We start from the raw sequence: 42,329 nt of genomic DNA, 5'->3' as shown, positions 1-42,329 counted from the left end.
TATCGACGTTAAGGTGCGGGATGGGGATCGCTCGGCTCGTCTGTCGGCTGCTATCCGCAGATATCATGTTGACGGTCCCTCCACCCTGGCTCCTACATACCGCGTAGGAGCCGGGAGGAACATACAAGCCATGCTCGGCTGTTGTTCGCGCGATGACAGGGAGCATCCACGCATGGCGTGGATCTACAATCCAGGCGGGCAGCGCGCCTGCTGCTGCGCGCACGCCCGTTTCGTCCATTCCTTCAACACCGGCTGCAGGCCTTGGTAACGCCGGCCTTGCCAGCCATTGGCCAGCACCGTGCCGTCGGCATCGATCAGTACCAGATTCGGCGGTGCCAGCCCGGCCAATGCCTGCAGGGCCGGCATGCGCGCAGCGCGGCGCGGGTCAAGCACCGGCCACGGCATCTCCTGCGCGTGCATGTAGCGGCGCAGCGCGCTCTCGCTCTCATCCTGGCTGACGTACACCACTTCGGTATCGGCGCCGGCTTGGCGCAGGGCATCACGCACGCTGCGCAGCGTGGGTACGAAGGCATGGCACGGTGCACACCAGTCGGCACCGAAGTACAGCGCCACCAGTTTCGGCGGCTGTGTCCATTGCATCGGTCGCAGCGAGCGCTGTTCCGGCCGCATCAGCGAGGCCGAGACCTGCGCGTGCAGGTCCGCAGCCATCGCCGGTGCGGCCAGCAGCACGGCACAGGCCAGCAACAACGCTCGCTGCAGTTCAGAACGCATAGCGCAGGTTGACGTACCACGAACGCGCGAAGCGCGGCCCGTAGACATAGTCGCTGTCACGCAGCGCGCCCACTTCCAGATCTTTCTGGCGCTGATCGAACACGTTCTTGACACCCGCGGCCACCGACACTTCCTGCTGCGCCTGCGCGCCCAGATGGCGGTGCCAGCGAGCACCAAGATCGGTGACCAGGAAGGAACGCGTACGGTGCAGCTCGCCCAACCGGTTGTTCAGCACCGACATCGGCCCGGTATGGCGCAGCGCGACGAAGGTTTCCCACGGCTCGGCGGGCATCCAGCTGAGCTGCGCCAGGCCGGTCCAGCGCGGGGTCTTCAGGTAGTCGCGGCTTTCGATGATGGTGTCGCCACCGTCGCCGGTGTCGTCGAAGATGCGCTGCGGTTCGCGGAAGCGCGAGCGGTACCACGAGGCACCGGCGGTCAGGCGCCACTGCGGCGACGGCTGCCAGCCGAGGTTGGTTTCCGCCCCCAGCACGTTGGAGCCGGAGGCGTTGTAGCGCAGCTGGCTCAGTTGTCCGTCATCGCCGCGCTGGATCTCGCCCAGCGCGAAGGTGTCGCGGATGCGTGCATAGGAGGCGGTAGCATCCCAGCTCCACACTGGATTGGCCGGGTCCGAGCGCCAGTCGAAGCCGAACAGGGTGGTCAACGCGCGCTCTTCCTTCAGGCCATCGGTGTTGCGCACGCGCACCTGCTCGCCACCCAGCGTATCGACGTGCACGTCCTCGACGAAGATCTCCGGCGCACGGAAGCCGGTGGCGATGCCGGCGCGCCATTTCAGGTTGGGCGTGGCCTGCCAGGCCAGGGCGATGCGCGGCGAGAACACCGCGCTGTCCAGTTCCGAGCTCTTGTCCACGCGTGCGCCCAGTACCAGGTCGACGTTGTCACGCAGGCTCCATTCGTCCTGGATGAAGGCGCCCAGGTTGTGGAAGGTTGCATCTTCCAGCACCGCCAGGCGCTGCCCGTCACCGGTGCGGTTGCCGTCGCGCAGCGCCTCGTGCTTGTACTGCACGCCGAAGGCCAGCGCGTGCGCGCCCAGCCGCCAGTTCAACTGGCTGTCGATATAGTGCAGCGGGTTGTGGGTGCGGCCGTATTGGCGCCACGAACGCGAGGCCGCGCTGCCGGCCACGTTGGGATCCAGCTGCGACGGGTCATAGCCGGGTGCAGACGGATCGGTAACCACGTCGCCAAGACCGCCGTAGAAACTGTCGCGGTCGATGTCGGCGAAGGCGTAGGCCAGGCGGAAATCGACGTCGGCATTGATTTCCTGATCCCACGAAACGCTGCCGCGCCGGTATTTCGTATCCAGCGATTCGGCGATGTTGGCCAGGTATTCGGGCTGATCCAGTCGATTGCCGCCACGCCGGGTTTCATCGGTCACCTGCAGGTCCAGGCGCAGCCGCGTGCCCGGCGTGGGCGCGTACCAGGCCTGCAGCCCGCCGACCTTGAGGTTCTTGCGGGTGATCTCGGTGTAGCCGTCACCGTTGTAGTCGATGCCGCTGTTCCAGTTGCGCTGGGCAATCACTGAAAGCCCGGCGTCGGCATCTTTCGCCACCAGGTCCAGGCGCACGTCGGCATTCTTCTGCGGTGTGCCCTTCAGGACATCCACGCCGGCCTGCACATGGCCGCCGCTGCGCGCCGGCAGCGGCGGAATCAGGTTGATCACACCGGCCACCGCACCCGGGCCGTACAGCGCCGAGCCGCCGCCCTTGACCACTTCGATGCGGTCGACGAACCCGGCCGGGATCTGTTCCAGGCCGTACACGCTGCCCAGCGTGGACAACAGCGGGATGCCATCGAACAACAGCTGGTTGTAGGCACCGGGCAGGCCCAGCAGCTGCACTTCGCTGGTGTTGCAGTTCTGGCAGTTGCTTTCCACGCGCAGGCCGTTGATCAGCTCGGCGGCGCGCGAGAAGTCGGTGGCCGCGCGCAGCGCGATGTCTTCCTTGCGCAGCACTTCGGTGCGGATCGGGACATCGGATAGCAGGCGTTCGCTGCGGGTGGCGGTGCTGACCTTGACCTGCACGCGGTCCAGCTCGGTGGGCTTCGAGGTGGCGGCCAGTGCAGGCAGCGGCACGGTCAGGGCAATGGCGGCGGCCAGGGGCAGCCGATGGAAGAGGGGCGTGGCAACGGGCATGAGGGCGTCGTCCTTGGGAGAAGAAAGGCGGCGAGGGCGACCTGGCTGACGCATATGAAAGCAGCGGCTTATTAATATAGCAAGTGCTATATAACGAGGCTGAGGCAATTACGCTTTGGGTACCAGTCGAGTCAGATCAAGCATGTGTTATAACATTACATAAAACGACCGCAACCCTGCCGGTGGTCATGTCCATAGGATGGAGTTGCCGTGTAGGCGCGGTCGGATCGTCAGCCGCGGCGGAATGCGGCGGGGGTCCGGGCGCCGACGATGATCATGCGGATCATCGTGGAGATCTGTTCGACCAGTTCCGGATCCTTCTCCGGCGGCAGGTCCATGGCGGTGGCGCCCATCGCGAACACCAGCCGGGTGATGGCCTTGGCTACCAGTTCCGGAGCGTGCAGCACCGCGCCATCCAGTGCGGCCAGGCGCACCAGGTCGTGCTGCAGCTCTTCTTCGAAATAGTGCAGTTCGCGCTCGACCGCATGCTTGAAGTCGTCCGAGCCGACCGCGCCTTCGCGCAACAGCACGTGCAGCAGCTTGTCGTCGGCGCGCAGCTGTTCCATGAAAGTCTCCACCGAGACCCGCACCACGCTGGTGGCGGTGGAGGTGGCGCGCTGGCGGGCCTCGCCGATGATGGTGCGCAGCGAGCGGCCGGCTGCGTCGATCAGCGCTACGGCCAGTTCGTCCATGTCGCGGAACTGCCGGTAGAAGCTGTTCGGCGCGATGCCGGCCTCGCGTGCCACTTCGCGCAGGCTGAGCGTGGACAGGCTGCGGTGCGGCCCGATCAGCTTCAGGGCGGCGGCCAGCAGATCTTCGCGGCTCACCGTACGGCGGGCCGGGCTGTTGGCATCTTCAGGCGTCGACAAGGCGGTGGCGGCGGCCATGGGGGTTCCGGTGGGGCGAGGCTGAATCATACCCAATCCGGTTCAATATACACATGTATACACAGGTGTATGTGCGCCCGTATAGTGCGCCCATGAGCGCTGTCGTCCGTCCGTCCCTGTTCTCTCCGTACCGCTGGGTCTCGCCGTCGCTGTTCGATTTCTGGGCGGGCCAGCTCAATCCCCTGTGGACCCTGCGCGAGCCGGTGGCCCGACTGGTCCGGCGCGAGCCGGCCGGCGAGGGCGCGGCGACCCTGGTCCTGCGCACCAACCGGCACTGGGCCGGCATGCGCGCCGGCCAGCACGTCACCCTGGGCGTCGAGATTGAGGGGCGCCTGTGGCAGCGCAGCTACAGCCCTACCGCACTGGGTCGGCGCGAGCTGGCGATCACCGTCAAGGCGATCGATGGCGGCCGGGTCAGCCAGCATCTGGTCAACCATGCACAGCCGGGCGAACTGTTCCGCCTCGATGCCGCCTTCGGCGAGTTCCATATGCCGGCCGCGGCGCCGGTGCTGCTGCTGGCTGCCGGCAGTGGCATCACGCCGATGCGCAGCCTGTTGCGGGACGCCTGCCAGCGCCCGCTGGCAGCACCGGTAGACCTGTTCTATTGGGAGCGCACCGCCGCCCATCTGCAGTTCCGTGATGAACTGCAGGCGCTGGCCGCGGCACATCCGAACCTGCGCGTGCATCTGCTGACCACCCGCGAGGGTGAGGCGCCGGCCGCGCGCATCGATACCCATGATCTGCAGGTGGCCGGCGATGACACGCCGCTGGCGCAGCGACATGTGTTGGCCTGCGGTCCGGATGGCTTCGTTGCCGCTGCGCGTGAACGCCTGGCGCACCAGGTGGCTGGCTTCCAGGCCGAAGCCTTCACCCCGCCGGCGCCGCTGCGCGATGCCAGCAGCGAAGGCGAGGTGTCGCTGACGCTTGCGCGCAGTGGCCGCCAGCTCAGCGTGCCGCGAGGCCGCTCGCTGCTGGAAAGCCTGGAAGCGCATGGCATCAAGCCCAAGCACGGTTGCCGCATGGGCATCTGCAACACCTGCACCTGTGATCGCGTCAGTGGCGCCACCCGCCACCTTCGCACCGGCGACCTGCAGTCCGAATCGGCACAGCCGGTGCGGATCTGCGTGAGCGCACCGACCACCGACCTGACTCTGGATCTCTGAGGACGCCTGCCATGACCCGCGCTACCGACCGTGCCCTGAGCACCGCCGAGATGCATGCCTTCGGTGAGGAACTCGATGCGATCCGCGACCGTGTGATCGGCAGCCTCGGCGCCTCCGATACCCGCTACATCCGCCGTGTGGCTGCCGCCGTGCGATGGTTCGGCGTGGGTGGCCGTGGCCTGCTGTTCCTGGCAGCATTCTCGCCGCTGTTCTGGATGCCGCTGCTGTGGCCGGCCGCGATCACTGGCACGCTGCTGCTGGCGTTGTCGAAGATCCTGGAGAACATGGAGCTGGGCCACAACGTCATGCACGGCCAGTTCGACTGGACCGGCGATCCCAAGCTCAATGGCAACACCTACGAGTGGGATATCGTTGCCACCGCCGACAACTGGCGCAAGACCCACAACTTCCGCCACCACACCTATACCAACGTGCGTGGCATGGACGATGACATCGGCTACGGCCTGCTGCGCATCTTCCCGGAACAGCGCTGGAAGCCGTTCTACCTGCTGCAGCCGATCATCGCGCCGATCTTCGCGCTGCTGTTCCAGTGGGGCGTGGCCGCGCAGGACCTGCGCCTGGGCCGTTGGCTGAAGGGCCGCATCAGTGGCCGTGCGATGTGGATGCAGACCCGCCCGGTGGCGCGGAAAATGGCTCGCCAGGTGCTGAAGGACTACGTGTTCTTTCCGCTGCTGGCCGGCCCGTTCTTCCTCACCGTGATGCTGGGCAACCTGGTGGCCAACGGCCTGCGCAACATCTGGACCTACGTGATCATCTTCTGCGGCCACTTCACCGCCGAGTCGGAAACCTTCCCGAAGGAATGCCTGCGCAATGAATCGCGCGGTCACTGGTACCTACGCCAACTGCGCGGTTCGTCCAACATCAGCGGCGGCTTCCTGATCAATGTGCTGTCCGGCAACCTCAGCCACCAGATCGAGCACCACTTCTACCCGGACCTGCCGGCCAACCGCTATGCGGCCATTGCCAAGGAAGTGAAGGACATCTGCCGCCGTTACGGCCAGCACTACAACAACGGCTCGCTGCCGCGCCAGTTCGGCCAGGTGGTCTGGCGCATCCTGCGTCACGCGTTCCCCAGCAAGCCGCGCCGCCTGCCGATGCCGGACATCATGTCCGCACCGGCATCGGCCAACGCGGGCTGATCGACTCAGCCCGCTTTCGCCAGGTCCGCCTGCTCGCGGTCCAGGCGACGCAGGAACACCTGCATTTCCTTGCGTGCCTGCTGGTCGCCCTTGCTGCCGGCCACGCTCAAGCCGCGCTGCCATGCTTCGCGCGCCGCCTGCGGCTGGCCACTGGCCAGCCAGGCTTTGCCCAGCAGCTTCCACGCCGCGGAATACTGCGGATCAAGCACCACGCACCGGCCCAGATGGGTGGCCGCGCGCACCGGGTTGCCCGAATCCAGCCAACCCTTGCCCAGGCCGAAGCGCAGCAGCGCGCCGTCCTTGCCGTTGGCAAGCATGCATTCCAGGGCTTCGATGTTCATCCGCGCACCTCCACCAGCAGTTCGGTGGGGCCGGGCTGGAAGCGGCCACGATGGAACAGCAGCGGCGCGCCGCCGTTCTCGTGCACTTCGATGATGCGGCCAGCCAGCAGCAGATGATCACCCACCGGCCACTGTGCGTGGCGGGTACATGTGAGATGGGCGACCGCACCGGCGATGCGCGGTGGGGCGTCCTCGTCGTCATCCAGCAATGCCAGGCCATCGAAGCGGTTGCGCACCTGCGGATCGGCAAAGCGCCGGGCCAGCGCTTCCTGGTCGGCCGCCAGCACGCTGATCGCAAAGCGGGTGGCGCGCTGGAAGGTGGACAGGCTCTGCGCGTGCAACGCCAGGTTCCACAGCACCAGCGGCGGCTGCAATGACACCGGCACGAACGAATTGATGGTCAGGCCGATGGGTTTGCCCTGCGCATCGCGCGTGCAGACGATGGCCACGCCGGTAGGAAAGTGGCCGAGCAGCCGCCGCAGGGCCCGCGGCGGCATCTTGACCGACGGCACCGGGGGCGGGGCGGGGAAAACCCCCGCCCACGGCCCGGCGTACGGCAGCGTTTCGCCGCTCATGAGGCCCTGGCCTGGCGGTAGCGCCGGCCGACCTCGGCCCAGTTGATGATGTTGAAGAACGCACCGATGTAGTCCGGGCGACGGTTCTGGTAGTGCAGGTAGTAGGCGTGTTCCCAGACATCCAGTGCGAGGATCGGGGTGTTGCCCGACAGGCCCACGGCTGCACCCATCAGCGGGCTGTCCTGGTTGGCGCTGCTTTCCACCTGCAGGCGGCCATCGCGATCGCTGGTCAGCCAGGCCCAGCCGCTGCCGAAGCGGGTCTGCGCCGCCTTGGTGAAGGCCTCCTTGAATGCATCGAAACCGCCGAGGTCACGGTCGATGGCGGCGGCCAGTTCGTCATCGGGTGCACCACCGTTGGTGCTGAGCACGGTCCAGAACAGGCTGTGGTTGGCGTGGCCGCCGCCGTTGTTGCGGATGGCGCCGCGCTGCGCCTCGGGCACGGCATCGAGGTTGGCGATCAGCGCCTCGACCGGCTGCTCGGCGACGCCGGCCTGCTCGATGGCGGCGTTGAGGTTGTTGACGTAGGCCTGGTGGTGCTTGCTGTGGTGGATGTCCATCGTGCGCGCATCGAAATGCGGCTCAAGGGCGTCGTAGGCGTAGGGGAGCGGGGGAAGCGAGTACGACATCGAAGCAATCTCCGTGGGGAAGGCCAGAGGGCTGGCCGTGGGGAGACTGTTATCGCACCTCAACATTGGTTGAGGTCAAGGGGCGGGATTGACGTGCGTGCGCGTTCATCGCTTTGATTCTTCCTGCAGGACAGCACGAGCGAAATGGTAGTGCCGGCCGCTGGCCGGCATGCCGGCAAGGTCGGGTTGCCGGCCAGCGGCCGGCACTACCAGAACCCGCTTTTCGAACCTCACCGGCGCGCTGAAGTGCTGCCCGCGCTCGCAGGAAACGGTCCGGTGGCGGGGGGGAGGGGCTGGCCGGGACCGTTGGCGCCATGGATGGCGCCATCGAGCCCCCAAGGATGGGTTTACAGCGTGTCCCGGCCAGCCCCTCCCCCCGCCACAACCAATATCAACAAAGGCGCCGGCAGGCGAACCAGCCGCCGGCGTTTTCATCAACTCAACTCAACCAATCCTTGCAGGCGCCATCCACCTGCTCCCCGCACGCCTGCTGCATCCGCTGCTGCAACCGCGCCAGCGTCTCCGCGCCCTGGTGCTTGCCGCTCCACGCCTTCAACTGCCCGGCCAGGCGCTCGAAGCGTTGGCGGGTGCGCTGGTGGTAGCCCGACGGCTGTGCCTCCAGCTCGGCGATCAGCGAGGCGGTCGCCTGCTCGATGCGTGGTGCATCGTCCGGTGCCAGCTTCAGCAGGCCTTCCACATACAACACGCCCCACTGCACGCGGGTGGCCGGGCCCTGCGCACCGTCGTAGGCACGCTTCAACCACTCCAGCGCACCGGCGGTGTCGCCGCGCTGCTCGGCCAGTTCGGCCAGCTCGGGCATGTAGTAGTACGGCTGTTCGCTGCGCTTCAGTTCCGCCAGCAACAGCGACTCGGCGCCTGCGTCGTCGCCGACCTGGCGTAGTGCGTAGACCGCGCTGCTGATCGTGGCCTGGCGCGCATGCGCATCGGTGGCGGCAGCGTCGGCAGCAGCCACGCGCTGCTTGACCCGATCAACCAGGGCCGCGGGCAATGCGCCCTTCGGCTGCTGCTGGCGGGCCAGCGACACTTCGGTCAACGCACGCGACAATGCGTCGTCGGCGCGGTCGCCGCGCTCGGCGTCTGCCCGCTCCAATGCCACCAGCAGCTGCTGTCCCAGCGTGTTGCTGGTGGCCGGCCCGGCACTGGCCTGCTTGACCAGCTGCACGCCTGCATAGCCCAGCAACTCACGGTTGCGGCGGACTTCGGCGGGCTGCGCCAGCACGGCCTGCAGCAGCTCGCGTACTTCGGTGGGCGAGGCATCGGGCTTTTCGGCCGTTGCCAAGGCCAGCAGAGAGAAGCGGCGCTGCAGGGCAGCGTCGGGTGCGGCCTTGGACAACTGGCGCAGCACATCCTCGCTGCTGCGCTCGCCGGCCAGGCGGTTGGCGTCCACTTCCCAGCCGTAGTCGCCCAGCACCTGCCAGTCTTCTGCGGCCAGTCGGTCCGGCGTTGCCAACGCGGTGGCCAAGGTGGCGGCAACAGCACTGCGGCGGCCTGCGGCGACGGTCAGTGCCCGGGTCAGTTCGGTTGCATCATTGCCGCCGGCCACGCGGGTGATTTCGTTGCGCTTTGGGTCCAGCACGATCAGGGTCGGATAGCCGCGTACGCCGAAGCGCTCACCCCAGGCTTGCGCACCTTCCTCGTCGCCATCCAGGTAGACGGGAACGAATTTGCTGGTCAGCGCGATGAAGGCCGGGTCCTTGAACAGGCCCGCCTTGAGCTGGTTGCACGGTGGGCACCAGACGGCGCCCCAGTACAGCAGCACCGGCTTGCCGCTGTCGGCGGCCTCGGCGAAGGCATCATCGACATCGCCCTGGCGCCAGGCGATTGCCTTGGCCGGCGCGGGCACCTCGGCGGAGTTGGCGATGGAAACCGGGGCCGGGGTGCAGGCGCTCAACGCCGAAGCCAGCAGCAACATAGAAAGCGCGACGCGCATCGGCAGCATCTCGAAGGGCAGGGTGGCAGGCCATTGTAGGAACGGCCGGGGAGCCTGCTGATTCAGTTTGCTTATGACGGGCGTGCCGCAGGGCATGACGCCCGCCGGGTATTGGCCGGCGGATGCCTTCAGGCCGCTGCCCGCACCATCTGCTGATACACCAGCCCATTGAACTCGCCGACGTCGCCGTCCAGCACGAAGCCATAGCGCAGGTAGGTTGGCACTGCATTGAGTGAGGCGCGCACGGTCAGGACCGGCTCGCGCACCTGCGGGAGCACCGCGTCGAACAAAGCATGGCCGATGCCTTGGCCCTGGTAGCTGGGATCGACGAACAGCATCGCCAGGTGCCGGCCTTCCTTCAGTTCGATCACGCCGACGACGCGGCCGTCCTGCTCGGCCACCAGGATGTGGTTGTCGCCGTGTAGGCGCGCGCCGAACGCTTCGGCCGCGGCGACGCTGCCGAAGGTGGCGATGCCGGCCGCGCTTAGCGAAGGTGCGACCGCCGCAGTGAAGGCAGCCAGGCACACCGCGCTCATCGCGGGCAGGTCATCGACGTGGGCGGGGCGGATCGTCGGCATGCAGTGTTCTTCCGGTGGTGGGCGGCGCGTCATTGTTGCCGCAGGCCTTCACGCTAAGCTGGCGGCATGAGTGATTTCAATCCCGCGTACGCTGCCTTGTTTCCGCAGCAGGGTCTGAGCCTGGGCCTGATGACGCCCGTGGCGTCGCATGGGTTGGCCGATCCACGTGAGGCGCGACGTATCGCGCGACTGGCCGATGACCTGGGCTTTGCCGCGTTGTGGACGCGCGACGTGCCGCTGATGGTGCCGCAGGGTCCGGACGCGACAACGAGCGCGTCGGACGACCCGTTCCTGTGGCTGGGCATGCTGGCTGCGGCGACCGAGCGCATCGTGGTCGGCAGCGCGGCCATCGTGCTGCCATTGCGCCATCCGCTGCAGGTGGCGAAGTCGGCCTTGAGCCTGGACCGGATCAGCGACGGCCGCTTCGTGCTGGGCCTCGGGTCTGGCGATCGGCCGGAAGAGTTCGCCGCATTCGGCGAGGATCTGCAGGGCAGGGCGGCGACGTTCCGCGAACGCTGGACCTTGCTGCGCGCGGCGTTGTCACCGGAGGCTGAAGAAAGGGTCGCGGTAGTGCAAGCCACCGGTGGCTTCGACGTACTGCCGGCCCCGGCCACGCGCATTCCGATGCTGGTGGTGGGCACTGCGCGGCAGAGCCTGCAGTGGATCGCACGCGAAGCCGAAGGCTGGGCCACCTATCACCGCGAAGAGGCCGCGCAGGAAGGACGCATCGGCCTGTGGCAACAGGCGCAGGCGCAAGGCGCTGGGCCAGGCAAGCCGTTCGTGCAGTCGATGCTGCTGGATCTGCAGGCCGATCCGCAGGCACCGCCCGAGCCGCTGCCACTGGGCCTGAAGGTCGGCCGCGACGGCTTGCGTGACTACCTGCTGCGCGTGCATGCGCAGGGCGTGGGGCACGTGATGTTCAACCTGGTCGACAACGGGAGGCCGATGGACGCGGTGTTGCGCGAAATTGGAGAGCAGGTGCTGCCGGATGTGCTTCGGTAGGTGTCCACCTTGTTGGACACGCCGTGTTGCTGATGACGGTGCGCCCGCCGGGCATGGCCCGGCGCTACCTGCCGCGGCGTGCATCTGCGTATCATTCGCATTGATACCCCGCTGCCGGAGCCCCGCGTGACCCAACCTTCCCCCATGCACCCGACCGGACGCCTGTTCGCCGCGGTCGCTTTCATCGAGGCTGTGACCTGGGCCGGCCTGCTCATCGGCATGTGGATGAAGTACGGCCCGATGGCTAACGTGGCGCTGGTGAAGCTGTTCGGACCCCTGCACGGCGTGGCGTTCCTGCTCTATGTGGCAGTCACGCTGTTCGCGGCGGTACGACTGCGCTGGCCGTGGTGGGCCAGTGCCCTGGCCCTGCTGGCGGCCATCCCGCCGTTGGTGACGCTGCCGCTGGAGTGGTGGTTCAAGCGCCGTGGCCTGCTGGGCCTGCGTGCAATGCGCTGAACCCACTGTTGCATGCCCATTCAAGAGAATGGGTATCAAATGCAAATACGAGCCGTTATCATTTGAGGGTAGCATCCGGTCCTGATTGGGGCGGGTGCCGGGCGGGGCGCAGGTGCGCCCGGCCAATCCTTTCCTGTTACGGCTGGTGTTCCATGCACGCACGTCCCGTCGTTCCCGGCTTGCCGGCGCTGGTATTGGCCGCCCTGATCGGCACCATGGCGATGATGTCCTTCGTCGCCGTGATCGGTCCGGTGGTCCGCATGCTCGGGCTGTCCGAGTGGCATGCCGGCCTGTCGGTTACCGCCGCAGGCGTGTTGTGGATGCTGGCTGCGCGCCCGTGGGGCCAGCTCAGCGACCGCATCGGCCGCAAGCGCGTGTTGATGCTGGCGATGACTGCCTACACCGTCGTCTATATCGCGCTGGCGGTGTTCATCGATGTCGCCCTGCAGGCAGTGCCGCCGGTGCTGGTGTCAGTGCTGGTGCTGGTCGGTGCGCGTGGCCTGATCGGCTTGTTCTACGCGGCTGTGCCTCCTACCGCAGCGGCGCTGATCGCCGACAAGGCACCCACCGGACAGCGTGCAAAATTCCTCGCCCGCCTGGGCAGTGCCAACGCGCTGGGCATGGTGCTCGGCCCGGCCGCCGCGGGCTGGCTGGCCTATACGAACCTGTCGCTGGCGCTGTACGTGGCCGCGCTGCTGCCGTTGCTGGCACTGGCATTGCTGGCCTGGCGGCTGCCGGCTACACCGCCCGTGGTGGGCGCGTCCGCACAGCGCCGCACGCCGATGAGCCGCCTCGACGCGCGCCTGTGCCTGCCGCAGCTGGCAGCGTTCATCGCCATGGTCTCGGTGACTATCGCGCAGGTCACGGTCGGCTTCTTCGCAATTGATCGCCTGGGTCTGGATGCGGCGACCGGCGCGCGCATGGCCGGCATTGCACTCACCGCCGTTGGCGTCGGCCTGATCCTGGCGCAGGCGCTGGTGATGAAGCTGGAGGTGCATCCACGTCGCTGGATCGTCCTCGGCGCTCTCATTTCCGGCATCGGCTTCACTTCGGTGGCGGGCGTGCAGCAGGCCTGGCAATTGCCTGCGGCGTATGCGCTGGCTGCGTTCGGCATGGGCTTCGTATTCCCCTCGTTCCAGGCGCTGGCCGCCGATGCGGTAGAGGCGCACGAGCAGGGCGCCGCCGCAGGCACCGTGGCGGCCGCGCAAGGGCTGGGCATGGTGGCCGGGCCGATGCTCGGCACGCTGTTGTATCGCGGCGGGCCAAGCCTGCCTTACCTGCTGGTGGGCGCGCTGCTGCTGTTGCTGTGCGCGCTGGCCGCAGCGCATCGGATGAAGGAGACCCCATGAACGATTCCCTGATGCAGAGCGCGTGGCCGGAGGCTGCGCCAGCACCACAGCAGAGCACCGACGACGCGTCGCTGTTCCTGCTGCGGCATGCCGGCCAGCACGTGCACGCCCGCGGTTGCCGCGCCACGTTGTCAGCCGGTGCACTGGCGACGTTGGCAGAACGCGTTTCGGCGTTCTTTGCCCAGCAGCGTGGCGGCCCGGGCCTGCTGGTTGGCGCGGTGCCGTTCGAGCCGCGTGCTGACGATGCGCTGTACCAGCCCGTGCGCCTGCTGCCGGTGCTGGCACTGCAGCCGCAGGCCGCACCGCCGCTGGACGGCGCCCTGCGTGCCGAACCTGTGCCGCAGGACTATGCCGCTGCAGTCGCTGCGGCAGTGCAGGCCTTGCGTGCGCCCGAGCAGAACCTGCATAAGGTGGTGCTGGCGCGCAGCCTGCTGGCACGCACCCGCCAGGCGCTTTCTCCGGACGTGCTGCTGGCACGCCTGGGCGCGGATCCGTCGGTGGCGACCTACGCGGTGCCGCTTCCGGTGGAGCTGGGCCAGGCACCGGCATGGCTGGTCGGTGCGACGCCGGAGCTGCTGCTGCGCAAGCGCGGCGCCGAACTGTTGTCGCATCCGTTGGCGGGTTCCGCGCGGCGCAGTGCCGATGCCGCCGAGGACGAGCGTGCGGCGCAGGCGCTGCTGGCCTCGACCAAGGACCACGACGAGCACCGCCACGTGGTCGAAGCCATCGTCGAAGGCCTGGCACCGTACTGCAGCCAAATCGATGCACAGCCGCGCCCGGTGCTGCATGCCACCGCCAGCATGTGGCACTTGGGCACCCGCATCCACGCCACGTTGAAGGATCCGCAGACGTCAGCCGCCGAACTGCTGGCGCAGCTGCACCCTACGCCGGCGGTCTGCGGTACGCCGCGGTTGGCGGCGCTGCAGCGCATCCGCGAGCTGGAACCGGTGCCGCGTGGCTTCTATGCCGGCGCCGTGGGTTGGTTGGACGCGCAGGGTGACGGCGACTGGTACGTGGCGATCCGCTGCGCGCGCCTGCAGGGCACGCAGCTGCGCCTGTATGCCGGTGCCGGCATCGTCGCCGAGTCACACCCCGAGGCCGAGGTGGCCGAAACCGCAGCGAAGTTCGCTGCCCTGTTGAACGCGCTGGGTGTCCATGAATCCGCGCCCGCCATCGAGCCTGCCGCATGAGTACCTCCACTGACGCTTCCCGCCTGCCGCTGCAGCAGGTGTGGCCCGACACGCTGGTGGCGCGCTATCGCGAAGCCGGTCACTGGCGTGGCGAGACCTTCCCGGGTTTCCTGCGCGAGCGTGCAGAACGCTATGCCGATGACATCGCGGTGGTCGCCGGCGACGTACGCCTGAGCTATGCGCAGCTGTGGCATGAGGCAGGCCGCATCGGTGCGGGCCTGCTGGCGCTCGGCCTGCAACCTGGCGAACGGGTGCTGGTGCAGCTGGGCAATACCGCCGGGTTCATCGCCACGGTCTGCGGCCTGTTCCGCGCCGGCCTGATGCCGGTGTATGCGTTGCCGGCGCACCGCATCACCGAGCTGGTCCACTTCGCCAACAAGGCGGAAGCCAGTGCCTACATCACCACCACACTGCACGATGGCTTCGATCATCGCGGGTTGGCAAGGGCGCTGCAGGCCGAAGTGCCGGCCGTGCGCCATGTGGTGATCGACGGCGATGCGGCGGAGTTCATCGCGCTGGAGGCACTGCAGGGCGATCGCAGCCAGCTACCGTCCGATCCGGACCCGCAGTCGGTGGCGTTCCTGCAGATTTCCGGAGGCAGCACTGGGCTGTCCAAGCTGATTCCACGCACGCACGACGACTACATCTATTCGTTCCGTGCCAGCAATCAAATCTGCGGCATCGACCGCGACAGCGTCTACCTGGTCGCGCTGCCGGCCGCGCACAATTTCCCGATGAGCTCGCCCGGTTTCTTCGGCGCGTTGTACGCCGGCGCCCGCGTGGTGCTCAGCCCGGGCCCCGGCCCGGATGCGGCCTTCCCGCTGATCGCACGGGAGCGGGTGACCTGCTGTGGGCTGGTGCCGCCGCTGGCGTTGCTGTGGGCGCAGGCCGCCGCCACCAGCAGGCATGACCTGTCCAGCCTGCAGGTACTGCAGGTGGGCGGTGCCAAACTGGTGCCGGAAGCCGCACGGCGGGTGATCGACGGCCTTGGCTGCACGCTGCAGCAGGTGTTCGGCATGGCCGAAGGCCTGGTCAACTACACACGGCTGGATGATCCGGAGGACCTGATCGTGGCCTGCCAGGGCCGGCCGATCAGCCCGGATGACGAGGTGCGCGTGGTCGATGACCATGACCAGCCGGTGGCCGAAGGCGAGGTGGGGCATCTGCTCACCCGTGGCCCGTACACCATCCGTGGCTACCACAACGATGCGGTGGCCAATGCGCGCTCGTTCACCGACGACGGCTTCTATCGCACCGGCGACCGTGTGCAGCAGCTGCCCGGTGGCTACCTGGTGGTACAGGGGCGTGCGGGTGACCACATCAACCGGGCGGGCGAGAAGATCTCTGCCGAAGAGATCGAGGATCACTTGCTGGCACATCCGGGCGTGTTCGATGCGGCCGTGGTCTCCATTCCCGACGAGTACTTGGGCGAGCGCAGCTGCGCCTTCGTGATTCCGCAGGGCGAGCCGTTCAAGGCACCGGCTCTGAAGTCCTGGATGCGCGGGCGCGGCCTGGCCGCATTCAAGGTGCCCGACCAGATCGTGTTCGTCGACAGCTTCGATACCACCGCGGTCGGCAAGATCAGCCGCCGCGAACTGCGCGCGCAGCTGCGTGCGCGTCATCTGCAACAGACAGGAGGAACGCGCTGATGGCGCTGCCCCGTATCACCGATTACCCCTTGCCGACTGCCGCTGAACTGCCGCAGGCGCGTGGCCCCTGGCGCCCCCGGCGCGATCGTGTCGCGCTGCTGGTGCACGACATGCAGCGTTACTTCCTGGCCGCATTCGACGCCGGCAAGGCGCCGCTGCGGCCGGCCGTGGACAACATCGCACGCCTGCTGGCGCATTGCCGCGCGCACGGCATTCCGGTGTTCTACACCGCTCAGCATGGCGACCAGGACCGCCGTGACCGTGGCCTTCAGGCTGACCTGTGGGGGCCGGGCATGCGCCGCAGCGCCGATCACGAACCGATCATCGAAGCACTGGCACCGCAGCCAGGGGAGCACGTGCTGGTGAAGCACCGCTACAGCGCGTTCCAGCGCAGCAACCTTGAAACGCTGATGCGGGTGCGCGGCCGTGACCAGCTGCTGGTGACGGGCGTGTACGCCCATATCGGCTGCACCGCGACCGTCGTCGAGGCCTTCCAGCGTGACATCGAGGCCTTCATCGCCGCCGATGCGGTGGCGGACTTCTCGCGTGCCGATCACGATCAGGCGCTGCACTGGATCGCGCGCACCTGTGGTGTGCCGATGACCACCGATCAGCTGCTGGAGGTGCTGTGATGGCTGCCATGGGTGAGGCGCTGGATCTGGAGCGGATGCGCGCCGACGTAGCGCGCGTGCTGGAGTGCACGCCGGCCGAGATCGGTGACGACGACAACCTGATCGACCTGGACCTGGATTCAATGCGCATGCTCGGCCTGGTCCTGGCCTGGGGCAACACCGGCCTTCCGCTCGAGTTCTCGCAGTTGGCCGAGCACACCACGCTGCGCCAGTGGTGGGGTGTGGTGCAGCAACTGCAGGCCGCGCAGAACGCATGAACGCCGCAGCGCTGGCCACGCCGGTGGCGTTGACCGAGGCCCAGGCCGGGCTGTGGTTCGCACAGCGGCTGGCACCGGACAATCCGTCATTCAATACCGCGCACGCGGTATGGATCGACGGCCCGCTGGACGTGGCCGCGTTCGTCGCAGCCGCAGACCAGGCTGCCTGCGAGGCCGAGGCCTTCGCATTGCGCTTTGCCGAAGGTGCCGATGGCCAGCCGCTGCAGTGGCATGACACGGCACACGTGCCGTTGCTTTCGGTGCGCGATGTTTCTACCGAGACGGATCCCGCCGCTGCGGCACGCAACCTGATGCACGCCGACCGGCTGAGCCCGGTCGATCCCACCCGGGACCGGATCAGCCAGCAGGTGCTGCTTGAACTGGGCGGGCAGCGTTGGGTCTGGTACGTGCGCGTGCATCACCTGGCGGCCGATGGTTACGGCATGGCGCTGTTCACTGATCGCGTGTGCGCGTTGTATGCCGGTCGTACGGGTGAGCCTCTGCCGGGGCTGGCGGGGGTGCTGGCCGACGATGCTGCTTATCGTGCCGACCCGCGCCGCACGCAGGCCGGGCAATGGTGGCGCGAGCACATGCAGGGGGCACCGGCGGGCATGGGCCTGGCCGGTACGCTCGCGGCCAGTGACGACGCGCTGCGCTGGGTGCAGCCGCTCGATGCGGCATTCCGTGAGCAGTTGCTGCAGGCATCGGTACGTTGGTTGCAGCCCTGGCCAGACGTGCTGGCCGCGTTGTCGGCCGAGTACCTGCGGCGGATGAGCGCGGCCGATGAAGTGGTGCTGGGCGTGCCCTACATGGGCCGGCTCGGCAACGCGTCGGCACGGGTACCGGCGATGGTGATGAATGTGTTGCCGCTGCGCGTGGCCGCCGTCGAGGGCAGCGTCGAAACCTTTACCCGCAGCCTGGGCCGGCAGCTCAGCCAAGGGCGCAAGCACGGCCGTTACCGAGGCGAGCAACTGCGCCGGGACCTGGGCCTGGTGGGCGCGCAGCAGCGCCTGCACGGTCCCATGGTGAATGTGCAGCCGTTCTACAAGCCGCTGGCGCTGACGGGCGTGCAGGCGACGCTGGAGGTGCTCTGCACCGGGCCGGTGGATGACCTAACGCTGGGCTTCCGTGGCGATGGCCAGCGTCTGCTGGATCTGGAGATCGAGGCCAATCCCGCGCTGTACAGTCGCGAGGATGTCGAGGCACACGCGGCACGGTTGCTGCATTTCGTGTCGGCGGCACTGCAGGCTGACGATATCGCAGCCGTGCCTCTGGCAACGCCCGAGGAGGCGCAGCAGGTGCTGCAGGAATTCAATGCCACCGCGCACGCGCTTCCTGAGACCACCCTGGTTGAACTGCTGCAGCAGGGCATGGATCGGGACCCGCACGCGCCTGCGCTGGTGTTCGGCGACGCTGCCATGGATTACGCAACGCTGGAAGCGCGCAGTTTCGCGCTGGCGGCACAGCTGCGGGCGATGGATGTCGGCCCGGGCAGCATAGTGGCGGTGGCGTTGCCGCGCTCGCTGGAGCTGGTGACCGCGCTGGTCGCGGTGCTGCGCGCAGGCGCGGCCTACCTGCCGCTGGACCTTGCCCATCCCGACGAGCGGCTGGCGCGCATCTTCGCCTCGGCGCAGCCGGTGTGCGTTCTGGCTGCGGCGGAGGTTTCGGCGCGCATGGCCGGCGTACCGGTGCTCACGCCGGAGCAGTGGACCGCGATGAGCTTCGCCGCGCCGTGGGCCGATCCGGCGCCCAGCGATGCGGCCTATGTGATCTACACCTCCGGTTCGACCGGCGAGCCCAAGGGCGTGGTCATCGAACACCGTGCCATCGTCAACCGCCTGCTGTGGATGCGCGAGCACTACGACATCCGTGCCGATGACCGCGTGCTGCAGAAGACCCCGGCCACGTTCGACGTCTCGGTCTGGGAGTTCTTCCTGCCGCTGCTGTGCGGGGCCACGCTGGTGGTCGCCGGGCCGGACGCGCATCGCGATCCCACTGAACTGGCGCGGCTGATCCGCGAGCATGGCATCACCACGGCGCATTTCGTGCCATCGATGTTGGATGCCTTCCTCGCTGCACCGGCCTCCGAAGGCCTGCAGCTGCGACGAGTATTCACCAGTGGCGAGGCGCTGGACGCCGCGTTGCGCGACCGCTTCCACGCGCGCGTGCACGCCGAGTTGCACAACCTGTATGGCCCGACCGAAGCGGCCGTGGACGTCAGCTATTGGCCGGCGCCGGCGCAGGATCGCTCGCGGCCGGTGCCGATCGGGTTCCCGGTCTGGAACACCCGCCTGTACGTGCTGGACGCCCGGATGCAGCCGGTGCCGGTCGGTGTGGCCGGTGACCTGTACCTGGGCGGTGTGCAGCTGGCGCGCGGCTATCTCGGTCGCGAGGACCTGACCGCCGAGCGCTTCCTCGCCGATCCGTTCCTGCCTGGCGAACGCATCTATCGCACCGGCGACGTGGCGCGCTGGCGCGCCGACGGCGCGGTCGAGTACCTGGGCCGCAGCGACCATCAGGTGAAACTTCGCGGCCTGCGCATCGAGCTGGGCGAGATCGAGGCGGCACTGCGCGAGCTGCCTGGCATGGAGCGCGTGGAAGTACTGCTGCGCCAGGACGCGCCCGGCGATGCCCGGCTGGTGGCCTATGTGCCAACCGTGCTTGCCGACCCCGTCATGCTGCGCAGCCACCTGGCCACGCGCGTGCCGGATTACATGGTGCCCTCGGCGTTTGTCGGCGTGGACTACTGGCCGGTGACCGCCAACGGCAAGCTCGACCGCAACGCATTGCCGAAGCCACCGCAACTTGAAGTTGCCGGCTTGGCGCCGCGCACGCCGTTGGAAGAGGAGCTGGCGTTGCTGTTCGCACAGGCGCTTGGGCGTGAGGCGCCGGTGGCGGTGGATGCGGACTTCTTCAGTCTCGGCGGTGACTCGCTGTCGGCGGTGCACCTGCTGCTGGCCATCGAGCAGCGCTGGCGCTGTGATCTGGGTCTGGGTGCCTTGTTTGCCCAGCCCACCGTGGCCGCGCTGGCAGTTCGCATTGCCGAGCCGCCCGCGCTGGCCGATCACGCACTGGGGCCGGTAATCGCGCTGGCCGCGACCGACGCCGCCGGGTCCACGCCGCTGTTCGTGCTGCACCCGGCCGGTGGCATCGCCTGGAACTACCGCACCCTGGCCCGGGCACTGCAACCAGCCCGCCCGGTGTATGGCCTGCAGTCGCCGGTACTGGACGCGCGGCTGCCACTGCCGAGCAGCATCGAGGCGATGGCCAACGACTACGTGCAGCGCGTGGTCGCACTACAGCCGAAGGGGCCGGTGCATCTGCTGGGCTGGTCGGTGGGCGGCATCCTGGCCCAGGCGATGGCGGTGCGGCTGCATGAGATCGGCCGCGACGTCGGAGAGCTGGTGCTGCTGGACGCCTATCCCAGCGAGTGCTGGCGGGCCGAGCCGGAACCCGATGCCATCGCTGCATTGCGGGCACTGCTGGCGATTGCCGGTCATGACCCGGATGCGCATCCGGAACTGGACAGCCGGGAACGCATTCTCGCGTTCCTGCGACGTGGTGGCAGTGCACTCGGCAGCTTGCCGGATGTGGTGCTCGATGGCGTGGTGCGCGCCGTGACCGGCACCAATCGACTGATCCGTGAACATATCCACCGGCCGTTCGATGGCACGCTGGTGCATGTGCGTGCGGGCCGGGATCATCAGGCGCGGCCACAGCTGCAATCGACGTTGTGGCGGACCCACGCGCGCAGGGTGCAGGCGCTGGAACTGCCGTTCCTGCACGCCGAACTGACCGGCCGCGATGCGGTGGCGCAGCTGGCGCCGTGGTTGTCGGCGCGGCTGCGCCAATGGGACGAGCAACAGGAGATCGCAACATGCAGTTGACCGGCTTTGAAGGTCGCGTGGCGCTGGTGACCGGCGCTGCCGGCGGCATCGGCGAGGCACTGGTACGGTTTCTGGCCGTGGCCGGTTGCACCGTGGTGGCGACCGATCGCGACGCGCCTGCTACGGCAGATGTGCGTGTGCACCCCTTTGCGCTGGACGTGACCGACAGTGCCGCCGTGGACGCCCTGGTGGACCAGGTCGAGTCCAGCATCGGACCGATCATGTTGGCCGCCAGCGTGGCCGGCGTACTGCATGTGGGCGGTGTCACCGAGACCGGCGACGACGACTGGCGCCGTGTATTCGCGGTCAATGCCGATGGCGTGTTCCATGTCGGTCGTGGGCTGGCGCGGGTGATGTCACCGCGCCGGCAGGGCGCAATCGTTACCGTCAGCTCGAATGCGGCCGGCGTACCGCGGCACGGCATGGCGGCGTATGCTGCGTCCAAGGCCGCCGCCACGATGTTCACCCGCTGCCTCGGGCTGGAGCTGGCGCCGTTGGGCATCCGCTGCAACATCGTCGCCCCGGGGTCCACGCTGACCCCGATGCAGACCGGCATGTGGCAGGACGAGCACGGCGCCGAACGGGTGATCGTCGGCAGCCTTGAGACCTACAAGGCCGGCATTCCACTGCGCAAACTCGCTACGCCGGAAGACATCGCGCAGTCGGTGATGTTCCTGCTCTCCGAGCAGGCCGGGCACGTAGCGATGAGCGACCTGTACGTGGACGGTGGCGCCACCCTGCGCGGCTGAGCCCCGACGGCCGCCTGCCGGCAGTGGTAGTGCCGGCCGCTGGCCGGCAACCTCATTCACCTTCAGACATCTCCCAACCCCCGTCGAGCCATGGCCCGACAGCCAACGCGCAATGATCGACCCACCATGGGGCATGAGCAGCCATCGCCTTCGCCTGGGCCGTCACTCGATCATCGGCCAGGTCTACGTTCTGACAACCACGACACACCAGCGCAGCCGGCTCCTTGAAAGCGAAGCTGCAGCAGCATGTGTAATCGACCAGTTCCACTACATCGAACAGCGCGGGCTCGTACGGTCACACGCATGGGTCGTCATGCCGGATCACGTCCACTGGATGTTCGAGCTACGTGCAGCTGACCTTCCCGACATCGCGCGCCGGATGAAATCGTCGAGCGCGCTTGCCCTGAATCGCCTGGCGGGCCGTCGAAGCACGCTGTGGCAGCCCGGGTACTTCGATCATGCAGTGAGGACCGAAGAGTCGCTGGCGCGGCAGGCGCTGTACATTCTGGGTAATCCGGTGCGCGCCGGTCTTGCTGGGCAGATTGGCGAGTATCCGTATGCGTGGTCGGCCTGGATGTGATGCCGGCCAGCGGCCGGCACTACCACAGCAGAACGGAAGCGAAGCGCAGATCGCGTTCCGGCGCACAGCGCCCGCGATGGTAGTGCCGGCCGCTGGCCGGCAACCGCACGAACCGACGCGGAGATGCGTAGCTGCCGGCCGGCGACCGGCACTACCATTCAGTGTTCAGCGCGGCTTGCGTGTCCGTTTCGGCTTTGCGGTTTCACCGCCGCTGGCGGCGCCATCCTGCAGCGCCTGCAGCCAGGACAAGGTGTCCACATAGTCGATGAAGTGGCGCAGGTAGCCGGGGCTGGTGGCCTGCATCGTGTCCAGCATGCGCTGCACCAGCACCGCCGAGTTCAGCGGGCCGCCGTCAGACGGGGCCTCGGCGCGCAGCGAGCGGCGCACCTGCAGTTCGCTGCGCAGCTCCGACCATTCGCGCTGCACCTGCTGCAGCATCGGCACCTGCGGGTAATGCGGCAGCGAGCGCGACCCCGCATCGAGGTCGCGCACCAGTGCGCGCAGGCCCTCCAGCGCTGGCGGCTTACTTGGCATCCGGGGCCTTGGGCTTGGGAATCGGCGCGATCTCCACGCGACGGTTGCGTGCGCGGCCTTCCTCATTGGCATTGGAACTGACCGGCTGCTCGCTGCCGAACGCGGCGGCGAACACGGCGTCGGCCGGTACGCCATCGGCGATCAGGGTGCGGGTCACGGTCAGCGAGCGCTGCGCGGACAGCTCCCAGTTGTCGGCGAAACGCCGGTTGCCTTCGCGTACCGGCGCGTCATCGGTGAAGCCGCTGACCATCAGGATCTCTTCGCGGCTGCCCAGATAGGCGGCCAGCGGTGCGGCCAGGCTGCGCAGCAGCTCCTGGCCTTCCGGCTGCAGCTGGTCCGAGTTCAGTGCGAACAGCACGCTGCCGCTGATACCAATGCGTCCATCGACCAGGGTCACGCGACCGGCGGCCAGTGGGCCAGCCAGTGCCTGCTCCAGTGTCTGCAGGCGCTTGGCTTCGGCCTGGCGCTGCTTCACTTCCTGGTCCAGCCGCTGCGACAGCTCCAGCTGCACCGCGACCACACCGACCAGTATCAGCACGAACGCGCCCAGCAGCACCGACATCAGGTCGCCGAAGGCGGCCCAGATCGGGGCATGCGAGCCGCCATCGACCTCCAGCTCGTCGCTCATGCGCTGCCGGCCTTGCCGCGGCGCGCGGCCAGCTGCTGCAGTTCTTCCATCACTTGCTTCTGCGACAGCAGGCTGAGGTCGACCACCTCGCGCGCCTGCGCCACGTAGTACGCCAGCTGCTCATCGCTGCGGGCCAGCGAGGCATCCAGTGCCGCACCGATCTGTTCCAGGCGGCCGGACAACTCGGTGGAGGCGTTGCCGAACTGCGCGACGGCCTCGCCGAAGGAGGCGGCCAGCTGGCTGACTTCACCTGCGCTGCCGTTGAGTGCTGCGGCAATGCCATCCAGCTTGCCGGTCTCTGCGGCGATATGGTCGGTGAAGCGATTGCCAACGCGCTCCAGCAGCTCGGCCGAGCCACCGACCAGCGCGTCCACGGCGGTGCGCTGTTCGTGTGACGCATGGTTGATTGCATCGAGCAGGGTCTGCACGGTGGCCAGCAGGCGGCCGCGCTCTTCCAGCATCGCGTTGTCGCGCACCAGGCTTTCGGACAGCGTACTGCGCAGCTCGTTGATGACGTCGGCCGCAGCCTTCGGAGCGGCGGCCGCGGTCTGCAGCAGGGTGGACACTTCGGCCAGCGTGGCACTGGCCTGCGCGCGACCGTTCTCGCCGATCTGCTGCGCGGTCGCCGCCAGCGTCTCGCAGACATGCTGCTGCTGCGCAGCCAGGCGCTCGCCATTGGCCTGCAGGCGCTCGGCCAGCTCGGTGGAAACGTGCTGCAAGGCATCGCTCCAGCGCTGCAGGCGCTGTTCGTCACCGGCCTGCAGCTGCGCCTGCAGGGTGGCGTGGGCCTGCTGCAGTTCGGCGCTGACCGCGTCCCAGCGCGCCTGGCGCTGCTGCTCGCGAGTGTCCAGGCTGGCCTGCAGTTCGGCGTGTGCGGTTGCGGCGGCAGCCTGGGCGGCCTGCCACTGCTGCGAGCGCTGCGCTTCATGATCCTGCAGCAGTGACTGGTTGGCGCTGTGCTGCTGTTCCAGTGCCTGCAGCAGCGCCTGCGCACGCGCATCCAGATGTTCGCTGGCGGCGATCAACGCCTGCTGCTGGCGCTCGATCAGCGCGCTGTTCAGTGCCTGCTGCTGCTCGATGGCGGCGCGCCAGGCCTCGGCGTTGCCGTTGGCATCGGCCTGCAGGCGCTCGCCGATACGCGCGACGAGTGCTTCGGCGTGCGTGCCCTGGCCATCGCTGAAGGCCTGCAGGTGCTGGCGCAGATCACTCACCAGCGCCTGCTGCGCCTGGGTCTGTTCACTCACCACCTTGGCCCAGCTGGCTTCGGTGGCGACCCGGCTGCGTTCGAAACCGTCGCTCAGGCCGGCCAGCTGCTGCTGCACGGCCTGCTCGACGCGGGCATGCAGTGCTTCGCCGTGATGGGCCAGGCCAGCCAGGGTGGTCTCCGCCATCGGCTGCAGCGCGCCACCGATGGCCGCGGCACTGGCTTCGGCACCTTCGCGCAGCGACTGCTGCAGCGACAGGGCCAGGCGTTCCTGCAGGGCCTGGCTCTGGGTCAGGAACTCGGCCTGGCCGGCCAGCAGGCGCTCATTGGCGGCCGCACTGTGCTGTTCAAAGGTGCTGGACATCGCCTGCAGGCGGTCGACCAGCGCCGGCAGCGCTGCGGACTGTGCCTGCAGCAGGCGCAGCGATTCGGCGCGCTGCCAGGCCTGCGAATACGGGTGCAGGTCGCCGGCAATGGCGCGGTCCAGCTGCTGCACGGCCAGCAGGCGGTCACGACGCAGCAGCGCCGCCAGCAGGCCGAGCATGGCCGAGCTGGCCACGCCCGCGATCGAGGTACCGAAGGCCACCGCCAGGCCCTGCACCGGCGAGGCCAGCGAGCCGCGGATGGCGGCCATGTCGGTGGCGCTTTGCAGGGCCAGGCCGGTGCCACGCAGCGTGTCCATCATGCCCAGCAGGGTACCGAGCATGCCCAGCAGCACCAGCAGGCCGACCAGGTACGGGGTCAGCACCGGTGCGGGCAGGGCGGTGCGCTCGCCTTCCACGCGCAGGCGCACGGCGTTGCGCAGGCCTACCGGCACGCGCTCCAGCCATGGGGCGAGGCTTTCCTTCGCGCTGGACAGGTCATTCAGTGCGGCGCGCAGGCCGTTGCTGGCCTGGCGGTAGCGGTACAGCTCCACGCCACCGGCGATGTAGCAGGCCGCGATGATCGCCGCCACCGCTGCACCCAGCGGATGCACCGAAACATAGCCAATGCCGATCCAGCACACGGCCAGCAGGCCGACAAGGAAAACAACGACATGGAAAGCAGTTCTGGACATGGTGTTCCGGTCAGTGGGAGCGCAGGGCGTCTTGCAGCCCTTCGATCGGGTGGAAGCGCAGCTGCAGCTCGGCGAGCAGCAGGGTGCGCATGTCATGGCGGAAGGCCGCGCGCCAGCCGGGCTGGCCGTGCACGCGGTCGAAACGGGCGCCGAGCACTGCCGGCGCCGTGGCCAGCAGGCTGTGCTCGCGCGGGGTGAGGGTCTGTTCCATCACTGCATCGACCTCGGCCAGCCGCGCCAGCTCCGGCGAGACCTGTACCAGCTGGTCGCGCAGGCGGCCGCGCAGGCGCCCGGTGGCGGTCTGGATGGCCTGCTGCAACACCCGGTAGCGCTGGCGCAGCGAGGCGAAGTTGGGTGCGGCAGCGGCCTCGGCCAGGTCCAGCAGGCGCTCGGCCTCGGCGTCCTCACTGATCGAGGCGCGCAGGCTGGCGTGCGCCTGGGCGCAGTCGGCCAGCACATCCTCGACCGCTTCGACGGCTTCACCGGGCTCGGGCAGGCGTCCTCCGAGCGCCCCGGACAGGGCCACGGCACGGCTCCAGTCCACCCACTGGCCGAGGCGATCGGTCAGGGCGGGACTGCTGGCCGGCATCGCGCCGTCGCTGAGACGGGCGAGCAGGCGGAGGAACTCCGGTCCACCCAGGACCGGCTGCGCTGCGTTCGCCATCAAGGGGTGAGGGGCCAAAAACCGTTGATTTTACAACCAGATGACCCCGGCTGGATGAAGGCGGGGCCTGGGGGGCGGTACCCGCAGGCGCGACAAGGCTTAGAATGTCCGGCTGCATCCACCCGTTCGATCCTTGGAGTACCCCCATGACTGTTGCGCAGTTCTACCCGATCGGCACCCCCGGACAGCCCTGGGGCGACGCGGAACGCGCACAGTGGCGGGCCCGCCAGCAGCGCCAGCGCAGCTACCATGATGACGTGGTGGCCGCCCTTGAGCGCCTGGACGACAGCGTTTTCGACGTGATCCAGTACGGCCAACTGGACTATGCGCCGGACCATTACCCGCTGTTCGCCGTGGTCAACCACGACTGGAACCCGGCGCTGCCGACCGCGCTGATCACCGGTGGCGTGCATGGCTACGAGACCAGCGGCGTGCACGGTGCCCTGCAGTTCCTGGAGCAGCAGGCGGAGCGTTACCTGGGCCGGCTGAACCTGATCGTCGCGCCCTGCGTCAGCCCGTGGGGCTATGAGCGCATCCAGCGCTGGAACCCGGATGCGATCGACCCGAACCGCAGCTTCCGTGACGGCGGCCAGATCGAGGAAGCCGCCGCGCTGATGCGCTGGGTGGCCGAGCGCAAGCCGAACCTGCTGGTGCATCTGGACCTGCACGAGACCACCGACAGCGACCTGAACGAGTTCGATCCGGCGCGCTGCGCCCGCGACGGCAAGCCGTTCGAGCGCGACACCATTCCGGATGGCTTCTACGTGATCGGCAACAGTGAAGATCCGCAGGCCGAGTTCCAGAAGGCACTGATCGCCGCAGTGGCGCCCATCACCCACATCGCCCCGGCCGACGCCGAAGGCAATCTGGTCGGCCTGCCGTTGCAGTCGCCGGGCGTGGTCTGGGGCGAATCCCGTTCGATCGGCGCCTGCGCTGGCTTCACCGATGCGCGCTTTGCCACCACCACCGAGGTCTACCCGGACAGCCCGCGCACCAATCCGCAGGAATGCAACGACGCCCAGGTGGCGGCGGTGTGTGCGGGCCTGGATTTCGCCCTGGCCAACTAAGATCCGGCAGCGCCGCCCTCACCACATCGGGCCGGGGGGCGCGCCCTTGCGCCAGCAGACCAGCACAAGCGCGACTACGATTGTCCAAGTGTAGATCTGGAAGGCAACAGGGTTGCGAAAGGGTGAGAACAGGAACGGACCGCCGAGCAGAAGCGCAAAGGCGATCGCATAGACCACCCAGCCCTGCCACGCGCAGGGCAGTCCCCAGCCCCATCCGTGACTGCGCGCTGTAAACCAGTACTTTCTGTCGGCCATATCCTTTGCCCTGTTGCCAGTAGACCGGTGCCGGAAATGCGCCAAGCGGCCGATCAGGAGCAGCACTCTGCCGGGACCTTAGCAGCGCCCGCCAGGTGCATCAAGATGATCAACGTCATCAAGGTGATCACCCCCCGCGCCCAGCGGTGCCGCGAACCCATCCGAAGGCGACGCCTCGCCAGCAGCCCAGAGCATCGCGTCGCCGCAGCTGCGGACTTCTGACGAGGCTCAGCCTGGCCCAGCAACGCCGGGTCCTCGCTGGCAGCGCGGCAACAGGCGCGCTGACAACCGCGGGCCCGGTAGTCCTCTGGGCCGTCCCTGTGCGGCAACCGGCGAACACATCCAGATCGCGCTGGTATACCGTGCTGCTGACCCCGAACAGGCCCAGCAACGAGTGGAAGACGTTGTCATGGCTGTACGCGCGGTGCAGCGCATTCCCACGCATGCAGGCCAGGTCCAGGCCTGCGTTGCGGCTGAATTCGGGTGAGAACCAAATCACCATCGGCACCTGGGTCTGCTCGCGCGGGGCGATGAAGTAGGGCGTGCCATGCAGGTACATGCCGCGTTCGCCCAGCGACTCGCCATGGTCGGACACATAGATCAGTGCGACATCACGCTGGTCCGCATAGCCCTGCAGCAGGTCGATGGCCTTGCCCAGCAGGTGGTCGGTGTGGACCAGAGTGTTGTCGTAGGTGTTGACCAGCGCCTCGTTGCTGCAATGCTGGATCTGGTTGCTGTCGCAGGTCGGGCTGAAAGCCCGCGACGCTGCGGGATACCGTTCAAAGTAGGTCGGCCCATGACTGCCGAGCTGATGCAGCACGATCAGGGCGTCGCCGTTGATGGCTTCGATGCGTGCGCCCAACTGGTGCAGCAGCACGTCGTCGTAGCAGGTGCCGTCGGCGTTGACGCACTGGCCGGCCACCTTCAGCGCAGGCATGTCCTCGGTCGGTACGCGTTCGCACACGCCCTTGCAGCCGCCGTTGTTGTTGTTGCGCCAGAGCACGCTGATGCCGGTGCGCTGCAGGATGTCGAGCACGTTCTCCTCGGTTGCGGCGCGCACGTCGTCGTACTGGCCTCGGGTCATCTGCGAGAACATGCACGGCACCGAGATGGCCGTGGCGGTCCCGCATGAGGAGACATCATTGAAGCTGATGACGCCTTCCTTGCGCGAGAGCCGGGGATTGGTCGCGCGTGGGTAGCCGTTGAGCTGGAAGTTCTGTGATCGCGCGGTCTCGCCGACGACCAGGATCACCAGCTTCGGGCGCGGGCCCGGCGCGCGCTTTGCGTCCATGCCAATCGCGCGCAGCGGTTGCTGGCGGGTGCTGTAGAGACCTTTCAGATAACCGTGGGTATGCCGCACCACGTTCAACGGCAGCACCTGGTCGCGGATGTGGCGGTTGTTGCGCAGCAGTGAGGAATAGTCCTTGTAGAACGCGAAGCCGATTGCCAGCAGTACCAGCAATGACGCCAGAACGCTGACTGGCCACACCAGCAGCGAACGTATCGAACCGGCCCCGCTGGTGGTGCGCACCAGGGCCAGCCCGGCAGCGGGCAGCACGCCCAGCGCCAGCAGGGTCAACAGCAGTGGCAGCGACAGATAGGCGTTCAGTTCGGCCTGGTTGGTCTCGAACACGTTCTGCACCATGCTGCGATCGATCAGCACGTTGTAGTGCAGCATGAAGTAGCTGCAGGCGGCGCTGACGACAACGAGCAGCACCAGCAGCGGCCTGCGCAGGAACGGCAGTGCCAGCAGTGGCGTCAGCATCAGGTTGAACAGGCAGAAAAGCACCAGCGGCAGGCTGGTCAGGAACAGCACGCTGCGCAGGCTGTTGAGGTCGATCAGCCCCCACAGCGTCTTCCAGAGCGCGATGTTTCCAATCGTGGTGAAGAAAAACGCTGCGGCCCAGACCAGGATGATCGGATGGGGCCGTGGAAAACGGAGGCATTGGCGCACGAGCAGGTTCCGCGGAACAGGAGTGCGCGCAGTATCGAAACGGCTTTATCAGGAAGTTGTCAGCCTTGCCGGGCTAGCCCAGCAGGATCACGCCCCACACTGCGCCGACCATCAACAACGCGGTGGTCTGCGCGGCGCTGCCCATGTCCTTGGCGTTCTTGGACAGCGGATGCTGCTCCAGCGAAATGCGATCAACCACGGCTTCGATCGCCGAGTTGAGCAGTTCCACCAGCAGGCTGATGAAGCAGACCGCCAACACCAATGCGCGCTCGACCGCGCTGATGTCCAGTACGAACGCTGCAGTGATCAACAGCGCGTGCAGGAGCAGCAGCTGGCGAAAAGCAGCCTCGCCACGAAAGGTAGCGATGAATCCGTCTCGCGAATGGATCAGGGTGTGGAAGATGCGGCCCAGGCCGGTCTTGCCATGCGGGTACTTGCCGCTGTCCTTGGGGTGCTGCATGCCGTTTCCGCCGTGAAGTGAGCAATCCCCAGCATGTGCACGCGCGTGTCAGGAAACCGTCAGGCGGGCCATTCCAGGCTGAACCGGCATCCCTGCTGCGAGGAGTGCACCGTCATCCTCCAGCCCAGGTGCTCGACGATGCGCTGCACGATGGACAGCCCCAGTCCCTCGCCATTGTGCGGGCTGCCGGGCACGAAGCGCTGGAACTGCTGTGGGTCGATACTGGAGGGCAGGCCGGGTCCGGTGTCGGCGACGGTGAGTGCGGTGTCGTGGAGGGTGATCCTCACTTCGCCCCTTTCGGTGTACTGGCAGGCGTTGCGCAGCAGGTTCCAGATCACGCTGTGCGCCAGATCCGCATTGGTTTCCAGTACGGCGTCATACCGGGCATCGTATGTAATGCTCACTGGCTTGCCGGAAAGCCAGGGTTGGCAGCGCTCCATGCAGGATTCGATCAGCGGGCGCAGGGCCACCTTGTTGCGCGGCACGGTACTGGGGGCGCGTGAGAGCAGCAGCAGGCAGGTCAGCTGGCGCTGCATCTCCTGGGTGGTGCGCAGGATGCGCTCCGCGCTGGGAACCAGGTGGCTGTCGGCCGGAAGCTGGCAGGCAAGGGTTTCCGCAGCGCCGCCGATGATGGCCAAGGGCGTGCGCAGCTCATGGCTGGCATCGCCGCTGAAGCATTGCTCGCGATGCAGGAACCGTTCGAGCTCATCACTGTGCCGGGCGAAGGCACGGGCGAGTACACCGATCTCGTCGCGGGCGTCCTGACAGGGAAAGGGCTTCCGCCCGCTCTGCACGGCATCGGCCAACTGCGTGATGGGCGCGATGACGTGCGATGCCACCCTGCGACCGATCAGGAAGGCGCCGAGCACGCAGATCGAAATGACCACCGCGGCAAAGGCATTGATCAGGTGTTCCAGGTAGCCATAGGGTGCAGCGTCCTGCAGCAGGTAGTAGCGCTGGCCGCCACTGTCGAACACACGCAGGTGCCACTCGTCGGGTCCTGCTTCGCCGTGGTAGCCCAGGCCGTACTGGCGCAGCACCATCGGCACGCTATGGCTGTCGTACAGCTGGCTGCCCGGGGGCAGGGCGGGGCGCTCGCCACGGGCCAGTGCCGCCTGCAGTTTGTGCACGGCACTGTCCTGGGTCCGGGCGATGACCGCGGCCCTGACCTGGTCGTAGTCCACCTGTTCGGCCAGGACGATGAAGCCCATCGCGCCGGCCATCAGCAGCACGAACGAAATCGTGATGCGGGTACGCAGGGCCAGGCGGCGGTAGAGAGCGGCAGGGGTCACGCCGGCATGCGCCAGCCGACGCTGTGCACCGTAGCGATCAACGTGGTGTCGAAGCTGCGGTCCACCTGCAGGCGCAGCTCATGGATGTGGGTACGCAGCGCGCCGCTGTCCGGTGGCTCGTCGCCCCAGACCAGGTATTCCATCTCCTGCTTGCGCACCACGGCCGGGGCCGCGCGTACCAGGCACATCAGCAGTTTGTGCGACGTAGGCGTCAGCGCGATGCAGCGCCCCTGTCGCCAGGCCTGCGGCGAGCGCGTATCTACCTGCAAGTCCTTCCACGCCAGTACGCTGTCGACCTGACGGCCCTGGGCGCGTCGCACCAGGGCCTTGATCCGCGCATCCAGTTCCTTCAGCGAGAACGGTTTGACCAGGTAGTCATCGGCGCCGAGAGCGAGGCCCTGCACGCGGTCCTCGACCGGATCGCGCGCGGTCAGCATCAGGATCGGCACCGGGTTCTGGAATTCCCGGCGCAGCTTTCGGCACAGCGTCATGCCATCCAGGCGCGGGAGCATCAGGTCCAGCAGGATGGCGTCGTAGTCGTGCTGCGTGGCCCGGCGCAGGCCGCTGGCACCGTCGCGGGCGTCGTCCAGCACGTAGCCGATAGGTTCAAAGAAAGCGTACAGGTTGGCTACGAGCTCGGGGTTGTCTTCGATGATCAGCAGGCGGGTCATGGCGTGCGTCCTTGCGCGTGGCCGAACTGTGCCCGATCCCTGACTGATTGCCAATGCGCATGCTGAATGGTTCGCGGCCTGGGGTCGGCCGCGTCAAGCGACGTTCAATCGGCCGGCATCTTCGGAAACGAACTGCCAGCCGATATCTTCCGGTCTGTCCGAAAAGAACAGGCTCATGTAGGTCGGCTTGTCCTTGTTGATGAGCGAGGCGCGGAATGACTCGACCACGTGTTCGATCGCCGCTGCATCAGCCGACGATGGGCGTTGGCTTGCATGGGCCGGCAGGCCTGCGGCGAGGCACGCAGCGAGAAGCGCGTTCTGGATTCCGGTGGTTCGCATCGTTCATGACGGCCTTCGTAGGGTGGAAGCGCCGCCGGGGCCACGGCTACAGGGCCCCGGCGCGCTCCGCATTCAACGATGCAGCGCGTCGATGATCAAGCCGGTCGCGATCTCCACCAACAGGTACTCGGTGTCGGACTGGCGCACCCAGCGCTGGCCGCGACCCGGATTGCGCAGGTCATAACGCGCGTAATCGTCCACCCAGTAGCGGCGGTCCACTTCGGCCCAGGGCAGGCGGTCGCCACGACGCCAGGCCTTCTTCTGCCAGCCGGGCGGCGGCGCATCACGGTTGTGCGGGCCGCCGGCATGCGGCGGCGGGCCGTTGCCGCGGGCGTGATGCGGCGGGTCAGCGAAGGCGGGGGCCGCAGCCAACGCGGTGGCGGTGGTCAAAGCGATGGCAAGCAAACGTGTGGTCTTCATGGAAGTGCCTCCGTCATGGCCGCAGCATGCGGCGCTGTGGCGGGAATATAGGGCAGTCAGTGTGAATGAATACGGGTTTGGGCGGCACTTTTCTGAACAGACGGCGCGGCCTGCAGCCGCTGCCAGGCAACGGGTCACTGGACCCCGCCCGGGGCTGAATCTGTTGCAGCCCAGCCTCCACCCAACGACAGGAAAAGATCCATCTGCCGGTCAATGCGCTCCGCGCGCGAGACGGCCAATGCGGACTCCGCATCTGCCAGCGCGGCCTGGGCCGAAAGCAGGTCGAGAAAATCGATCCTGCCGAAACGGTAGAGCTGCTGCGCCTGCCCGGCGGCCCGCGCTGCATCCCCACGCGCCTGCGCCAGGCTGCGCTCGCGTTCAAGTTCCTGCGTGCAGGCAGAAAGCGCGGTCTCGGTCTGGCGCAGTGCCTGCAGCACGACGCCGTCAAAGGACGCGAGCGCGGTATCTGCATTGGCACCTGCCGCTGCGACGCGGGCCTTGGCCACGCGGCGGTTGGGCCAGTGCCATGACAGCGCGGGACCGATGCTCGCACCGAAGCCGTCGGCCGACAGCAGATGCGCCGGTGTGCCGGCCACGCCCGAAGAGGCGCCCAAGGTGATCTGCGGATAGAGACCCGCCGTCTCGACACCGATCATTGCAGTCGCGGCGGTCAGGCTGCGTTCGGCTGCGCGTACGTCGGGGCGCCGCTGGAGCAGCTGCCAACCATCACCGGCCGGCAGCGCCTGCTCCAGCTCCGGGGGGCCTGGGCAGGCTTCGGCCTCCCTGGGATAGTCCGCCGGGAGCCTGCCCATCAATGCGGCCAGTTCGAACAGTGCGGCCTGGCGTTCCGCCAGCAGGTGCGGTATCCCCGCCGCGCTGCGGTTGACGGCGGCACCGGCACGGCTGACATCGAAGTCCGTTCCGCGCCCTCCGGCAGCCAGGCGTCGGGTTGCCTCCAGGGTGGCGCGCTGCACCGCCAGCACCTGCCGGGTTGCAGCGAGCGTGTGATTTCGGGTGCACACCTGGAGATAGGCCCGGGTGACGGCCGCAGCGACGACCACGCGGACCTGGTCCCGCGCCGCAGCGACGGCCTCGGCGTCCGCGTTGGCGGCTTCGATGCCGCGGCGGATACCGCCTGCAAGATCCAGTGGATAGGAGAGGTGAAGGCCCAGCGCGTACGACTGCGGCGCGGCCGACGCCTGGGTGTAGCCACCGGCATGGATGAGCGTGCTCGACGCATCCACGTCGGCCTGTACGGCACCGCGCGCGCGATACTCCAGCACGGTAGCGCTGGCGCGCCGGAGGTTGGCATCGGCAGCGCGTAGGTCGGTGTTGGCCGCCAGTGCTTCGCGCACGTAGCCGTCAAGCTGGGGGTCGCCATACAGTTCCCACCACCGATCCGGTGGCGCGTCGTGGCTGAACGATGCCTCCCCGCCCGAGACGAATGCCCGCGCTGCCCGTGGCGTGGCAGCGACGGCATTCGCAGGCAGGTGATAGTCGGGGCCGGAGACGCAGGCCGTCATGGGCAGCAGCAGGGCAAGCAGCCCACCGCGTAGTGTTCGCACGCTCACTTGCAGGCTCCCGCTGCCGAGGGTGTGATGGTCACACTCGCAGTGCGACCCACGATCAGGCGGGTATCCGACGGCGCATCATCGATGCGGATGCGTACCGGGATGCGCTGCGCCAGCCTCACCCAGGTGTAAGTTGGCGCCACGGCGGGCAGCAGGTTGTGTGTGCTTGAGCGCTGATCGTCGGCAATGCCGGCGGCGATGGTATCCACGTGCCCGCGGACGTCGTGGTTGTCGCCCATCAGCCGGGCCACGGCGGCATCGCCCTCGGTGATGCAGGCCAGTTTGGTTTCCTCGAAGTAGCCCTCGATGCGCAGGCTGCCGGTGTCGATCAGCGCCAGCGCCTGTGCCCCCGGCTGCAGGTAGTCGCCCGCGTGCAGGTCGAGGTTGGTGATGATGCCATCGGTGGTTGCGCGCACCTCGGTGCGTTGCACGTTGAGCTGGGCAACGCGCTGTTCGGCCCGTGCCTGCGCCAGCGCGGCCAGCTCGGTATCGACCTTGGCGGCGTTGCGTTCGCGGGTTTCCGAAGCGACCAGGTTGCCAAGTGCGTTGTCCCGCGCCGATTCGCGGCGAGCCAGCGCCAGCGTGGCATGCGCGCTCCTGACCGCCGCGTCTGCCTTCTCCAGCGTGGCGGCGAAGCGTGGCTGATCGAGCACCAGCAGCAGCTGGCCGGCACTGACCCGCTGGTTGTCGTGCACGAGCACCTGGGTGACCAGCCCCCCCATGTCTGACGCAACGCGCACCACATCGGCGCGCACCCGGCCATCGCGCGTCCATGGGCGTGTTTCGTAGCGATGCCAGATGGCCAGTGCAGCGACGACGGCAATTGCGAACACTACCAGGGTTGCGCTCCAGCGCCCGATGACAGCAAGCAGGTCTTTCATTTCATTTCTCGAGCAGGGGCGAGAGCTGGATCATCAGCTCCGCCAGGAGAACGAACAGGGACAGGCCCACCAGTGGCCACGCGGCGAACAACCGGTACAGACCGAGGCTGGCGAGGAAACGTGAGGTCAGTACCGACAGCGCCAACGCGGCGATGGCCACGGCGAGCAGGCCGGGAATGAGCACGCCATCAATGGAAAGATCAGAGAGCATGCGGTCAGTGCCGATGGGTGAGCGGTGAGGCCAGCAGGTCGCGGCGCAACCCGCTGAGCAGGTGCAGCAGATTCCCTCGATCGGCCTCGGCGATGGCTGTTGCGGCCTCGCGCATGCAGTCCAACAACTTCAGAAGATGGGCATCGACACTGCGTGGCGCGTGGGCGCGAACCCTGAAATGTGCGGCGACGCGTTCGACCAGCGCCGCGTTTAGCGCCCGAACGTGCGGGTCGTCCAGGTACTTGTCCAGTGTGCGGAGTTGGCTGGATGCATGTGCCGCACGAACGTCCGCAAACAATGCCCGCAGCTCGTGTACTGCGCTGGAACGGCCCTGCAACCTGGGAGCGAGCAGCCCGATTCGATCCAGCATGCGGCTGAGCCACGCGTGGCTCGCACCGCCTTGCCCGGCGGCGTGTCGTGCGATGTCCCGACGGATCGACCGCTCCAGCCGAGCGCGGTTGCGGCCCGCATCGGCGGTCTGGAACAGCTGCATGCTGCACAGTGCCACCGTCGTACCGATGAACAACGCAACGCTGTTGTTGAGCGCGCCGACGATGTTGACCGAATTGGTCGCGCCCAGGCCTGCGATGATCGGGAAGGTCAGTACCACGCCCAGGGCGGCCATGATGAAGGGCGGCCGGGCCAGGAACGATCCGCACAGCAGCAGCACCGGCGCGAGCGCGGTAATCAGGCCGGTGATATCGGACAACGCGGGGAAGATCAGCAGACCGTAGAGCAGGCCGACGGCCACGCCGATGCACGATCCCACCAGGTAGCGCATGACATGCGGTGCCGGCGCTTCGATCGTGCCGAACAGCACGCACGCCGTGCCGATGATGGACACCGCCGTGGCGCCCTCCGACCAGCCGGTAGCGATCCATAGAACGCAGCTCAGCAGGATGCCGACGAACGCGCCCAGCGCGCTGCGCAGGGCAAGCCGATGATCCCGGTGAAGTACCGCACCCTGCACATGTCGTGCAAGGCGGGCAGGTACATGCCGGCGCCAGTCGGGCCGGGCAGTGTGCAGCTCCGCTTGCAGTACGCGGCAATCGGCGTGGGCGAGGTCGAGCTCGGTCTGTTGCGCGGCGAGGCCGGCCTGCAGCAGATCGCGCCAGCCCGTTGCATCCATCGCGCCGGCCTGTGGTGAACGCAGCCGGTCGATGGAATCTTCCACCGCGCTGGACAGCATCAGCACGTCCAGCATCCGGTCATGCAGGGCACGCAGGATCTGCACCTGGGCCACGCCGTGGGCGCTGTCGAAGGGCAGGTGGATCGACAGCACATGCAGCTCGAGCAGGTCGGCGGCCACTTTCGAGCGGTCCGTCGCCAGCACCGTGTCCGATGCGCCGGCGCGCATGTCCCGTGTCCATCGTTCCGCGTCATCCAGCACGGCAGCGACCCGTGCGTGCACGCGCATCGAGACCCGGCGCGGCAGCACCAGCGCATGTACCAGCGTTGCGGCCAGGATGCCGATGGCAATTTCCTGCACCCGCGTGATGGCAATGGTGAACACGTCTCCCGGCACCATCACCGCAGGAAAGCCGATCAGGCTGGTGGTATAGCCGGCCAGCAGGAACGCATAGGCACGCGGCGTGCGGTCGAGCATTGCCAGATACAGGCAAAGCGACATCCAGGTGGCGAGCGCGGCGCTCAGCACCAGGGGTGCATTGGCGAAGCGTGGCACCAGCGCGACGGTGGCGACAGCCCCGCCCACGGTACCGAGCAGGCGAAACAGGCCGCGGCTCAGTGTTGCCCCGGAAAGGGGCTGCGACACCAGATAGACCGTGCCGATCACCCAGAACGGGCGATTCAGGCCGATCCGCAGGGAGACATACAGCCCCAGCGACGCGGCGAGCAGGCATTTGAGCGAGAAGAGCACCGCCTCCTGATCGGTCCTGAGGGCAGGGCTTTTCAACCGGGCGAATGCCTGGAACACGTGGGGACGGGCAGGAGTGGGGGAGTGCATGCGGCTCATGCTAGTGATCGGCCGCACTGGCGAATTTCGCTACAATGACAATCAATCGCTAAAACCGGTCAATGTGAGAATGGCTCGCATTTCGCTCCCCGGCTTTGACCTGGACCCGGACGAGACCGATCGCCCGGCGGTTGCCAGCCGCCTGCAGGTGGCCGAGCACGACGCGGAAATTCCGGTGCATGAGCATCGAAAGGGCCAGCTCATTCTTGCGCTGCATGGGGCGGTGACCTGCGAAGTGGCCAATGCGCTGTGGATCGTGCCGCCCCAGTGTGGCGTCTGGATTCCGGGCGGCATGCCGCACAGCAACCGCGCCACCGCCAACGCGCGCCTGTGCTATCTATTCGTCGAGCCCGGCATCGTCGACCTGCCGGCGCAGTGCGTGACGCTGGCCATCTCGCCGATGCTGCGCGAGATGATCCTGCACCTGGCCGACGCGCCGCTGGACTATCCGCATGGCAGCCACACCGACCGGCTGGCGCGGGTGTTGCTGGACGAGCTGGTACAGATGCCGGCCGAGCATCTGTCGCTGCCGGTCAGCCATCACCCGAAGGTGCGTGCGCTGGCGGCGGCGCTGTCGGCGGATCCGGCAGGCCGCAGCACCATCAGCCAGTGGGCTGTGCGCCTGGCCCTGGGCGAGCGCACGTTGACCCGCCTCATCGAACGGGAAACGGGACTCTCCTTCGGACGCTGGCGGCAGCAGCTGCACCTGCTCATCGCCATTCGTGAACTCGCCGCGGGCGCACCGGTACAACGCGTTTCCGAGACGCTGGGCTATGAGTCGGTGACGGCCTTCATCACGATGTTCAAGAAGGCGCTTGGCCTTTCCCCGGCGCGGTACTTCGCGGTGCGCCTGCGCGGGCAGTAGCGGGGAACAACGGGGGAAGCCGTTGCCTGGAACGTGCGCGATATCCAGGGCCGCATCAGCCAGATCGGCCTGACCCGGCCCGGCCAAGCCCGCCAGATCGTGGTGAACAACGTGACCTATGCGGCCTTCGGACCGGTGACCGGTTGGACTTATGGCAACGGCCGCCAGTTGCAGCGCCCGCTGGACCTCGACCATCGCCCGCAGGCGGTGCACGACCCGGCGGCAGGCGGCCTATCGCTGGGCTACGGCTATGATCCGGTCGGCTCGGTCACCGAGCTGAAGAACGGCACGGGCTCGACGGTGCTGGCCAAGTACGCCTACGACGCGCTGGGCCGCCTGACCCAGACCCAGGACGGCGCGACCGGCACGCCGATTGAAACCTATGCCTACGACGCCACCGGCAATCGCACCGCGCTGACCACCTCGGCAGGCACCGCCAGCTACACCTACCCCGCAACCAGCCACCGGCTGACCGCCGTGGACGGCGAAGCGCGCAACCATGACGCAGTGGGCAACACCACCAGCATCGGCGGCAAGACGTTCATCTACAACGACGCCAACCGCATGAACGCGGTGAAGCAGGGCAATGCCGTACTGGAAAGCTACGGTTACAACCACCGCGGTGAACGCGCTCTGCGGACCCCGGCCGGTGGCGCAGCACGGATCACCTTGTACGACGAAGCAGGGCAGTGGCTGGGCAATTACTCGGCCACGGGCCAGGCGCAGCAGCAGGCCATCTGGCTGGACAACTACCCGGTGGCGTTGATCAGCGTGCCGAGCGCCGGCGTGCCGGAACTTGCCTAAGTGCAGCCGGATCATCTGGGCACGCCGCGCGTGGTGATCGATCCGGTGCGTGATGTGGCGATCTGGGAGTGGAGCAACAAGAGCGAGGTGTTCGGCAACCAGATCCCAAGTGCCGATCCAGATGGCGATGGTGTGGCGTTCGAACTGGCGCTGCGCTTCCCGGGCCAGCAGGCGACGGATGCGAGTGGGCTGTTCTACAACTACCAGCGGGAGTATGACCCTGCGGTGGGTCGTTATTCGCAGAGTGATCCGATTGGGCTCGCAGCGGGGCCAAATACCTTTGGCTACGTGATGGGAAATCCGATGAGTTGGATTGACCCTGAGGGCTTGGAAGTACTTGTATGTAGTCAGCCGGCCTTTGGAGTATCCAACAATCCAATTGATCACCAATGGATTCGTACGGATACAGTTGAGGCAGGCATGGGTGGCACTCGTGGAAACGTACCTGGTAACGACAGTGGAGACATGCCGGGCGATCCCGTGCAGGTGACCAACCATGTCGGTCGTAGCAATGAACCTGGAGCATCATGCAAAGTGGTTAAAAATGTCGACGAAGCGAGAGTCAATTCCCAGCTTCAGATAGGGAGATCACTTGGTAGGTGGGGGCCTACCAACCATTGCCAATCATTTGTAGCCAAGACACTTTGGAATGCTAGTACAGTCGAACTGCAGCAAGAGCAGAACAAACGATTGCTCAACTCGAAGGTTCCTGGGCTGAGGTAGGTATGAAGAGACACATGACATGCGTCCTGCTGGCGTCACTTTCTTCGGCATGTGCGGATCAGAAGCAGGGCGCAACGACGAATTCGTTCGACGATGAGCGGATAGAATGTGTTGAGCCCGCTCGACTGAAGACCGAGCCGTGGGGAAAAGCGGGCTCTTTGAAGGGGTGCGAGATTGCTGATGGTCCATTTGTCGCCGCAGATGATGGGTATATTCGTATCCGTGGACAGTTTAAGAATGGGCATAAGGCCGGTGTGTGGCGATGGTACGACCGAAGTGGAAATGTCACTAAAGAAGTCAATTACTCACAGTAGTCTTTGCGGGGGAGGCTGGATGCAGTGCTCTGAAGGACATCCCGTGCCCAGATTCCTCACCCCCGACGAGGTCTCCCTCATCCACAGGCTGCTGCCCGAGACGAACGAGCTGTCCGAACGGTTGTTGAAGGATCTGGCGCTCGCCCAGGTGGAGGACGTGGAGGTCGTCGGATTCGGAGGCGTGGTGTTCCTGTCCAGCACGACCCAGGTCTTCGGAAGCGACATTGCCACTGCAATGCTTGCCGATGCCGACGGCGTGCCGGTGAGAGTCACCCTGTGCCTGGGCAATCACGATCAGCTCTTCGAGCTGGAGCTGTGGAAGGTCGACTTCTAACCGATCATCGGCGTCGATCTGAGGAGCGCTTTCAGCGAACACTGACGCCTGCTGAAAGCGGTCCTCGCTGAAGGGCGTGGCGCATGCCCTTCACCCTTCGGGCTGCAACCGCCCCACCGCCTGCGCGCACAACGACTGGCAGGCCATGACCAACCCCTCCATCACCCGGTCGCCCACGTACTGCCCGGGTTCTCCGTTCTGCCGGGTGCGTTCCGCCGCCAGCAGCATTTCCAGCACCACCCGCAACCCGCTCAACGCGCAATCGGCGTCGGCCAGGGCGAGGCAGCGTCCGGGCAGCTGATGCCGCTCCGGCCAGGGTTGTCCGTCGGCCGCCGCACCGGAGCCGATGCGTTGGAGATTGGCAATGAAGGTGTTCCTGTCCATGGCAGGCGCAGCCTGTGGCGAACCGTCGTCGCCGGCGGTGCTGCGGTAGGCGTGCAGATGCGGGAAGTCCGATTCGTTCATGGCAAGGCTCCGTGCAGGGCAATCGGTAGCCGCCACCCATAAAAGTGGCGGGCGGTACGTGGTTCGAACACCGGGTTGATGTCAGTCCGGCGGGCCCGAAGGCCCCCACGCACCGCCCGCCATAGCCGGCAGACGGATTGCCAGCCGGCGCCACGCTAGGGTGGCGCCGGCTGGCAAGCGCATACATCAACATCAACTCGGGTGTTCGAAGCCCGGCCACCCTTTTCCGGTGGCACGCCATCTGAGCCCCTGGCGCTGTGCAATGCCAATCAGAAGAGTTGCAAACATCACTCGATTGGAGACGCTTTTGACATTGTCCTACGCTGTTAAGCCCCGCCAGTGCTGGCTGGCGTAGTGCTCCGTCCGCAACGTGCAATCTGCGACAGGGGTCGAGGTTGTCACGGCGAACGGGACGGGCGGGGCGGGCCTATCACGACAGGCGGCGCCAATTCAGGCTGCGTGCCTCCCGGGTTGACGCTTTCAACGCCCCAGCGCACTCTGCAGGTTGGGGTCGACAACCCGTTCAGGGGCAGGGCTGCAGGGTGGTACCAGGAGGCGGAACAGCCATGAGCCAACTCACCGACAGCTTCGGACGCAGCTTTCCGTACCTGCGCTTGTCGCTCACCGAAGCCTGCAACTTCCGGTGCAGCTACTGCCTGCCCGACGGCTACCAGGCCGATGGCCACCCGCGTTTCCTGCAGGTGGAGGAGATCGGCCGCCTGGTGCGGGCCTTTGCGGCGCTGGGCATGAGCAAGATCCGCCTGACCGGTGGCGAGCCCAGCCTGCGCAAGGATCTGGACGAGATCATCGCCACCGTGGCGGCGGTGCCGGGCATCCGCAAGGTGGCTATCACCACCAATGGCACGCTGCTGCAGAGGCGCCTGCCGGGCTGGCACCGCGCCGGCCTGACCGCGCTGAACGTGAGCATGGACAGCCTGCAGCGCGAACGCTTCAGGACCATCACCGGGCATGACCGCCTGCCGGAGATCCAGCAGGGCCTGGCCCTGGCGCAGGCGTTGGGCCTGCCGGCGATCAAGCTCAACGCGGTGCTGCTGCGCGGCCTGAATGACGACGAGCTCCCGCAGTGGATGGAGTACCTGCGCGATCGCCCCTTCAGCGTGCGCTTCATCGAACTGATGCGCACCGGCGACAACGAAGCCTATTTCCAGCGCCACCACCTGCGCGCCGACGTGGTGATCGAGCAGCTGCTGGCCGCTGGCTGGCACGAGCGCGCGCGCGCCGCCGATGCCGGCCCGGCGCGCGAGTTCAGCCACCCTGACCATCGCGGCAGCATCGGCATCATCGCGCCGTATTCGCGTGACTTCTGCAAGGGCTGCAGCCGCCTGCGGGTGACCGCCAAGGGCGACCTGCGGCTGTGCCTGTTCGGCGAGTTCGGCGTTCCGCTGCGCCCGCTGCTGCAGCGCGACGAGGACCAAGACGCGCTGCTGGCACGCATCACCACCCAGCTTGGCCTGAAAGCGGCCGGGCATGGACTGCACCAGGGCCAGACCGGGCTGACCCCGCACCTGGCCTCGATCGGAGGATGAGCAACACGATGAGTGGGGAATTGAACACGGCCTTCCACATGGCCGATGTGCGCAACAAGCGCACCAGCCGCCGCCGTGCGGTGGCGGTGGGCGAGCTGCATGCCGGTCCAGTGGCCTATCCGCTGATCGTCGAGCGCCGCCTGCCCAAGGGCGATGCGCTGGTGATGGCCGAGATAGCCGG

At 67.3% G+C, this 42,329-nt stretch carries 40 protein-coding genes and 2 pseudogenes (1 of these 42 running past the window's edge); 18 read left to right on the top strand and 24 right to left on the bottom strand.

What is annotated here, in order from left to right; translation table 11 throughout:
• Positions 1-183 precede the first annotated feature (183 nt).
• The 3 genes from AC5P6A_RS05895 to fabR form a co-directional block, all read right to left on the bottom strand.
• Positions 184-732 (bottom strand): thioredoxin-like domain-containing protein, encoded by a 549-nt coding sequence (locus AC5P6A_RS05895; RefSeq protein ID WP_227844721.1) that lies wholly within the window; start codon positions 730-732, stop codon positions 184-186.
• Positions 722-2,881 carry a TonB-dependent receptor plug domain-containing protein gene (locus AC5P6A_RS05890; protein WP_180833041.1) on the bottom strand — a complete coding sequence of 720 codons (2,160 nt, stop codon included), beginning with the start codon at positions 2,879-2,881 and terminating at the stop codon, positions 722-724. Before AC5P6A_RS05890 ends, AC5P6A_RS05895 begins: the two co-directional genes overlap by 11 nt.
• Positions 2,882-3,111: 230 nt before the next feature.
• Complete coding sequence (gene fabR / locus AC5P6A_RS05885) at positions 3,112-3,768, bottom strand: HTH-type transcriptional repressor FabR (RefSeq protein WP_005409961.1); 657 nt, start codon at positions 3,766-3,768, stop codon at positions 3,112-3,114.
• A gap of 92 nt (positions 3,769-3,860) precedes the next feature.
• On the opposite strand from fabR, the gene AC5P6A_RS05880 reads away from it, so the two are divergent.
• Both AC5P6A_RS05880 and AC5P6A_RS05875 read left to right on the top strand, forming a co-directional pair.
• Complete coding sequence (locus AC5P6A_RS05880; protein WP_050563255.1) at positions 3,861-4,931, top strand: ferredoxin reductase; 1,071 nt, start codon at positions 3,861-3,863, stop codon at positions 4,929-4,931.
• 11 nt (positions 4,932-4,942) lie between these two features.
• Positions 4,943-6,091, top strand: a complete 1,149-nt coding sequence (locus AC5P6A_RS05875; protein ID WP_072167525.1) for a fatty acid desaturase family protein — start codon at positions 4,943-4,945, stop codon at positions 6,089-6,091.
• A gap of 5 nt (positions 6,092-6,096) precedes the next feature.
• On the opposite strand, the gene AC5P6A_RS05870 is transcribed toward AC5P6A_RS05875, so the two are convergent.
• The 5 genes from AC5P6A_RS05870 to AC5P6A_RS05850 form a co-directional block, all read right to left on the bottom strand.
• Complete coding sequence (locus AC5P6A_RS05870; protein ID WP_329842000.1) at positions 6,097-6,432, bottom strand: tetratricopeptide repeat protein; 336 nt, start codon at positions 6,430-6,432, stop codon at positions 6,097-6,099.
• On the bottom strand, positions 6,429-7,007 hold the full coding sequence (locus tag AC5P6A_RS05865; protein ID WP_227844718.1) for a flavin reductase family protein: 579 nt from the start codon (positions 7,005-7,007) through the stop codon (positions 6,429-6,431). The genes AC5P6A_RS05870 and AC5P6A_RS05865 overlap by 4 nt, the downstream gene beginning before the upstream one ends.
• Complete coding sequence (locus tag AC5P6A_RS05860) at positions 7,004-7,633, bottom strand: superoxide dismutase (RefSeq protein ID WP_180876650.1); 630 nt, start codon at positions 7,631-7,633, stop codon at positions 7,004-7,006. The genes AC5P6A_RS05865 and AC5P6A_RS05860 overlap by 4 nt, the downstream gene beginning before the upstream one ends.
• Positions 7,634-8,072: 439 nt before the next feature.
• The gene (locus AC5P6A_RS05855) at positions 8,073-9,593 is read right to left on the bottom strand and encodes a thioredoxin family protein (RefSeq protein ID WP_346714901.1); all 1,521 of its coding nucleotides are present in this window, start codon (positions 9,591-9,593) and stop codon (positions 8,073-8,075) included.
• A gap of 119 nt (positions 9,594-9,712) precedes the next feature.
• Positions 9,713-10,162 carry a GNAT family N-acetyltransferase gene (locus AC5P6A_RS05850; RefSeq protein ID WP_346714900.1) on the bottom strand — a complete coding sequence of 150 codons (450 nt, stop codon included), beginning with the start codon at positions 10,160-10,162 and terminating at the stop codon, positions 9,713-9,715.
• A gap of 66 nt (positions 10,163-10,228) precedes the next feature.
• Between AC5P6A_RS05850 and AC5P6A_RS05845 the strand changes: the two genes are divergently transcribed.
• The 10 genes from AC5P6A_RS05845 to AC5P6A_RS05800 all read left to right on the top strand — a co-directional run bounded on the left by AC5P6A_RS05845 (position 10,229) and on the right by AC5P6A_RS05800 (position 21,913).
• Positions 10,229-11,164 carry a TIGR03571 family LLM class oxidoreductase gene (locus AC5P6A_RS05845; protein ID WP_346714899.1) on the top strand — a complete coding sequence of 312 codons (936 nt, stop codon included), beginning with the start codon at positions 10,229-10,231 and terminating at the stop codon, positions 11,162-11,164.
• Positions 11,165-11,308: 144 nt separating this feature from the next.
• Positions 11,309-11,620, top strand: a complete 312-nt coding sequence (locus AC5P6A_RS05840; protein WP_155030444.1) for a DUF3817 domain-containing protein — start codon at positions 11,309-11,311, stop codon at positions 11,618-11,620.
• Positions 11,621-11,772: 152 nt separating this feature from the next.
• Positions 11,773-12,969 (top strand): MFS transporter, encoded by a 1,197-nt coding sequence (locus AC5P6A_RS05835; protein ID WP_155029700.1) that lies wholly within the window; start codon positions 11,773-11,775, stop codon positions 12,967-12,969.
• Positions 12,966-14,159 (top strand): isochorismate synthase, encoded by a 1,194-nt coding sequence (locus AC5P6A_RS05830; RefSeq protein ID WP_495222263.1) that lies wholly within the window; start codon positions 12,966-12,968, stop codon positions 14,157-14,159. Before AC5P6A_RS05835 ends, AC5P6A_RS05830 begins: the two co-directional genes overlap by 4 nt.
• Complete coding sequence (locus tag AC5P6A_RS05825) at positions 14,156-15,808, top strand: (2,3-dihydroxybenzoyl)adenylate synthase (RefSeq protein ID WP_346714898.1); 1,653 nt, start codon at positions 14,156-14,158, stop codon at positions 15,806-15,808. The genes AC5P6A_RS05830 and AC5P6A_RS05825 overlap by 4 nt, the downstream gene beginning before the upstream one ends.
• The gene (locus AC5P6A_RS05820; protein WP_021204249.1) at positions 15,808-16,440 is read left to right on the top strand and encodes an isochorismatase family protein; all 633 of its coding nucleotides are present in this window, start codon (positions 15,808-15,810) and stop codon (positions 16,438-16,440) included. Before AC5P6A_RS05825 ends, AC5P6A_RS05820 begins: the two co-directional genes overlap by 1 nt.
• The gene (locus tag AC5P6A_RS05815) at positions 16,440-16,697 is read left to right on the top strand and encodes a phosphopantetheine-binding protein (RefSeq protein ID WP_019659922.1); all 258 of its coding nucleotides are present in this window, start codon (positions 16,440-16,442) and stop codon (positions 16,695-16,697) included. Before AC5P6A_RS05820 ends, AC5P6A_RS05815 begins: the two co-directional genes overlap by 1 nt.
• The gene (locus AC5P6A_RS05810; RefSeq protein ID WP_346714897.1) at positions 16,694-20,584 is read left to right on the top strand and encodes an enterobactin synthase subunit F; all 3,891 of its coding nucleotides are present in this window, start codon (positions 16,694-16,696) and stop codon (positions 20,582-20,584) included. Before AC5P6A_RS05815 ends, AC5P6A_RS05810 begins: the two co-directional genes overlap by 4 nt.
• Positions 20,575-21,333 (top strand): 2,3-dihydro-2,3-dihydroxybenzoate dehydrogenase, encoded by a 759-nt coding sequence (locus AC5P6A_RS05805; protein WP_346714896.1) that lies wholly within the window; start codon positions 20,575-20,577, stop codon positions 21,331-21,333. Before AC5P6A_RS05810 ends, AC5P6A_RS05805 begins: the two co-directional genes overlap by 10 nt.
• A gap of 133 nt (positions 21,334-21,466) precedes the next feature.
• Entirely contained in the window at positions 21,467-21,913 is a 447-nt protein-coding gene (locus tag AC5P6A_RS05800) for an REP-associated tyrosine transposase (RefSeq protein WP_346714895.1), read from the top strand.
• A 165-nt stretch (positions 21,914-22,078) separates the two neighbouring features.
• Here the strand turns inward: AC5P6A_RS05800 and AC5P6A_RS05795 are convergent, their stop codons facing one another.
• The 4 genes from AC5P6A_RS05795 to AC5P6A_RS05780 are packed head-to-tail and all read right to left on the bottom strand — an operon-like array spanning position 22,079 to position 26,000.
• Positions 22,079-22,447: a DUF2894 domain-containing protein gene (locus AC5P6A_RS05795; RefSeq protein ID WP_180876661.1), complete on the bottom strand. Its 369-nt coding sequence runs from the start codon at positions 22,445-22,447 to the stop codon at positions 22,079-22,081.
• Positions 22,437-23,075 (bottom strand): OmpA family protein, encoded by a 639-nt coding sequence (locus AC5P6A_RS05790; protein WP_005409939.1) that lies wholly within the window; start codon positions 23,073-23,075, stop codon positions 22,437-22,439. Before AC5P6A_RS05790 ends, AC5P6A_RS05795 begins: the two co-directional genes overlap by 11 nt.
• The gene (locus tag AC5P6A_RS05785) at positions 23,072-25,336 is read right to left on the bottom strand and encodes a DUF802 domain-containing protein (protein WP_180876662.1); all 2,265 of its coding nucleotides are present in this window, start codon (positions 25,334-25,336) and stop codon (positions 23,072-23,074) included. Before AC5P6A_RS05785 ends, AC5P6A_RS05790 begins: the two co-directional genes overlap by 4 nt.
• A gap of 10 nt (positions 25,337-25,346) precedes the next feature.
• A complete protein-coding gene (locus AC5P6A_RS05780) occupies positions 25,347-26,000 on the bottom strand; it encodes a DUF3348 family protein (RefSeq protein ID WP_134732382.1) in 654 nt (217 codons plus the stop codon).
• Between the two features lie 146 nt (positions 26,001-26,146).
• On the opposite strand from AC5P6A_RS05780, the gene AC5P6A_RS05775 reads away from it, so the two are divergent.
• On the top strand, positions 26,147-27,067 hold the full coding sequence (locus AC5P6A_RS05775; protein WP_021204241.1) for a M14 family metallopeptidase: 921 nt from the start codon (positions 26,147-26,149) through the stop codon (positions 27,065-27,067).
• 18 nt (positions 27,068-27,085) lie between these two features.
• Here AC5P6A_RS05775 and AC5P6A_RS05770 read toward each other — a convergent pair whose 3' ends face one another.
• The 11 genes and pseudogenes from AC5P6A_RS05770 to AC5P6A_RS05720 form a co-directional block, all read right to left on the bottom strand.
• Positions 27,086-27,388 (bottom strand): hypothetical protein, encoded by a 303-nt coding sequence (locus AC5P6A_RS05770; protein ID WP_227853028.1) that lies wholly within the window; start codon positions 27,386-27,388, stop codon positions 27,086-27,088.
• A gap of 61 nt (positions 27,389-27,449) precedes the next feature.
• Positions 27,450-29,276 carry a phosphoethanolamine transferase EptA gene (eptA, locus tag AC5P6A_RS05765; protein WP_346714894.1) on the bottom strand — a complete coding sequence of 609 codons (1,827 nt, stop codon included), beginning with the start codon at positions 29,274-29,276 and terminating at the stop codon, positions 27,450-27,452.
• Between the two features lie 73 nt (positions 29,277-29,349).
• On the bottom strand, positions 29,350-29,736 hold the full coding sequence (locus AC5P6A_RS05760; protein ID WP_021204238.1) for a diacylglycerol kinase: 387 nt from the start codon (positions 29,734-29,736) through the stop codon (positions 29,350-29,352).
• Between the two features lie 59 nt (positions 29,737-29,795).
• A complete protein-coding gene (locus AC5P6A_RS05755; RefSeq protein WP_332328827.1) occupies positions 29,796-31,028 on the bottom strand; it encodes a HAMP domain-containing sensor histidine kinase in 1,233 nt (410 codons plus the stop codon).
• Positions 31,025-31,699 carry a response regulator transcription factor gene (locus AC5P6A_RS05750; RefSeq protein ID WP_019659910.1) on the bottom strand — a complete coding sequence of 225 codons (675 nt, stop codon included), beginning with the start codon at positions 31,697-31,699 and terminating at the stop codon, positions 31,025-31,027. The genes AC5P6A_RS05755 and AC5P6A_RS05750 overlap by 4 nt, the downstream gene beginning before the upstream one ends.
• A gap of 117 nt (positions 31,700-31,816) precedes the next feature.
• Positions 31,817-32,038, bottom strand: a pseudogene (locus AC5P6A_RS05745) (nuclear transport factor 2 family protein); the annotation flags it as partial.
• A 72-nt stretch (positions 32,039-32,110) separates the two neighbouring features.
• Positions 32,111-32,458 (bottom strand): RcnB family protein, encoded by a 348-nt coding sequence (locus AC5P6A_RS05740; protein ID WP_021204235.1) that lies wholly within the window; start codon positions 32,456-32,458, stop codon positions 32,111-32,113.
• A gap of 134 nt (positions 32,459-32,592) precedes the next feature.
• The gene (locus tag AC5P6A_RS05735) at positions 32,593-34,029 is read right to left on the bottom strand and encodes an efflux transporter outer membrane subunit (RefSeq protein WP_346714893.1); all 1,437 of its coding nucleotides are present in this window, start codon (positions 34,027-34,029) and stop codon (positions 32,593-32,595) included.
• Entirely contained in the window at positions 34,026-34,910 is an 885-nt protein-coding gene (locus AC5P6A_RS05730; protein ID WP_180876669.1) for an HlyD family secretion protein, read from the bottom strand. The genes AC5P6A_RS05735 and AC5P6A_RS05730 overlap by 4 nt, the downstream gene beginning before the upstream one ends.
• Position 34,911: 1 nt before the next feature.
• The gene (locus AC5P6A_RS05725; RefSeq protein WP_495222262.1) at positions 34,912-35,121 is read right to left on the bottom strand and encodes a DUF1656 domain-containing protein; all 210 of its coding nucleotides are present in this window, start codon (positions 35,119-35,121) and stop codon (positions 34,912-34,914) included.
• A gap of 4 nt (positions 35,122-35,125) precedes the next feature.
• Positions 35,126-37,096, bottom strand: coding sequence for an FUSC family protein (locus AC5P6A_RS05720; protein ID WP_258009845.1), 1,971 nt, complete (start codon positions 37,094-37,096; stop codon positions 35,126-35,128).
• 70 nt (positions 37,097-37,166) lie between these two features.
• On the opposite strand from AC5P6A_RS05720, the gene AC5P6A_RS05715 reads away from it, so the two are divergent.
• The 3 genes and pseudogenes from AC5P6A_RS05715 (at position 37,167) to AC5P6A_RS05705 (ending at position 40,136) form a co-directional block, all read left to right on the top strand.
• Positions 37,167-37,961, top strand: a complete 795-nt coding sequence (locus tag AC5P6A_RS05715; protein WP_180876919.1) for a helix-turn-helix domain-containing protein — start codon at positions 37,167-37,169, stop codon at positions 37,959-37,961.
• Positions 37,962-37,979: 18 nt separating this feature from the next.
• Positions 37,980-39,095: pseudogene (locus tag AC5P6A_RS05710) on the top strand (RHS repeat-associated core domain-containing protein); the annotation flags it as partial.
• 750 nt (positions 39,096-39,845) lie between these two features.
• Complete coding sequence (locus AC5P6A_RS05705; protein ID WP_346714892.1) at positions 39,846-40,136, top strand: DUF6984 family protein; 291 nt, start codon at positions 39,846-39,848, stop codon at positions 40,134-40,136.
• A gap of 90 nt (positions 40,137-40,226) precedes the next feature.
• Here AC5P6A_RS05705 and AC5P6A_RS05700 read toward each other — a convergent pair whose 3' ends face one another.
• Positions 40,227-40,601, bottom strand: coding sequence for a hypothetical protein (locus tag AC5P6A_RS05700; protein ID WP_171952983.1), 375 nt, complete (start codon positions 40,599-40,601; stop codon positions 40,227-40,229).
• A 566-nt stretch (positions 40,602-41,167) separates the two neighbouring features.
• Here AC5P6A_RS05700 and moaA point away from each other — a divergent pair.
• Both moaA and moaCB read left to right on the top strand, forming a co-directional pair.
• Positions 41,168-42,148, top strand: a complete 981-nt coding sequence (gene moaA, locus AC5P6A_RS05695) for a GTP 3',8-cyclase MoaA (RefSeq protein ID WP_495222261.1) — start codon at positions 41,168-41,170, stop codon at positions 42,146-42,148.
• A gap of 8 nt (positions 42,149-42,156) precedes the next feature.
• Positions 42,157-42,329, top strand: the beginning of a protein-coding gene (gene moaCB / locus AC5P6A_RS05690; protein WP_346473935.1) for a bifunctional molybdenum cofactor biosynthesis protein MoaC/MoaB. Its footprint extends 823 nt past the window's final position; the window shows 173 of its 996 coding nt (coding positions 1-173); its start codon is at positions 42,157-42,159; the stop codon falls past the right edge of the window.

Source organism: Stenotrophomonas sp. YJH_SMC_20 (assembly GCF_059367845.1).
The sequence above is the reverse complement of the archived record's forward strand: the minus strand, read 5'-3'. Positions and strand labels throughout refer to the sequence as shown.

Bases quoted from the DNA above. Each gene is read 5' to 3' on its own strand.
- AC5P6A_RS05895 (WP_227844721.1), bottom strand. From the start codon at position 732: ATGCGTTCTGAACTGCAGCGAGCGTTGTTGCTGGCCTGTGCCGTGCTG.
- AC5P6A_RS05890 (WP_180833041.1), bottom strand. From the start codon at position 2,881: ATGCCCGTTGCCACGCCCCTCTTCCATCGGCTGCCCCTGGCCGCCGCC.
- fabR (WP_005409961.1), bottom strand. From the start codon at position 3,768: ATGGCCGCCGCCACCGCCTTGTCGACGCCTGAAGATGCCAACAGCCCG.
- AC5P6A_RS05880 (WP_050563255.1), top strand. From the start codon at position 3,861: ATGAGCGCTGTCGTCCGTCCGTCCCTGTTCTCTCCGTACCGCTGGGTC.
- AC5P6A_RS05875 (WP_072167525.1), top strand. From the start codon at position 4,943: ATGACCCGCGCTACCGACCGTGCCCTGAGCACCGCCGAGATGCATGCC.
- AC5P6A_RS05870 (WP_329842000.1), bottom strand. From the start codon at position 6,432: ATGAACATCGAAGCCCTGGAATGCATGCTTGCCAACGGCAAGGACGGC.
- AC5P6A_RS05865 (WP_227844718.1), bottom strand. From the start codon at position 7,007: ATGAGCGGCGAAACGCTGCCGTACGCCGGGCCGTGGGCGGGGGTTTTC.
- AC5P6A_RS05860 (WP_180876650.1), bottom strand. From the start codon at position 7,633: ATGTCGTACTCGCTTCCCCCGCTCCCCTACGCCTACGACGCCCTTGAG.
- AC5P6A_RS05855 (WP_346714901.1), bottom strand. From the start codon at position 9,593: ATGCTGCCGATGCGCGTCGCGCTTTCTATGTTGCTGCTGGCTTCGGCG.
- AC5P6A_RS05850 (WP_346714900.1), bottom strand. From the start codon at position 10,162: ATGCCGACGATCCGCCCCGCCCACGTCGATGACCTGCCCGCGATGAGC.
- AC5P6A_RS05845 (WP_346714899.1), top strand. From the start codon at position 10,229: ATGAGTGATTTCAATCCCGCGTACGCTGCCTTGTTTCCGCAGCAGGGT.
- AC5P6A_RS05840 (WP_155030444.1), top strand. From the start codon at position 11,309: ATGCACCCGACCGGACGCCTGTTCGCCGCGGTCGCTTTCATCGAGGCT.
- AC5P6A_RS05835 (WP_155029700.1), top strand. From the start codon at position 11,773: ATGCACGCACGTCCCGTCGTTCCCGGCTTGCCGGCGCTGGTATTGGCC.
- AC5P6A_RS05830 (WP_495222263.1), top strand. From the start codon at position 12,966: ATGAACGATTCCCTGATGCAGAGCGCGTGGCCGGAGGCTGCGCCAGCA.
- AC5P6A_RS05825 (WP_346714898.1), top strand. From the start codon at position 14,156: ATGAGTACCTCCACTGACGCTTCCCGCCTGCCGCTGCAGCAGGTGTGG.
- AC5P6A_RS05820 (WP_021204249.1), top strand. From the start codon at position 15,808: ATGGCGCTGCCCCGTATCACCGATTACCCCTTGCCGACTGCCGCTGAA.
- AC5P6A_RS05815 (WP_019659922.1), top strand. From the start codon at position 16,440: ATGGCTGCCATGGGTGAGGCGCTGGATCTGGAGCGGATGCGCGCCGAC.
- AC5P6A_RS05810 (WP_346714897.1), top strand. From the start codon at position 16,694: ATGAACGCCGCAGCGCTGGCCACGCCGGTGGCGTTGACCGAGGCCCAG.
- AC5P6A_RS05805 (WP_346714896.1), top strand. From the start codon at position 20,575: ATGCAGTTGACCGGCTTTGAAGGTCGCGTGGCGCTGGTGACCGGCGCT.
- AC5P6A_RS05800 (WP_346714895.1), top strand. From the start codon at position 21,467: ATGAGCAGCCATCGCCTTCGCCTGGGCCGTCACTCGATCATCGGCCAG.
- AC5P6A_RS05795 (WP_180876661.1), bottom strand. From the start codon at position 22,447: ATGCCAAGTAAGCCGCCAGCGCTGGAGGGCCTGCGCGCACTGGTGCGC.
- AC5P6A_RS05790 (WP_005409939.1), bottom strand. From the start codon at position 23,075: ATGAGCGACGAGCTGGAGGTCGATGGCGGCTCGCATGCCCCGATCTGG.
- AC5P6A_RS05785 (WP_180876662.1), bottom strand. From the start codon at position 25,336: ATGTCCAGAACTGCTTTCCATGTCGTTGTTTTCCTTGTCGGCCTGCTG.
- AC5P6A_RS05780 (WP_134732382.1), bottom strand. From the start codon at position 26,000: ATGGCGAACGCAGCGCAGCCGGTCCTGGGTGGACCGGAGTTCCTCCGC.
- AC5P6A_RS05775 (WP_021204241.1), top strand. From the start codon at position 26,147: ATGACTGTTGCGCAGTTCTACCCGATCGGCACCCCCGGACAGCCCTGG.
- AC5P6A_RS05760 (WP_021204238.1), bottom strand. From the start codon at position 29,736: ATGCAGCACCCCAAGGACAGCGGCAAGTACCCGCATGGCAAGACCGGC.
- AC5P6A_RS05750 (WP_019659910.1), bottom strand. From the start codon at position 31,699: ATGACCCGCCTGCTGATCATCGAAGACAACCCCGAGCTCGTAGCCAAC.
- AC5P6A_RS05740 (WP_021204235.1), bottom strand. From the start codon at position 32,458: ATGAAGACCACACGTTTGCTTGCCATCGCTTTGACCACCGCCACCGCG.
- AC5P6A_RS05730 (WP_180876669.1), bottom strand. From the start codon at position 34,910: ATGAAAGACCTGCTTGCTGTCATCGGGCGCTGGAGCGCAACCCTGGTA.
- AC5P6A_RS05725 (WP_495222262.1), bottom strand. From the start codon at position 35,121: ATGCTCTCTGATCTTTCCATTGATGGCGTGCTCATTCCCGGCCTGCTC.
- AC5P6A_RS05720 (WP_258009845.1), bottom strand. From the start codon at position 37,096: ATGAGCCGCATGCACTCCCCCACTCCTGCCCGTCCCCACGTGTTCCAG.
- AC5P6A_RS05715 (WP_180876919.1), top strand. From the start codon at position 37,167: ATGGCTCGCATTTCGCTCCCCGGCTTTGACCTGGACCCGGACGAGACC.
- AC5P6A_RS05700 (WP_171952983.1), bottom strand. From the start codon at position 40,601: ATGAACGAATCGGACTTCCCGCATCTGCACGCCTACCGCAGCACCGCC.
- moaA (WP_495222261.1), top strand. From the start codon at position 41,168: ATGAGCCAACTCACCGACAGCTTCGGACGCAGCTTTCCGTACCTGCGC.